Annotated in this window: 44 protein-coding genes, 1 pseudogene and 1 riboswitch; of the genes and pseudogenes, 26 read left to right on the forward strand and 19 right to left on the reverse strand. The window is 74.7% G+C overall.

The annotated features are described in order from the left end of the window. Together MCM47_RS20855 and MCM47_RS20860 are read left to right on the forward strand one after the other, a co-directional pair. Positions 1–150: pseudogene (locus tag MCM47_RS20855) on the forward strand (TolB-like translocation protein); the annotation flags it as partial. Positions 151–310: 160 nt separating this feature from the next. Then, on the forward strand, positions 311–1,273 hold the full coding sequence (locus tag MCM47_RS20860; protein ID WP_238863173.1) for a hypothetical protein: 963 nt from the start codon (positions 311–313) through the stop codon (positions 1,271–1,273). 129 nt (positions 1,274–1,402) lie between these two features. Here the strand turns inward: MCM47_RS20860 and MCM47_RS20865 are convergent, their stop codons facing one another. The 7 genes from MCM47_RS20865 to MCM47_RS20895 form a co-directional block, all read right to left on the reverse strand. Continuing rightward, positions 1,403–3,004, reverse strand: coding sequence for a D-alanyl-D-alanine carboxypeptidase/D-alanyl-D-alanine-endopeptidase (locus MCM47_RS20865; RefSeq protein WP_238863174.1), 1,602 nt, complete (start codon positions 3,002–3,004; stop codon positions 1,403–1,405). Between the two features lie 205 nt (positions 3,005–3,209). Further along, complete coding sequence (locus MCM47_RS20870) at positions 3,210–4,661, reverse strand: M6 family metalloprotease domain-containing protein (RefSeq protein WP_238863175.1); 1,452 nt, start codon at positions 4,659–4,661, stop codon at positions 3,210–3,212. 202 nt (positions 4,662–4,863) lie between these two features. Next, the gene (locus MCM47_RS20875) at positions 4,864–6,288 is read right to left on the reverse strand and encodes a cobyrinate a,c-diamide synthase (protein WP_374209179.1); all 1,425 of its coding nucleotides are present in this window, start codon (positions 6,286–6,288) and stop codon (positions 4,864–4,866) included. A 19-nt stretch (positions 6,289–6,307) separates the two neighbouring features. Beyond that, positions 6,308–6,913 carry a cob(I)yrinic acid a,c-diamide adenosyltransferase gene (gene cobO, locus MCM47_RS20880; RefSeq protein ID WP_238863176.1) on the reverse strand — a complete coding sequence of 202 codons (606 nt, stop codon included), beginning with the start codon at positions 6,911–6,913 and terminating at the stop codon, positions 6,308–6,310. A gap of 5 nt (positions 6,914–6,918) precedes the next feature. After that, positions 6,919–9,018, reverse strand: coding sequence for a putative cobaltochelatase (locus MCM47_RS20885; RefSeq protein WP_238863177.1), 2,100 nt, complete (start codon positions 9,016–9,018; stop codon positions 6,919–6,921). Next, complete coding sequence (locus MCM47_RS20890; protein WP_238863178.1) at positions 9,011–10,528, reverse strand: cobyric acid synthase; 1,518 nt, start codon at positions 10,526–10,528, stop codon at positions 9,011–9,013. The genes MCM47_RS20885 and MCM47_RS20890 overlap by 8 nt, the downstream gene beginning before the upstream one ends. Continuing rightward, positions 10,525–11,490, reverse strand: a complete 966-nt coding sequence (locus MCM47_RS20895; RefSeq protein WP_238863179.1) for a cobalamin biosynthesis protein — start codon at positions 11,488–11,490, stop codon at positions 10,525–10,527. The genes MCM47_RS20890 and MCM47_RS20895 overlap by 4 nt, the downstream gene beginning before the upstream one ends. A 72-nt stretch (positions 11,491–11,562) precedes the next feature. Next, a riboswitch (cobalamin riboswitch) is annotated at positions 11,563–11,742 on the reverse strand. Positions 11,743–11,977: 235 nt separating this feature from the next. Here MCM47_RS20895 and MCM47_RS20900 point away from each other — a divergent pair. The 3 genes from MCM47_RS20900 (at position 11,978) to MCM47_RS20910 (ending at position 15,663) form a co-directional block, all read left to right on the forward strand. Continuing rightward, a complete protein-coding gene (locus MCM47_RS20900; protein WP_238863180.1) occupies positions 11,978–12,688 on the forward strand; it encodes a helix-turn-helix transcriptional regulator in 711 nt (236 codons plus the stop codon). A 157-nt stretch (positions 12,689–12,845) separates the two neighbouring features. Then, on the forward strand, positions 12,846–13,961 hold the full coding sequence (locus tag MCM47_RS20905) for a S9 family peptidase (RefSeq protein WP_238863181.1): 1,116 nt from the start codon (positions 12,846–12,848) through the stop codon (positions 13,959–13,961). A gap of 376 nt (positions 13,962–14,337) precedes the next feature. Further along, positions 14,338–15,663 (forward strand): hypothetical protein, encoded by a 1,326-nt coding sequence (locus tag MCM47_RS20910; RefSeq protein WP_238863182.1) that lies wholly within the window; start codon positions 14,338–14,340, stop codon positions 15,661–15,663. Positions 15,664–15,792: 129 nt separating this feature from the next. Here MCM47_RS20910 and MCM47_RS20915 read toward each other — a convergent pair whose 3' ends face one another. The 9 genes from MCM47_RS20915 to MCM47_RS20955 form a co-directional block, all read right to left on the reverse strand. Continuing rightward, positions 15,793–16,671 carry a phosphatidylcholine/phosphatidylserine synthase gene (locus MCM47_RS20915; RefSeq protein ID WP_374209180.1) on the reverse strand — a complete coding sequence of 293 codons (879 nt, stop codon included), beginning with the start codon at positions 16,669–16,671 and terminating at the stop codon, positions 15,793–15,795. Continuing rightward, positions 16,658–17,350: a phosphatidylserine decarboxylase gene (locus tag MCM47_RS20920; RefSeq protein ID WP_049655656.1), complete on the reverse strand. Its 693-nt coding sequence runs from the start codon at positions 17,348–17,350 to the stop codon at positions 16,658–16,660. The genes MCM47_RS20915 and MCM47_RS20920 overlap by 14 nt, the downstream gene beginning before the upstream one ends. Positions 17,351–17,852: 502 nt before the next feature. Then, positions 17,853–19,055 carry an acyl-CoA dehydrogenase family protein gene (locus MCM47_RS20925; protein ID WP_238863183.1) on the reverse strand — a complete coding sequence of 401 codons (1,203 nt, stop codon included), beginning with the start codon at positions 19,053–19,055 and terminating at the stop codon, positions 17,853–17,855. A 161-nt stretch (positions 19,056–19,216) separates the two neighbouring features. Beyond that, complete coding sequence (locus tag MCM47_RS20930; RefSeq protein ID WP_238863184.1) at positions 19,217–19,720, reverse strand: MaoC family dehydratase; 504 nt, start codon at positions 19,718–19,720, stop codon at positions 19,217–19,219. Between the two features lie 179 nt (positions 19,721–19,899). Next, entirely contained in the window at positions 19,900–20,862 is a 963-nt protein-coding gene (locus MCM47_RS20935; RefSeq protein WP_238863185.1) for a CoA ester lyase, read from the reverse strand. Positions 20,863–20,887: 25 nt separating this feature from the next. Further along, positions 20,888–22,930, reverse strand: a complete 2,043-nt coding sequence (locus MCM47_RS20940; protein ID WP_238863186.1) for a protein meaA — start codon at positions 22,928–22,930, stop codon at positions 20,888–20,890. Further along, a complete protein-coding gene (gene ccrA / locus MCM47_RS20945; protein ID WP_238863187.1) occupies positions 22,930–24,300 on the reverse strand; it encodes a crotonyl-CoA carboxylase/reductase in 1,371 nt (456 codons plus the stop codon). The genes MCM47_RS20940 and ccrA overlap by 1 nt, the downstream gene beginning before the upstream one ends. 359 nt (positions 24,301–24,659) lie before the next feature. Further along, the gene (locus MCM47_RS20950; protein ID WP_238863429.1) at positions 24,660–25,571 is read right to left on the reverse strand and encodes a TetR family transcriptional regulator; all 912 of its coding nucleotides are present in this window, start codon (positions 25,569–25,571) and stop codon (positions 24,660–24,662) included. A gap of 197 nt (positions 25,572–25,768) precedes the next feature. Next, positions 25,769–27,544 (reverse strand): 3-hydroxyacyl-CoA dehydrogenase family protein, encoded by a 1,776-nt coding sequence (locus MCM47_RS20955; protein WP_238863188.1) that lies wholly within the window; start codon positions 27,542–27,544, stop codon positions 25,769–25,771. A 512-nt stretch (positions 27,545–28,056) separates the two neighbouring features. Here MCM47_RS20955 and MCM47_RS20960 point away from each other — a divergent pair. The 5 genes from MCM47_RS20960 (at position 28,057) to MCM47_RS20980 (ending at position 35,738) form a co-directional block, all read left to right on the forward strand. Beyond that, a complete protein-coding gene (locus MCM47_RS20960; protein WP_238863189.1) occupies positions 28,057–30,744 on the forward strand; it encodes an MXAN_6230/SCO0854 family RING domain-containing protein in 2,688 nt (895 codons plus the stop codon). Positions 30,745–30,820: 76 nt separating this feature from the next. Beyond that, positions 30,821–32,299 carry a glutamine synthetase family protein gene (locus MCM47_RS20965; protein ID WP_238863190.1) on the forward strand — a complete coding sequence of 493 codons (1,479 nt, stop codon included), beginning with the start codon at positions 30,821–30,823 and terminating at the stop codon, positions 32,297–32,299. Positions 32,300–32,302: 3 nt separating this feature from the next. Continuing rightward, a complete protein-coding gene (locus MCM47_RS20970; protein WP_308222387.1) occupies positions 32,303–33,421 on the forward strand; it encodes an amidohydrolase family protein in 1,119 nt (372 codons plus the stop codon). 281 nt (positions 33,422–33,702) lie between these two features. Further along, positions 33,703–35,193 (forward strand): S8 family serine peptidase, encoded by a 1,491-nt coding sequence (locus MCM47_RS20975; RefSeq protein WP_238863191.1) that lies wholly within the window; start codon positions 33,703–33,705, stop codon positions 35,191–35,193. A 173-nt stretch (positions 35,194–35,366) separates the two neighbouring features. Then, positions 35,367–35,738: a hypothetical protein gene (locus tag MCM47_RS20980; protein ID WP_238863192.1), complete on the forward strand. Its 372-nt coding sequence runs from the start codon at positions 35,367–35,369 to the stop codon at positions 35,736–35,738. A 104-nt stretch (positions 35,739–35,842) separates the two neighbouring features. On the opposite strand, the gene MCM47_RS20985 is transcribed toward MCM47_RS20980, so the two are convergent. Further along, complete coding sequence (locus MCM47_RS20985) at positions 35,843–36,736, reverse strand: HipA family kinase (protein ID WP_238863193.1); 894 nt, start codon at positions 36,734–36,736, stop codon at positions 35,843–35,845. A 68-nt stretch (positions 36,737–36,804) separates the two neighbouring features. Beyond that, positions 36,805–37,692: a winged helix-turn-helix transcriptional regulator gene (locus MCM47_RS20990; protein ID WP_238863194.1), complete on the reverse strand. Its 888-nt coding sequence runs from the start codon at positions 37,690–37,692 to the stop codon at positions 36,805–36,807. A 111-nt stretch (positions 37,693–37,803) separates the two neighbouring features. Between MCM47_RS20990 and MCM47_RS20995 the strand changes: the two genes are divergently transcribed. The 12 genes from MCM47_RS20995 (at position 37,804) to MCM47_RS21050 (ending at position 51,588) form a co-directional block, all read left to right on the forward strand. After that, a complete protein-coding gene (locus MCM47_RS20995; protein WP_238863195.1) occupies positions 37,804–38,607 on the forward strand; it encodes an ABC transporter permease in 804 nt (267 codons plus the stop codon). Position 38,608: 1 nt separating this feature from the next. After that, the gene (locus MCM47_RS21000; RefSeq protein ID WP_238863196.1) at positions 38,609–39,634 is read left to right on the forward strand and encodes an ABC transporter ATP-binding protein; all 1,026 of its coding nucleotides are present in this window, start codon (positions 38,609–38,611) and stop codon (positions 39,632–39,634) included. Next, entirely contained in the window at positions 39,631–40,614 is a 984-nt protein-coding gene (locus MCM47_RS21005) for an ABC transporter permease (RefSeq protein WP_238863197.1), read from the forward strand. Before MCM47_RS21000 ends, MCM47_RS21005 begins: the two co-directional genes overlap by 4 nt. Positions 40,615–40,710: 96 nt before the next feature. Then, positions 40,711–41,151: an SRPBCC family protein gene (locus MCM47_RS21010; protein ID WP_238863431.1), complete on the forward strand. Its 441-nt coding sequence runs from the start codon at positions 40,711–40,713 to the stop codon at positions 41,149–41,151. 141 nt (positions 41,152–41,292) lie between these two features. Then, a complete protein-coding gene (locus tag MCM47_RS21015; protein WP_238863432.1) occupies positions 41,293–42,447 on the forward strand; it encodes a glycosyltransferase in 1,155 nt (384 codons plus the stop codon). 333 nt (positions 42,448–42,780) lie between these two features. Continuing rightward, a complete protein-coding gene (locus tag MCM47_RS21020; RefSeq protein WP_238863198.1) occupies positions 42,781–44,301 on the forward strand; it encodes a sugar transferase in 1,521 nt (506 codons plus the stop codon). A gap of 6 nt (positions 44,302–44,307) precedes the next feature. Further along, a complete protein-coding gene (locus MCM47_RS43340; RefSeq protein WP_238863199.1) occupies positions 44,308–45,708 on the forward strand; it encodes an O-antigen ligase in 1,401 nt (466 codons plus the stop codon). Beyond that, the gene (locus MCM47_RS21030) at positions 45,705–47,426 is read left to right on the forward strand and encodes a lipid II flippase MurJ (protein ID WP_238863200.1); all 1,722 of its coding nucleotides are present in this window, start codon (positions 45,705–45,707) and stop codon (positions 47,424–47,426) included. Before MCM47_RS43340 ends, MCM47_RS21030 begins: the two co-directional genes overlap by 4 nt. Beyond that, complete coding sequence (locus tag MCM47_RS21035; protein WP_238863201.1) at positions 47,416–48,450, forward strand: polysaccharide deacetylase family protein; 1,035 nt, start codon at positions 47,416–47,418, stop codon at positions 48,448–48,450. The genes MCM47_RS21030 and MCM47_RS21035 overlap by 11 nt, the downstream gene beginning before the upstream one ends. Further along, entirely contained in the window at positions 48,450–49,565 is a 1,116-nt protein-coding gene (locus MCM47_RS21040) for a glycosyltransferase (protein ID WP_238863202.1), read from the forward strand. Before MCM47_RS21035 ends, MCM47_RS21040 begins: the two co-directional genes overlap by 1 nt. Positions 49,566–49,627: 62 nt before the next feature. Beyond that, complete coding sequence (locus MCM47_RS21045) at positions 49,628–50,428, forward strand: Wzz/FepE/Etk N-terminal domain-containing protein (protein ID WP_238863203.1); 801 nt, start codon at positions 49,628–49,630, stop codon at positions 50,426–50,428. After that, positions 50,425–51,588, forward strand: coding sequence for a GNAT family N-acetyltransferase (locus tag MCM47_RS21050; protein WP_238863204.1), 1,164 nt, complete (start codon positions 50,425–50,427; stop codon positions 51,586–51,588). The genes MCM47_RS21045 and MCM47_RS21050 overlap by 4 nt, the downstream gene beginning before the upstream one ends. Positions 51,589–51,609: 21 nt before the next feature. Here MCM47_RS21050 and MCM47_RS21055 read toward each other — a convergent pair whose 3' ends face one another. Further along, positions 51,610–52,875 carry a glycoside hydrolase family 26 protein gene (locus MCM47_RS21055; RefSeq protein WP_238863205.1) on the reverse strand — a complete coding sequence of 422 codons (1,266 nt, stop codon included), beginning with the start codon at positions 52,873–52,875 and terminating at the stop codon, positions 51,610–51,612. Positions 52,876–53,231: 356 nt separating this feature from the next. Here MCM47_RS21055 and MCM47_RS21060 point away from each other — a divergent pair, with 356 nt between their 5' ends. The 4 genes from MCM47_RS21060 (at position 53,232) to MCM47_RS21075 (ending at position 57,616) form a co-directional block, all read left to right on the forward strand. After that, the gene (locus MCM47_RS21060) at positions 53,232–54,164 is read left to right on the forward strand and encodes a hypothetical protein (RefSeq protein WP_238863206.1); all 933 of its coding nucleotides are present in this window, start codon (positions 53,232–53,234) and stop codon (positions 54,162–54,164) included. A 229-nt stretch (positions 54,165–54,393) separates the two neighbouring features. Beyond that, on the forward strand, positions 54,394–55,992 hold the full coding sequence (gene abc-f, locus MCM47_RS21065) for a ribosomal protection-like ABC-F family protein (RefSeq protein WP_238863207.1): 1,599 nt from the start codon (positions 54,394–54,396) through the stop codon (positions 55,990–55,992). Between the two features lie 329 nt (positions 55,993–56,321). Further along, complete coding sequence (locus MCM47_RS21070) at positions 56,322–56,555, forward strand: helix-turn-helix domain-containing protein (protein WP_049658450.1); 234 nt, start codon at positions 56,322–56,324, stop codon at positions 56,553–56,555. Between the two features lie 254 nt (positions 56,556–56,809). Continuing rightward, positions 56,810–57,616, forward strand: a complete 807-nt coding sequence (locus tag MCM47_RS21075) for an enoyl-CoA hydratase/isomerase family protein (protein ID WP_238863208.1) — start codon at positions 56,810–56,812, stop codon at positions 57,614–57,616. Positions 57,617–57,671: the final 55 nt, after the last annotated feature.

Below are 57,671 nucleotides of genomic sequence, written 5' to 3' on the forward strand. Positions count from 1 at the left end.
GACGACCAGGCGGTCTGGTCGAACGGCTCCACCCTGCTGTACGCCCTCCCGGGTGACTTCGGCGCCGACCTGTGGACCGTCCCGGCGGACGGCGGCGGCACGGCCGTACGCCTGCTCGAAGCAGCGGTGGCCCCGGCATATCCGGGCTGATAGGGCCGGTTGGTCCCACTCGGAACTTCGAGCGTAGTGTCCACGTCGACACTACGAGTCGAGCACGACGAGTGGCGGCGGCGCCACGACGCGTCGACGGACCGGGGGAGCAGGAACAGTGACGCAACGAGGGCCCGACGGCGGGCTGTCGCCCGAACGCATGTCCAGCGACTCCTGGCCGGCCCTGCACGGCCGCCCGGTCCTGCGGCGGACGGTCGCCATCGGGCTGGTGCTCTCCGTCGCGGCCCTGGCGGCCCTCGCCGTCCGGGGCGTCAACGCCCTGACGCTGGGGCGCGGCGCGGTCGAGACCGACCGGGACCGCGCCGAGCTGCTGGCCGGCCTCCACCCGTCCCAGCACCCGGGCGCGGGCCGCTACTACGTCCCCGTGGGCGCGGTCTACACCCACCTCGCGGACGGGGCGCCGGTCGCCTACCTGCACTACCGGCTGGCCGGCGGCCAGGACGTCGGCGTCGGCGACTTCCTGCGCACCTACGGCCTCCCGGCCCCCGGGCCGACCACCCCGCTGCCGACCGATCTGACCGCGGCCCTGGGCGGCGACGAGCCGGACACCGCCCAGGAGCTCACCGACGCCGAACCGGCGCAGGCCTCGCCGCCCGCGACGCCGACGGCCTCCGTGGAGGCCTCCACGGCCACCCCGACGCCGACGGCCGCGCCCTCGCCGACCGCGGTCCCCGCCGCCGCGCCCTCGCCGACCGCGGTCCCCGCCGCCGCGCCCTCGCCGACCGCGGTCCCCGCCGCCGCGCCCTCGCCGACCGCGGTCCCCGCCGCCGCGTCCCCGGAGCCGGCGAGCCCGTCGCCCTGCCCCGGCGAGGAGCCGTCCGACGAGACCGCCGCCGAGGACGGCGACGGCGGCGAATCCGTCGGCCCGTCCCCGTCCGCCCTCCGTTCCGCCGACGATCCCGAGCCCCCGCCCCCGTCCCCCACCGCCACGCCGGCCCCGACCGCCACCCCGACCGCCACTCCCGCACCGACCCCGACGCCCGTGCCCGCGCCCGCGCCGACCCCCGTCCACCTGGTGCCCGGCCGCCGCATCTACGTCGCCACCATCCCCAGCGGCCTCCCCGGCGCCGCCGACATCTACGTCCGCGCCATCGGCGGCTGACGAGGCCCCACGCGCCCGCGGCGCCCTGGGCCGCCTGACCACCGCGGGCCGGGCCGCGTGGCCGGGGCGGCGGACGGGTGAGGGCCCCGACCGTCCGACGGTCGGGGCCCTCACCGGGTGCCGGGCGGGTCAGTGGCGGGCCTCGGCCTGCTCCTGGAGGAGGCCGGCGATCCGGTTCAGGTCGTTGACGACGTCGAGGAAGGTGTCGATGTCCTGCGTGGAGGCGCCGTTGACGGCCAGGTAGAAGGTGTGGAGGCGGCCGTGGCCGGCGGCCAGGTAGCCGCCGAGGGTCTCGGCGCCGACGGCGAGCCGCTGGTTGACCGCGTCGAAGCCGACCACCGAACCGGGTTTGGCCCACACCTTGCCCCTGCCGGGGCAGGTCGGGCAGCCCGCGCAGGCGAAGGCCAGCGAGCCGTCCACGCCGAGGATCGGCAGCGCCTCGCGGAACCGGTCGGCCTCCGGCGTCCCCTGCCAGTAGTGCAGGATCTCGTTCTCCACGTCGGGGGTGACCCGGTCCACCGGGTTGCCGCCGCGGCCGTCGAGCAGCTGCACCTTGGTCGGGTCGATGCCGGCCTGACGCAGGAACGCGGTGATGCCGCCGAAGCCGTCCGCGCACTCGTGGCTGCCGGCCGCGACGGCCATCAGGCAGATCCCCAGGTTGGCCCCCAGGTTGTGGCTCACCTTGAGGATCAGCCGGGCGTACTGCTCGTAGACCGGGGAGACGTACGCCGCGACGCGGTCGGTGCCGTCGTAGGAGGGAGGCAGGTCGCCGACCGGGTTGGGCCCGGTCGGCGGGGCGGTGACGGTGACGCCGGCCCGGGCGAGCGCCTCGATCAGTGCGGTGCGGCCGAAGGCGTTCGGGTCCTGGATGTGCGAGACCCGGAGGGTGGGCTGCGCGTCGGCCGCGATGGTGCCGGAGACGGTGATGCGGGTGCCGTCCGGCGAGGCGGTGACGACGAGGTCGGTGGTGCCGCCGGCGGCGACCGTCCGCACGGTCGACTCCACCCGGTACGGCGCGACCTGCGGCCGCCAGCTGAGCTCCGCCGGCTGTCCCGGGGTGGTGGGGGTGGTCAGCAGGTCGATGAGGTTGTCGTTGATGATCAGCGGGGTGGGGCTCGGGTCCAGCTCGGAGAACGAGGTGAAGAGCCGGGGGTCGATCGCGACGTCCCCGCGGACCTCGGTGATGCCGGCGGCCCGCACCTGACCGGCGATCCCGTCCAGCCCGGCGAGCGGGTCCTCGGGCGTCAGCGTCGCCCCGGGGATGTCGTTGGCGTAGGTGTGGTCGATCGGGGTGAAGTCGACGGTCCCGTCCGGCTTGGTGCGGCCGCCCATGGTGAGGTCGCCCTGCGCGACCAGGACCAGTGAACCGTCCAGCACCGGGCCGCTGCGGGTGCCGAGGGCCTGCACGGGCGTGGTGAACCGGTGGTCGCCGCCGAGGGTGTGCCAGGTGCCGGAGACGCTGACCAGCTTGGCCGTCGAACCGGGGATGAAGAACTGGTCCGGGTAGCGGGAGTGGATCACCTCGCCCGTCGTGTCGTCGATCTCCAGCAGGCCCCACTGCGCGTGCTCGTAGGCCGGCTTGTTCATGATCGCCAGGATGTCCGGGCTGAGCCCGGCGTCCTGGACGGGGGCCGCACCCGCCGGCCCGACCGCGCTCATGACGGTGGCCGCCGTCGCGGTCACGACGGCGGCCACGGCACGCAGGCCTCGGGCAATCGCTCTCGATCTCATGAACCCACCTTCCGGGCGGTACCCCGACCGCTCTGACGGTCGGTCGACCCGGCCAGGCATACCGCGCCGCACCCGCCCGCCGAACACCCGCCCACACCGTTCACCCGCATGCCGCCCCGGACGGCGCAGCACGGCTCGGCCCCGGGGCGACGTCCTCCCGGTGAGGCGGCGTCAGGAGGTGGACGGTGTGCGAAGGCGGTCCGCGTCAGGCGATGGTCACGTCCACCTCCATCTGGTCCGCGCCCGGCGAACCGGCGATGTCGAGGGTGACCCCGCTCCAGGTGCCGTCCGGCTCGTTGAGCGCGGGGACGGTGTTCTGGCCGATGCCGGTGTTGCCGAGCGAGGGGTAGAGGTCGGTGTTGTCACCGCGGTTGCCGCTGCCGAAGATCTTCGCCAGATCGCGCCGGCCGTCGGCCTGCAGCAGCTCGATGGCGAGGTGGTGTTCGTCGTTGACGTTGTCGATGGCCTCGTCCACCACGTAGACGGCGATGCCCTGGTCGGGCAGGAAGCGGTCCTGGCCGGACTTCCGGCGGTACTCGACGACGATGTACTGGCTCTCCTTCATCCGTTGCGGGTTGCGGACGAACAGTAGCTCGCCGCCCTCGGCGACCGGCCGCAGCGCGATGCCGCGGGTGGTGCTGACGACCTCCTGCGGCACGGTCCAGCCGTGGAACATCCGGAGCATCCCGTTCGGGAAGACCGGCGTGATCCCCTCGTTGCCCCAGGACCCGGCCGCCATCAGGCAGTAGTTGCCGAGGCCGTTGGAGGTGGTCGCCTCCAGGCGCCCGGTGTCGTAGAAGTCGGCCCAGCGGGCGGCGAGGTGGCCCCATTCGTGGGCGCAGACGCCGACCGCGCAGTCCTCGGGGACGGTCAGGAAGGTCTGCACCCGCAGGTTCTCGCCGACCTCCACGCCGTGCTCGTCCGGCGGGTTCCACTTGAGGCTCCACAGGTCGCCCGGCTGCCCGGTCTGCTCGGCGCCGGAGCCCGCGTGGACGATGAACAGGGCGGTGACGAGGTGCTCGCCGAGCGCGTCGAACCCGCCGAAGTCGACGCCCTCCTGTTTGGCGAGCGCCAGGGCGTCGGCGGCCATGCCCTGGGAGTTCCGCGGCGGGTTGCCCATGCCGGACTGGTCGTCGGCGTAGAAGGAGAGCGGGTGCGGCAGCCGGAACCAGCCGTGCACCTCACCCACGACGTCGATGCCGCCGTTCGCCGGGTGGGTCGGGTCGAAGCCGCTGACCAGACGGTAGAAGTCGCGCATCGAGCCGGTGGCGAAGGTGTCGGTGCTGAACAGCATCTGCTCGAAGTGCCCGACGGTGTGGTCGGTGCCGTGCGGCAGGTCGGGGAAGTCCACCAGCAGCACGAGGGTGCGGACCTCGCCCTTCAAGCGCTTGGCCGGACGGGTGATCAGCTGGGCGCCGGTGCTGGGGCCGGGTCGGACGGCGCCGTCGTCGAGGCCGATGACGTTCTCACCGCGCCGCCGGGAGCGCCAGACGTAGTAGTACTGCTCGAAGGAGATGTCCTGCGGCAGCCGCCGGCTCTCGACGAGGTCCTGGTAGCGGGCGCGGAGTTGGGCGAAGGCCTTGGGTGCCAGCGGCACCGGGCAGGCGTGGTCGCGGTCGGTGGAGTGGTGATGCAGCGGGGTTAAGTCGATACGCATCGTGACGGCTCCTTGAGCCTGTCCACCCCGCGGGGCGGCTTCGGCGACCCCGCCGAGTGGGCGGTCGCCGGCAATCGGTCGGCTCGCCGGAGGCGGTCGGGTCTGGCCGGTACCGGTTGCGATTGGGGCGATATGCGGTTGTCTGTCCCTATTCTGACGCCCGTACGGGGGCGGCACCAGGCCCAGGGGCCGGCGGATCGGCTCAGCCTGCGCAGTGGGCGGCCGCGGCGGCGGCGAACGTGGCGGCGAGCTGCGGTGATCCTGCCCAGTGCAGGTGCAGATACGAAGCGTGAACGTTCGCCCCGCCTGCGCCCGCGCCCGTGTCGCCGTCGCCGGCACCCGCTGCGCCCGTGCTCGCGTCGACCGCGAACCCCTCCGTGCGCGGACCCGTCGGCAGTCGCCAGCCCCACGCGGGCCGCTCGCCGGCCGCCGGCTCGCAGACCGTGCGGTGGAACTCGTGCCCCCGCAGCCGGGTGCCGGCCGGCGCGAGCGGCGAGTCGTGCAGCGCCACGGCCTCCCGGTACCCGAGGGTCAGCCGCTCGGTCATCCGGGCCGAGGTCGCCACCACCCCGCACATCGGCAGCCCGTCCAACTCCCGCCCCAGGTAGAGCAGTCCGGCGCACTCCGCGGCGATCGGCCCGCCCGCCGCGGCGAACTCGCCGATCGCCCCCCGCAGTCGGGCGTTCGCGCTGAGTTCCCGGACGTACAGCTCGGGGAAGCCCCCGCCGATCACCAGGCCGGCCGTGCCCTCGGGCAGCGCGTCGGCGTGCAGCGGGTCGAACGGGACGACCTCGGCGCCGGCGGCGGAGAGCAGCTCGGCGTTCTCCGCGTACGAGAAGGAGAACGCGGCGCCGCCGGCCACCGCGATCCGGGGCGCGCCGGCCACCGGGGCCACCTCGCGCGCCGGGTCCCACGGCTCGGCGTCCAGCGGGGGAGCGGTCCGGGCCAGCGCCAGCACCGCGTCGAGGTCCACCGAGGCGGCCACCAGCTCGCCCATGTCGGCGACCGCGCGCAACGCCCCCGCCGAGCGCTCCACGGCCGGGATCAGGCCGAGGTGGCGCGACGGCGTGGCGACGGCGGCCGAGCGCCGCACGGCGCCCAGCACCGGCACGCCGGAGCCCTCCTCCAGGGCCTCGCGCAGCAGCAGCTCGTGCCGGTCGGAGGCGACCCGGTTGAGGATCACGCCGGCGAGCCGGACCTCCGGGTCCCAGGAGGCGAAGCCGTGCACCAGCGCGGCCACCGAGCGGGACTGCGAGGAGGCGTCCACCACCAGCACCACGGGCGCCCGCAGCAGCTTCGCGACGTGCGCGGTGGAGGCCAGCTCGCCCTTGCCGGACGCACCGTCGAACAGTCCCATCACGCCTTCGACCACCGCCACGTCCGCCCCGGCCGCGCCGTGCAGGAAGAGCGGCGCGATCCGCTCCGGCCCGCACATGAACGCGTCCAGGTTGCGGCCCGGCCGGCCGGCGGCCAGGGCGTGGTAGCCCGGGTCGATGTAGTCCGGGCCGACCTTGTGCGGGGAGACCGCCAGCCCGCGCGCGGCGAGCGCGGCGATCAGGCCGGTGGCGACGGTGGTCTTGCCGGAGCCGGAGGCCGGCGCGGCGACGACGAGGCGGGGGATGTTCACGTGCAGGGGTCTCCCGTGGCTACCACTCGATGCCGCGCTGGCCCTTGCGGCCGGCGTCCATCGGGTGCTTGACCTTGGTCATCTCGGTGACGAGGTCGGCGAAGGCGGTCAGCGGCTCGGGCGCGTACCGGCCGGTGATGACGACGTGCTGGCTGCCGGGGCGGTCCCGCAGCACGGCGACCACCTCCTCCGGGTCGACCCAGCCCCAGTGCATCGGGTAGGTGAACTCGTCCAGCACGTAGAAGCGGTAGGTCTCGGCCGCGAGGTCGCGCTTGACCTGCTCCCAGCCCTCCTTGGCCGCCGCCTCGCTGTCCATCTCCATCTCGGAGGAGCGCTGGATCCAGGACCAGCCGGAGCCCATCTTGTGCCAGTCGACGGTGCCGCCCTCGCCGGAGGCGCCGAGCACGCGCAGCGCGTTCTCCTCGCCGACCTTCCACTTGGCGGACTTCACGAACTGGAACACCCCGACCGGCCAGCCCTGGTTCCAGGCCCGCAGCGCCATGCCGAACGCGGCCGTGGACTTGCCCTTGCCGGGGCCGGTGTGCACGGCGGTGATCGGCAGGGTGCGGCGCTGGCGGGTGGTCAGGCCGTCGTCGGGAACGCTCTCGGGAACGCCCTTGGGCATGGGGATCAGGCCGCCTTTCGCAGGGGAGTGGCACGGTTCTCGCGGACGAGCGAGGCGACGCCCTCGGCGCGCAGCTCGTCCAGGGTCACGGCGGAGGCGCCGAGCCGCGCCGCCAGGGTTCGGGCCAGGCCGAGCCGGACGGGACCGGCCTCGCAGTCCAGCACCACGCCGGTCACGCCCTGGGCGGCCAGCAGCCCGGCCGCCCGGTGCGACTGGGCCACCGCGTCCCGGGCACCGGTGGCCCGGCCGTCGGTCACCACGACGAGCAGCGGCCGGCGGTGCGGGTCGCGCATCCGCTCGACCCGCAGCACCTCGTGCGCCCGCAGCAGCCCGGCGGCCAGCGGGGTCCGGCCGCCGGTGGGCAGCGACTCCAGCCGAGCCGCGCCGACCTCGACGGAGGAGGTGGGCGGCAGGGCCAGCTCGGCGCCCGCGCCCCGGAAGGTGATCATGCCGATCTTGTCGCGGCGCTGGTAGGCGTCCATCAACAGCGAGAGCACCGCGCCCTTGACGGCGGTCATCCGCTGCCGGGCCGCCATCGAGCCCGAGGCGTCCACCACGAACAGCACCAGGTTGGACTCGCGGCCCTGGCGGACCTGCTCGCGGAAGTCGTCCTTGGCCAGCAGCAGCGCGCGCGAGGTCCGCCCGCGCGCCACCTGGTGCGGGGCGGCGGCCTGCAGGGTGGCGCTCAGGTGCAGCCGGGCCAGCCGCCCCTGCGGACGCCGGGCGCGGATGGTGTGGCCGCCGTCGGTCTCGGCGGGGGGGCGGCGGCCCTGGGCGCCCCGCCCGGTGCCGTCCACCTTGAACAGCCTGGTCCGGTACGGCTCGCCGGCCGCCACCGGGGCGGTCTCCCGCCCGGGCGCGGGCGGCTGGACCGGCACCGGCTGCTGCGGAGCCTCTTCGGGTCCGGGCGCGGGTGCGCCGGTGCCCGCCGGGGCGGGCGGACCGGCCGGTTCGGGCGCGCCGCCCCCGCCGCCGTCCGGACCGCCGTCCGGGCCGTCGCCGTCCGGCTCGGGGCCGTCGTCCCCGGGCCCGTCGTCAGCGGGGCCCTCCGGCCGTGGGTCCTCCGCCGCCGGCTCCTCGGGCTCCTCCGGTCCGGCGTGCTCCGCGAGCGTCCGGTCCAGCTGATCCTCGTCCAGGCCGGGCGCGTCGAAGGGGTTGCGCCGGCGCCGGTGCGGCAGCGCCAGCTGCGCGGCCTTGCGGACGTCCTCCTCCAGCACCTCGGTGCGCCCCGCCCAGGCGGCCAGGGCGACGGCGGTGCGCGCCATGACGATGTCCGCCCGCAGGCCGTCGACCTCGAACGCGGCGCAGACCGCGGTGATCTGGCGCAGCGCCCGGTCGGTCAGCTCGACCTCGGGCAGCAGCTTCCGGGCCGCGGTGATCCGCTCGGCGAGCTCCCGCTCGTCCGCGGCGAACCGCGCGGCGAAGCCGGCCGGGTCGGCGTCGTAGCCGAGCCGGCGGCGGACCACCTCGGCCCGCTCCGCCGGATCCCGGGTGGCCGCGATCTCCACGGTCAGGCCGAACCGGTCGAGCAGCTGCGGCCGCAGCTCGCCCTCCTCCGGGTTCATCGTGCCGACCAGCAGGAACCGTGCGGCGTGCCGCACCGAGACGCCCTCGCGCTCGACGTAGGAGCGGCCCATCGCGGCGGCGTCCAGCAGCAGGTCCACCACGTGGTCCTGGAGCAGGTTGACCTCGTCGATGTAGAGCACGCCGCGGTGTGCCTGGGCGAGCAGCCCCGGCTCGTACGCCTTGACGCCCTCGGCCAGCGCCCGCTCCAGGTCCAGCGAGCCGACGATCCGGTCCTCGGAGACACCGACCGGCAGTTCGACCAGCCGGGCCGCGCGCGACGACGCGGGCGCGCCGTCGTGCGCGCCGTCCGGGCACTGCGGGTCCGGCGCGGCCGGGTCGCAGGCGAAGCGGCAGCCCTCGACGGTGTCGATGGAGGGCAGCAGGCCGGCCAGCGCGCGCACCATGGTCGACTTGGCGGTGCCCTTCTCGCCGCGCACCAGCACCCCGCCGACGGCCGGGGAGACGGCGTTGAGCAGCAGCCCGAGCCGCAGGTCGGCCATGCCGACGATCGCGGTGAACGGGTAGCGGACGTCACTCATGATTCTCCAAGGGGGCCCCGGGCGGCAGGAACGGCAGCGTGCCCGCGGCCGGCACCCCGCCCTCGATCAGCTTCCACAGCGCGTCGGTGTCCGCGTGCTCCTCGATCAGGTCGCCCAGCCGGTCGAGCCGGGCCTCGCGCGCGGCGGCGAAGGAGGTGTCCGGGGCGGGGACGAAGTCCCGGCCGGCGGCGGCGGCCACCTCGCCCAGCAGGGCGCGCCGGAAGCCGTCGTTCTCCAGCGCGCCGTGCCAGGTGGTGCCCCAGACCGAGCCCACCCGGCAGCCGTCCAGGAAGGGCGTGCCCCCTTCGACGGTCACCACGCCGTGGTGGATCTCGTACCCCTCCACCCGCTGCCCGTAGGCCTCGCCGACCGGCCGGCCGAGCACCTTCTCGGCGCCGAACCGGACGTGCGTCGGCAGCAGGCCGAGCCCGTCCACCGCGCCGGCCCGGGACTCGACCTCGTCGACGATCCCGCGCGCGAGCATCTGGTAGCCGCCGCAGACGCCGAGCACCGGCAGCCCGGCCGCGGCCCGCGCCCGGAGGGCCGGCTCCAGCCCGCGCTCGCGCAGCCAGGCCAGGTCGGCGACGGTGGCCCGGGTGCCCGGCAGCACCACCAGGTCGGCGTCGGCCAGCTCCTCCGGCCGGGTGGCCCAGCGGACCAGCACGCCCGGTTCCTGGGCCAGCGCGTCCACGTCGGTGAAGTTGGAGAGCCGGGGGAAGCGCACCACGGCCACCCGCAGCACGTCCCGGCCCACCGGCCCGCGGCCCTCGGTGCGGTCCACCACGGTGGTGAGGTCGAGCGAGTCCTCGGCGTCCAGCCAGAGCCCCGACAGCATCGGCAGGGTGCCGAGCACCGGACGGCCGGTCAGCTCGCGCAGCATCTCCAGCCCGGGGGCGAGCAGTCGTGCGTCGCCGCGGAACTTGTTGACGAACCAGCCGGCCACGTGGCGCTGGTCCTGCGCGGAGAGCAGTGCCAGCGTCCCGTACATGGCCGCGAACACACCGCCGCGGTCGATGTCCCCGACCACGACGACCGGCAGCCCGGCGGCGGTGGCCAGGCCCATGTTGGCGATGTCCCGGTCCCGCAGGTTGATCTCGGCCGGCGAGCCGGCGCCCTCGCAGACCACCACGTCGTAGCGGCGGCGCAGGTCGGCCAGGCACTCCAGGGCCCGCTCCAGCAGGACCGGCTTGCGCTCGCGGTAGTCCAGCGCGCCGACCTCGGCCACCGGGCGGCCCAGCAGCACCACCTGGCTGCGGCCGTCCGCGCCGGGCTTGAGCAGCACCGGGTTCATCGCCGCCTCGGGCTCCACCCGGGCCGCCTGCGCCTGCATCGCCTGGGCCCGGCCGATCTCGGCACCGTCGGCGGTGACGAACGAGTTCAGCGACATGTTCTGCGCCTTGAACGGCGCGACACCGACGCCCTGCCGGGCCAGCCAGCGGCAGATGCCCGCGGTGACCACGCTCTTGCCCGCGTCCGAGGTCGTCCCGGCGACCAGCAGCGCGTTGCTCATGCCCTTCCCCTCCTGCCCAGGACCGCCCGGAGCAGCAGGTGCCCCGCGACCGTCGTACCCAGGGCCAGCGCGCCCACCCGCCGGGAGAGCAGACAGGCCCGTTCGATGTCGTCCACCCCGACCGGCCGCAGCTCCGCACCCAGCACCGGCCGGTGCTCGACCCGGTCGCCGTAGTTGAGCGTCCCGCCGAGGCGGACGCCGAGGGCGCCGGCGAAGGCCGCCTCGGCCTGGCCGGCGTTGGGGCTGGGGTGCGCGGAGCCGTCCCGGCGCCAGACCCGCCAGGCGGTCCCGGGCTCGGGCGCGGCGGCCACCGCGAGGAGCGCGGTCAGCCGGGCGCCCGGCCAGCCCGCCACGTCGTCCAGCCGGGCCGAGGCCCAGCCGAACCGGGTGTGCCGCGGCGAGCGGTGGCCGACCATCGCGTCCAGGGTGTTGACGGCGCGGAAGGCCAGCAGCCCGGGTGTGCCCGCGACGGCGCCCCAGACCAGGGCGTTCACCACCGCGTCGGCGGTGTTCTCGGCGACCGACTCGACCACCGCGCGGGCCACCTGCTGCTCGTCCAGCGCGCTCGGGTCGCGCCCGCACAGGTGCGGCAGCCTGGCCCGGGCCGCCGTCAGGTCGCCCGCGGCGAGCGAGCGGCCGACGGTCCGGGCCTCCCGGGTGAGGGAGGTGCCGCCGAGCACCGTCCAGGTCGCGGCGGCGGCCAGCGCGGCCCGCCCGGCCGGGCGCCGGCCCAGCAGGCGGTCTGCGGCCACCGCGGCGGCCGTGACGGTGCCCACGCAGAGTGCGGTGTAGGCGGCGCCCACCGCGCGGTGGTCGCGCCAGATCCGGTGTTCCAGCCGGCCGGCCGCGCTGCCGAAGAGCGCCACCGGGTGCCCTCGGCGCGGGTCGGCGAACCGGGCGTCGGCGAGGCTGCCGACGGCGGCGCCCAGGGCGAAGGCGGCGGCGCGGGTCAGCGGGCGCACGGCGGGCAGCGGAGGTCTCGGTGGGGCTGGGCAGCCTGCATCGCGTGCGTGTCCTCACTCAGGGTCCGCGCCCTGGATCGACGTACCGGAGGCGAGAGTCTCCTGGCTTCCGGGTCGAACGCACCCCCGCGCCTTCCAGCGGCTTCTGACGGCCCGCCGTGGCAAGTGTCGGACGTGCTCCCCGGTGACAGTGGCGGGACCGCGCCGGACTCGCACCGGCTTCCTCTGCATGCCTCCGTATTGGCTGAAGGATCCCATCACGCGGCCGAACCGCGAGTCAACCAAGGTCGCGGAGGGGTTGGTCACACGGCCCCGCGCCGCCGCGCCCCCGTCTTCACCGTTCCCGACCACGTCGCTATCTCCGATCATCACTGCCGCAGGGGCATGACAGGCTGTGGGATCGTCCACCCGCCTGGAGGTGCCTCCAGGCCCGCTTCGTGCGTTCGGCGGCTGGGGCGCCGACGGACCGGACCCCTACGGTCGGCGCATGCGACGCAGAGAGCCACCCGCCCTGCCGCCGGTGCCCTTCTCCCCGGCGGCCGCCCGCGCGCACCGCGCCGGCCTCGGCCTGACCCCCGAACAGGTCGCCGCGGGAACGGCCGCGCACGGGGTCCGGCTGCTGCCCGCCCACGTGCTCGGCTGGGAGAGCGGCGAGCTGCGTCCGACCGAGGAGGAGTTCATCGCCCTGGCCCGGGCGCTCTGGTGCCCGCCCGCCCAGCTGATGGGAGCCCACCCGGCGAGGCTGCGGGACTTCCGGGTGGCCCGGGAGCTCGACCAGGAGGCCGTGGCCCGCCGGATCGGCGTCCCGCTGCGCCGGTACCAGCAGGCCGAGGCGGCCGACCGCTGGGACGGCGACGAGGCGCAGACCCGCGCGCTCGCCCGGGTGCTCGGACTGCGGCTGCGCGAGCTGGTCGCGGTGACGGGCCGTCGGGAGGAGCTGGACCGGCGGCTGAAGCAGTGCGTGGACGGCCGCTGGCAGGCGCACGTCCGTGCGATCGGCCGGATCGTGCCGGTGCCCGAGGAGGACCTCGCCGCCGTGCTGACGGTGCTGCAGAGCGAGTACCAGGTCTCCTCGCACTGGGGCGCCGGCAGCTGGGGCTCGCCGGCCCCGGCGGCCGCGGCCGGCGGCACCCGGGACCAGCCGGTCGGCGAGCGGTTCTGGGAGCTGCTCGGGCGGCGGACCGGCATCCCGGTCTGACCGCCGGGCTCCGACCGGTCGGCCGCCCCCGGGCGCCGGGCCCGACCGCCGCGCCGGCGTGACCCGGACGGCCGCGTCCGGTGGCCGGCCGCCGCCCCCGCGAGTGGACTGGTGCGCACAGAGTGCCCAGTCCGCGACCGACAGAGCGGGGAGCGATATGCGTTGGGGAACCGCGGCCGTCGTGGCGGCCGCCGTCGTCGGAACCGGGGTCGCCGTGCTCGTGATCGGCCGCCGGGCGTCGGAGCGGATGGTCCGTCCGACCGCCGCCCGCGAGGTGCCCGCCGGTCCCGTCCTGGTGCAGGCCCTCGGGGCCGGCCGGATCACCTTCACCCCGGGCCCCGAGAGCGCCCGGCCCGGCCGCTGGGGCGTCGAGTGGGCCGGGGGCGGGCACGCGGTCGTCGACGAGATCCTGCACCGGGACGACCGGGGCGTCACCCGCCGCCTGGTCCGTGCCGACCGGGGCACGTTGACCGCCGGCACCGAGGTCCGCTTCACCCCCCGCGTCCACCTGGGTGATCCGGTCGGGGCGCTCGGCCTGGCCTACGGCGAGACCGCCGCCGAGGGCGAGCTGGGCTCCCTCCCGGCCTGGTACCTGGACGGCAAGCGCGGCACCTGGGTCATCCTGGTGCACAGCCCGGAGGCGGACCGGCAGCAAGTCCTCCCGGTGCTGCCGGTCCTCGACCGGCTCGCCGTGCCGGCCCTCGTCGTGACCTACCGCGGCGACGAGGGCGCGCCCGCCTCCCCGGACGGCCTCGGCCACTTCGGCGAGACCGAGTGGCGGGACGTCGAGGCGGCCGTCCGGCTCGCGCTGGACAACGGCGCCGCCCGGATCGTCCTCTACGGCTGGTCGGTCGGGGCCACCATCGCCCTGCAGGTGGCCGCCCGGTCCGCCTGGGCCTCCTCGATCGCCGGCCTGGTGCTGGACTCGCCGGTGCTCGACCTGCCCGCCTCCGCCCGCCGGGGCGCCGCCCGGGCCGGCTTCCGCGGCGCCGCCGCCGACCTCGGCGCGCTGGCCGCCGAGGGCCGCACCGGCGTGGACCTGGCCGGCTTCGCCCGGATCGCGGACGGCACCGACCTGCGGGCGCCGACCCTCGTCCTGCAGAGCCCGGACGACCGGATCGCCCCCTGGAAGGCCGCGGCCCGCCTGGCGGCCCTGCGCCCCGACGTGGTCAGCCTCCAGGCGGTCCCGGACGGCGAGCACGCCGCACTCTGGAACGCCGACCCGGACGCCTACGAGGAGCTGCTGCGCCGCTGGCTCACGCCGCTGCTCTGACGCCGCGGGAGGGCCGTCCGCCCCCTTCCACCTCCCCGGTCACACCCGGGAGGCCGGGCTGGCGTGGCCACGTCACACACTTTCGGCCAGGCGGTTTGGGGCCTGTTGCCCGATCTTGTGGACCCGCTGCCGCCGCCCGCCGGTACCCGAGGCCAACCGGATGTGACAGATGGCCGGTACAAGGGGAAGACTGCTCGACGTGACGTCTCGGAACCCGCGCGACCGTGATGCCCCGCTCCCGCCGACGATCGGTTCCGGTGCGACGGTGACCCGTCTGCCCGGCACGGCCCACCGCCCCGCCGGCGCCAGGCCGGGCGGCCCCGGCGTACCCCGCAGGCGAGGGCCCGCACCCGCACCGGGCCGAGGCCGCCTCCCCGTGCCCGAAGGCTTCCCCGCCCCCGCCGAGCTCGCCCCGCTGGCCCGCCGGATGCTGGTCGACGCCGTCCGCATCGCCCGCTGGGCGGGCGAGCTCTCCGAGGTCGACAAGCGCGGCGAGCTGCTCCCGGACGACGCCCGCGCCGCCGGCCGCGCCCTGGCCATGACGGTCGGCGCCGCCGCCAAGGCCTGGGGCCAGGCGCTCCTGGTCGGTCTGGTGGAGGCCCGGGACGGCGGCGCCGCTCCCGGCTGGCGCCTGCACGCCTGGGAGCACGACGACGAGGCCGTGGTCCGCGGCTGGTCGGCGCTGTTCGACGCCTGGACGCTGCTCGCCCCGGTGCCGCCGGCCGCCCTGCGCGGGGTCTTCGCGGTGCTCGCCGGGCAGGCCGTCGACCAGGCGCCGCAGCTGCTCTCCTTCCTGCACCTGGTGGCCGGTCCGGTGGCCGACAGCGAGCTGCTGGAGCTGTTGCGCCGCGGCCTGGACGAGCGCCGGGTGGCCGGCGGCACCGCCGCGCTGTCGCTGTCGCCCGTCCCGCACGCCGCCTCCGCGGTCTCGGCGGTCCGCGGCACGTGCCGCGAGCCGCAGATCGACACCCCGGCCGCGCCCGGCGACGTCGCCGCCGTCCTGGACTGGATGCTGGACGGCCTGGCCGCCGTCGGCGCAGTGGTCCGCAAGGACGACGCCGCCGAGCTCTCCCCGCTCGGGCACTGGGCGGTGCGGGCCAAGCTGGAGGAGATCTGCACGGTCGCCCAGACCGCCGCCGGGCACATCGAGCAGAGCGCCCTCGAACTCCTGCACGCCTGCGCCGACTACTCGCCCGGCCCGGCCCGCGCCGAGTTCCGCGCCTGGGTCGCCGCCCGCCCGGCCGACCGGGCGGTGGCCGAGCTGCTGGACGCCGCGCAGGGCGACGACGCGCTCGTCCGCGGCCTCGCCTTCGAGGCGCTGCGGGTGGCCGGTCCGACCGCCGAGCAGGCCGTCCGGGCCGCCGTGGACGAGCCGGTGCTGCGCCCGTACGCGCTGCTCTGGCTGGCCGAGCAGTCGGACGAGGGCGTCTCCCCGGCCGACGTGCTGGGCGCGGAGGACGCCGCCTGGCTCTGGGTGGACACCGCCGCGGCCGTGCTGGACCACGGCGAGACCGAACTGCTGGTGGGCCACGTCGAGGGCGCCTCGGCCGGCGACCCGGTGCGGCTCTTCGCCCGGGCCCGGCAGTCCGGGCACCCCCGGGCCGCCTCGGTGCTGACCGCCGTCTCCGGCGTCCACCCCGACCCGGGCGTGGCGCGCGCGGCCCGCCGCTCGGCGTTCAGCGTCCACCGCGGCGGCGCCTGAGCCACCCGGAGGCGCCGGACCGCTCCCCGCGGCACGGCGGGGGCCGCGGGGGGGCCACGGGCCGCCCCAGGGCATGCGAGAGGGCCCGGATCCGTCGGATCCGGGCCCTCTCGTCGTACCGTGGCCGGCTCAGCCGATCCGGGACTCCGCGCGGCGTGCCCGCACGTCCCCGACCTTCTGGCCCACCTTGCGCCGGATGACCAGCAGCGGGGCCATCGCGGCCAGCGTGATCTGCGCGTAGGCGCCGATGTGCAGCAGGTTGTCACCGCCGGGAGCGCCGGTCGCCCAGGCCGCCAGGCAGCCGATGGAGAGCACGATCCAGCAGAGCGTCGCGGTGGCCAGCAGCCCCTGCGGCTTCGGGTACTCGATCCGGCTCACCATCAGGTACGCGGCGCCGAAGATGGCGAGCAGACCGGGCAGGAACGGCGGATCGAGCAGCACGATGGCGATCACCGTCATCGCGCCCATCGGGCAGGGCATGCCCTGGAACACCCCGGGCCGCATCTTCACGGCGGAGAAGCGGGCGAGCCGCAGGACCACCGCGAGCAGCACCGTCAGCGCGATCAGCGCCGAGAGCCGACTGTTGGATCCCGGCGAGACCATGCCCCAGACCGCGACGAAGTAGGCCGGCGCGATGCCGAAGCTGATCAGGTCGGCGAGGTTGTCGAGCTCGGCCCCGAGGGCGGAGGAGCGCAGCTTGCGCGCCACCAGCCCGTCGAAGAGGTCGCACATCGAGCCGATCAGCAGCAGCGTCACCGCGGTGGCGGCGCTGTGCTTGTCCGGAGCGGCGTCCGGGTTGGTGATGTGCGGGACCAGGACCCCGGTGGTGATCGAGTAGATCGCCAGGAAGCCGCAGACGGCGTTCCCCAGGGTCAGGAAGTCGGCGGTGGACAGGTGCTGCGGCGAGCGCGGCGCGCGCAGCTCGCGGTCGCGGGCCCAGCGGCGGCGGCGCAGGGCCGTCTCCTCGTCGTCCAGGCCGACGATCGTCTCAGGATCAGTCACGGTCAAGGCGTGTCACCCCGGCTGTGGTCTTCTGGCCGACCTCGACGCCGACCTCGACGCCGGCCGGCAGGTAGGTGTCGACCCGGGAGCCGAACCGGATCAGGCCGATCCGGTCGCCCTGCTCGACCTTGGTTCCGGCGTCCACGTACGGCACGATCCGGCGGGCCACGGCCCCCGCGATCTGGACCATCTCGATGTCGCCGAGCTCGGTGTCGAAGTGCCAGACGACCCGCTCGTTCTGGTCGCTGTCCTTGTTGAACGCGGGCACGAAGCCGCCCGCGACGTGCTCGACGGACGTCACGGTGCCGGGCAGCGGCGCGCGGTTGACGTGCACGTTGAGCGGGCTCATGAAGATCGCCACCCGGGTGCGGCCGTCCGGCCAGGCGTCGATGCTCTGCACCACGCCGTCGGCGGGGGAGATCACCCGGCCCGTGCCGATCTCACGCTCGGGGTCGCGGAAGAACCACAGCATGCCCGCGCCGAGGGCGCAGGCCGGAACCGCCGCCAGGGCCCACTTGCCGCTGCGCCGGGTGAGGGCGGTGGTCACGGCGGCCGTGGCGAGGGTGGGGACGAACCAGGGGGTGGCTCCGCGCGCGATGGTCACGCGGGGTCGCCGACCGGCCGTCGGGGCGGCGAGGGCATCGCGGTCCGTGACGGAGGTGTGAGGGGACGGGCTGATGGGCATCGAAGACCTTAGTCGCGGGGGATCATGGCCGCTGGACGGGGGCCACCGCGGGGATCGGGTACGAGAGGGACGGCTGCTGTCCCGGTGGATGCTATCGGGAGCACACGGTGGGTGGGCAACCCGCCTGCTCGTTCATGTGTCCTGCGCGAGGCACCGTTGCGCCTCCTTGGTATACGACCGTAGCTCGCCCCGGTCCGGTTCCCAAGGCTCCGGACACGGCTGGTGACACTTGTCTCAACGGGCGCGCCGATCGGACCCGTCGGCGCGCCGCCGGCGGGTCGGATCCGGCCCGTGGGTGCGCCGAAGCGGCCGCAAGGCGTGTGACAGCAGCTGTACGCCCTGCGGCCGCTTCGGGAGCCGTGCCGGACCCCAGGCGGACCAGGCCGGGGCCCAGGTGGCACGGCCGGGTGCCGGGACGGGCCCGCACGCCCGTCGACCGGCCGTCACGGGCCGTCGGTCCGCCGGTGCCGCGCGTCGCCGCGCAGCCGGCGGACCCCCTGGATCACTCCGCGATGCGGTACTCCTCCAGCAGCCGGCGTCCGACGATCATCTTCTGGATCTCCGCAGTACCTTCACCGATCAGCAGCATCGGGGCCTCGCGGTAGAGGCGCTCGATCTCGTACTCCTTGGAGAAGCCGTAGCCGCCGTGGATGCGGAAGGCGTCCTCGACGACCTCCTTGCAGTACTCGGAGGCGAGGTACTTCGCCATGCCGGCCTCGAGGTCGTTGCGCTCGCCGCTGTCCTTCTTGCGGGCGGCCATCACCATCATCTGGTGGGCGGCCTCGACCTTGGTGGCCATCTCGGCGAGCTTGAACTGGATCGCCTGGTGCTCGGCGATCTTCTTGCCGAAGGTGGAGCGCTGCTGGGCGTAGGAGATGCCCAGCTCGAAGGCGCGGCGGGCGACGCCGCAGCCGCGGGCGGCGACGTTGACGCGGCCGACCTCGACGCCGTCCATCATCTGGTAGAAGCCCTTGCCCGGGACGCCGCCGAGGATGCGGTCGGCCGGGATGCGGACGTCCTGCAGCACCAGCTCGGTGGTGTCGACGCCCTTGTAGCCCATCTTCTCGATCTTGCCGGGGACGGTCAGGCCGGGAACCTTCGGGTTCGGGCCGAAACCGGCCTCCTTCTCGATCAGGAAGGTGGTCATGTTCCTGTACGGGGTGTTGCCGCCCTCGTCGGTCTTGCAGAGCACCGCGACCAGCGTCGAGGTGCCGCCGTTGGTGAGCCACATCTTCTGGCCGTTGAGGACGTAGAAGTCGCCGTCCTTGACGCCCTTGGTGCTGATCGCCGCGACGTCGGAGCCGAGGCCGGGCTCGGACATCGAGAAGGCGCCGCGGATCTCGCCGGCGGCCATCCTCGGCAGGAAGTACTCCTTCTGCTCCTGGGTGCCGTGGGCGTTGATCATGTGCGCCACGATGAAGTGCGTGTTGACGATGCCGGAGACCGACATCCAGCCGCGGGCGATCTCCTCCACCACCAGGGCGTAGGTGAGCAGCGACTCGCCCAGGCCGCCGTACTCCTCGGGGATGGTCAGGCCGAACAGGCCGAGCTGCTTCATCCCCTCGACGATGGCGGTCGGGTACTCGTCCTTGTGCTCCAGCTCGGTCGCGACCGGGATGATCTCCTTGTCGACGAAATCCCGCACGGTGGCGAGGATGTCCCGCTGGATCTCGGTGAGGCCGTCGGTCTGTGCGAGGCGTCCCATCGTGCGGCTCCTGTGGCGAAGGGGAATGAGGGTGGGGGAGGAGAGGAGAGCGGGGGGGGGGAATGCCGGGGGCCCTGCCGGCGTGGCTGCGGCAGCAGGGCCCCCGTACCGGGTGGGGGATCGGCCGATGACGGCGGCCTACCCCTCCGGGGTCGGTGGGGTCAGGACAGCGGGGTCGGGCGGCCCGGCTGCTCGCCGCCGCGCGCCTTGATGTAGGTCTCGGTCGGCACCATCACCTTGCGGCGGAAGATGCAGACGACCGTGCCGTCCTGCTTGTACCCCTTGGTCTCGACGTGGACGATGCCGCGGTCGTCCTTGGACTTGGACGGCCACTTGTCGAGCACGGTGGTCTCGCCGTAGATGGTGTCGCCGTGGAAGGTCGGCGCGACGTGCCGCAGCGACTCGATCTCCAGGTTGGCGATCGCCTTGCCCGAGACGTCCGGGACGGACATGCCGAGCAGCAGCGAGTAGACGTAGTTGCCGACGACGACGTTCTTGCCGAAGTCCGTCGTCGTCTCCGCATAGTTGGTGTCCATGTGGAGCGGGTGGTGGTTCATGGTGAGCAGGCAGAAGAGGTGGTCGTCGTACTCGGTGACCGTCTTGCCGGGCCAGTGCTTGTAGACCGCGCCGACCTCGAACTCTTCGTAGGTGCGTCCGAACTGCATGATCTTCCTTAGATGTGATGCGAGCGAGCCGAAGGGCGCGCCGGTGCCGAAAGCGACGAGCGACAAGCGAGCGGTGGGCCCCTCCTGCCCGTAGGCGGGCGAGGAGGGAGAGTGCCGGAGCGAGGAACGTCGGCACCGGGTCAGGAGCGCCCGGAGGCGAGCCGAGCCCGGAGAGCAGCTCAGGCCTGCGGGGGCTCGAACTTGGAGGTGCGCTCCATGCCGGCGGCGCGGCCCTTGCCGGCGATGACCAGGGCCATCTTGCGGCTGGCCTCGTCGATCATCTCGTCGCCGAGCATCGCCGAGCCCTTGAAGCCGCCGGCCTCGGAGGTGCACCAGTCGTAGGCGTCGAGGATCAGCTCGGCGTGGTCGTAGTCCTCCTGCGCGGGCGAGAAGAGCTCGTTCGCGGCGGCGACCTGGTCCGGGTGGAGCACCCACTTGCCGTCGAAGCCGAGGGCGGCGGAGCGGCCGGCCACCTCGCGGTAGCCCTCCTGGTTGCGGATCTGCAGGTAGGGGCCGTCGATCGCCTGCAGGTCGTTGGCGCGGGCGGCCATCAGGATGCGCATCAGGATGTAGTGGTAGGCGTCGGCCGGGTAACCAGGCGGCTGCTCGCCGACCACCAGCGACTTCATGTTGATCGAGGCCATGAAGTCGGCCGGGCCGAAGATGATGGTCTCCAGCCGGGGCGAGGCCGTCGCGATGGCGTCGACGTTGATCAGGCCCTTGGCGTTCTCGATCTGCGCCTCGATGCCGATCCGGCCGACCTCGAAGCCCATGGTCTTCTCGATCTGGGTGAGCAGCAGGTCCAGCGCCTTCACCTGCTCGGCGTCCTGGACCTTCGGCAGCATGATGCAGTCGAGGTTCGGGCCGGCGCCCTCGACGACGGTGATCACGTCGCGGTAGGTCCAGTGGGTGGTCCAGTCGTTGACCCGGACGACCTTGGTCTTCTTGCCCCAGTCGCCGTTGTTCAGGGCGTCGACGATGTGGTGCCGGGCGCTCTCCTTGACCAGCGGGGCGCAGGCGTCCTCCAGGTCGAGGAAGACCTGGTCGGCCGGGAGGCCCTGGGCCTTCTCCAGGAAGCGCGGGTTGGAGCCCGGTACGGCGAGGCAGGAGCGGCGGGGCCGCAGGCGGTTGACGGAGGTCATGAGGGTGGTTCGGTCCTTCCAGTGGTCAGCTGGTGGTCGCGGGTGCGGGCGACCAGGGCTGGAGCTTGTTGGCGAGCCGGATCTCGTCCACGATCCGGCCGATGATGGTCGTGATGCCGAAGTCCTTCGGGGTGAACACGGCGGCGACGCCGGCGGCCCTGAGGGCCTCGCCGTCCGCTGCCGGGATGATGCCACCCACGATCACCGGGACATCCTCCACCCCGGCCCGCCGCAGCCGCTGCAGAACGTCGGGAACGAGTTCGCAGTGGGCTCCGGAGAGGATCGACAGACCCACGCAGTGCACGTCCTCCGCGACGGCGGCGGAGACGATCTGCTCGGGGGTGAGCCGGATGCCCTGGTAGACCACCTCGAACCCGGCGTCACGGGCCCGGACCGCGATCTGCTCGGCGCCGTTGGAGTGCCCGTCCAGGCCGGGCTTGCCGACCAGCAGGCGCAGCTTGCCGGTGCCCAGCTCCTCGGCGGTGGCCGCGACCGCGGCGCGGACCGCGGCCAGTTCGCCGCCCGGCTCGGCCGCGACCGCGACCGGGGCGCCGCCGACGCCGGTGGGCGCGCGGTACTCGCCGAAGACCTCGCGCAGGGCGAAGGCCCACTCGCCGGTGGTGACCCCGGCACGGGCGCAGGCGAGCGTCGCGGCCATCAGGTTGGCGTCCGTGGCGGCGACCTCCTTGAGCTCGGCCAGCGCCCGCTGTGCGGCTGCCTCGTCGCGCTGCTCGCGCCAGGCCTCCAGCGCCCTCAGCACGGACTGCTCGGAGGCCGGGTCGACCACCATGATCGCGGTGTCGAGGTCGGCCGTGAGCGGGCTCTCCTCGGTGGTGTCGAAGCAGTTGACGCCGACGATCTTGTCCTCGCCGGACTCGATCCGGGCCCGGCGGGCGGCGTGCGAGGCGACCAGGTTGGCCTTGAGGTAGCCGGACTCGACGGCCGGGATGATGCCCCGGTTGCCCGCCTTGGCGCCCATCTCCAGCACCTTGGCGATCTCGGCCTCGGCGCCGGCCAGCAGCTCGGCGGTCTTGGCCTCGATCACCTCGGAGCCGTTGAAGATGTCGCCGTACTCCAGCAGGTCCGACTCGTAGGCGAGCACCTGCTGGATCCGCAGCGACCACTGCTGGTCCCACGGGCGGGGCAGGCCGAGCGCCTCGTTCCAGGCCGGCAGCTGGACGGCCCGGGCGCGGGCGTCCTTGGAGAGGGTGACGGCGAGCATCTCCAGCACGATCCGCTGGACGTTGTTCTCCGGCTGCGCCTCGGTCAGGCCCAGCGAGTTGACCTGGACGCCGTAGCGGAACCGGCGCTGCTTCGGGTCCTCGATGCCGTACCGCTCCAGCGTGACCTTCTCCCAGAGCCGGGCGAAGGCGCGCATCTTGCACATCTCCTCGACGAACCGCACGCCGGCGTTGACGAAGAAGGAGATGCGGGCGACCACCTCGCCCATCCGCTCGGCCGGCACCTGGCCGGAGTCGCGCACCGCGTCGAGCACCGAGATCGCGGTGCACATCGCGTAGGCGATCTCCTGGACCGGGGTGGCCCCGGCCTCCTGGAGGTGGTAGCTGCAGATGTTGATCGGGTTCCACTTGGGGATGTTGCCGACCGTGTAGGCGATCATGTCGGTGATCAGGCGCACCGACGGCCCGGGCGGGAAGACGTGCGTCCCGCGCGAGAGGTACTCCTTGACGATGTCGTTCTGGGTGGTGCCGGTGAGCTTGGCGATGTCGGCGCCCTGCTCCTCGGCCACCACCTGGTAGAGCGCCAGCAGCCACATGGCGGTGGCGTTGATCGTCATCGAGGTGTTGGTCTGTTCGAGCGGGATGCCGTCGAACAGCGCGCGCATGTCGCCGACGTGACCCACCGGCACGCCGACCCGGCCGACCTCGCCGCGGGCGAGGATGTGGTCGGAGTCGTAGCCGGTCTGGGTCGGCAAGTCGAAGGCGACGGAGAGACCGGTCTGGCCCTTGGCGAGGTTCCGCCGGTAGAGGGCGTTGGAGTCCTTCGCCGTGGAGTGCCCGGCGTAGGTGCGCATCAGCCAGGGGCGGTCACGCTTCTGCTCGCCCATCACACGTTCCGGCCGGGCTCGGCGTTGCGCTCGTCGAGCGCGCGGAAGAGGTTGATGCCGTCGATGTGCTTGGCGCGGAGCTCCTCGTCGCGCACGCCCAGGCCCTCCTGCGGCGCCAGGCAGAGCACGCCGACCTTGCCCTGGTGCTTGTTGTGGTGCACGTCGAGGGCGGCCTGGCCGGTCTCCTCCAGGGAGTAGACCTTCGACAGGGTCGGGTGGATCTTGCCCTTGGCGACCAGGCGGTTGGCCTCGAACGCCTCGCGGTAGTTGGCGAAGTGCGAGCCGACGATGCGCTTGAGCGACATCCACAGGTAGCGGTTGTCGTACTGGTGCATGTAGCCGGAGGTGGAGGCGCAGGTGACGATCGTGCCGCCCTTGCGGGTGACGTACACGGAGGCGCCGAAGGTCTCGCGGCCCGGGTGCTCGAAGACGATGTCGACGTCCTCGCCACCGGTGAACTCGCGGATCTTCGAGCCCAGGCGCTTCCACTCGCGCGGGTCCTGGGTGTGCTCGTCCTTCCAGAACCTGTAGCCCTCGGCGGAGCGGTCGATGATCGCCTCGGCGCCCATGGCCCGGCAGATCTCGGCCTTGGCCTCGTTGGAGACCACGCAGATCGGGGTGGCGCCGCCGGCCAGCGCGTACTGGGTGGCGTACGAGCCGAGGCCGCCGCTGGCGCCCCAGATCAGCACGTTGTCGCCCTGCTTCATGCCCGCGCCGTTCTGCGAGACCAGCTGGCGGTAGGCGGTGGAGTTGACCAGACCGGGGGAGGCGGCCTCCTCCCAGGTGAGGTGCTTCGGCTTGGGCAGCAGCTGGTTGGTCTTCACCAGCGCGAGCTGGGCCAGGCCGCCGAAGTTGGTCTCGAAGCCCCAGATGCGCTGCTCCGGGTCCATCATCGTGTCGTTGTGGCCGTCCGGGGACTCCAGCTCGACGGAGAGGCAGTGCGCGACGACCTCGTCACCCGGCTTCCAGGCGTTGACGCCGGCGCCGGTGCGCAGCACGACGCCCGCGAGGTCCGAACCGAGGATGTGGTACGGCAGGTCGTGGCGCTTGGTCAGCGGGGACAGCCGGCCGTAGCGCTCCAGGAAGCCGAAGGTGGAGACCGGCTCGAAGATCGAGCTCCACACCGTGTTGTAGTTGACGGAGCTCGCCATGACGGCGACCAGGGCCTCGCCGGGCCCCAGCTCGGGCAGGGGCACCTCGTCGAGGTGAAGGGACTTGCGCGGGTCCTTGTCGCGGCTGGCGAGGCCGGCGAACATCTGCTCCTCGTCCTTGTGGAGCGTGACCGCCCGGTAGGACTCGGGGAGCTTGACGGCTGCGTAGTCCTCCGACGTGGCGTCGTTGCTGAGGATCGCGTCGAGGATTTCCTGCATGGCTGCCTCCGAAGGCGTACCTGTGTGAGGGGCACAGGGCGTCTGGGGGAGCCGGGAGCGGACACCGGCTTCGCTGAGATGGGTGGTGGACGGGTGGCTGGTGGGCCAGGTGTGACGAGCACGGCTCCCGGGGTGTGGGAGCGCCGGACGGCGGCGCGCCGAGGTGGGGAGCCGCGGCGCCGCTGACTGGTGGGTAACAACGTAGTGGCACCCTGTGCCACTCGTAAAGACACCGGGTGTCATCAATTCCGGGGAAGGGGGGCCCGCTCGCCAGGGCCGTCGCCGGGCGCGCGAAGGGCCCGTGCCGGTACTCCGACACGGGCCCTCGAAACTGCTCCGACCTGCGAAAACGCCGGCGGTCAGGCCTGCTTGGCGCCGCTCAGGGCGGCCCTGATGCTCTCCACTACGACGTCCAGTGGAGCATCGGTGCGGGCCACTGTGATGAGGACCTCACCTCCGGGGCTGGCACTCAGTGCGCTGGCAGCGCCTTCCTCCCACCCCGTCACACTGGCACCGGGTGCCACCAGGGACCCGCGCCGGCGGGCACCCGGCTCGGCGGAGGCCCAGAAGGTCCGCCGGATCACCTCGAAGGAGTGGTCCAGCTGCGCCTCCACGTCGCCCCGGCCGCCGGCCCGCAGCCAGCGCCGCAGCACGTGGTTGTGGGCCGCGACGACCGCCGCCGCCGACACCTCGGCCAGCATCGAGTCGTCCTCGCCGCCGCGCTGCCAGCCCGGCGGGATCTCCTCGGCGGTGTCGAACCGCCCCAGCAGGTACCGGGTGAACAGCCGTTCGTACCGGGCGACCACGGCGATCTCCCGCTCGCGCAGCGCCGGCACCTGGCGGATCAGCTGGTACCGGGCGACCGAGACGGCAGGGGTGGAGGCGTACATCCGCAGCACCTCCTTGATGCCGCGGCAGACCACGTCGAGCGGGTGCTCCTCGGGCTCGGCGCTGGCCAGCAGGTCGGCCACCCGGACCAGGGTGTCGTCGTGGTCCGGGAAGATCGCCTCCTCCTTCGACCGGAAGTACCGGAAGAAGGTCCGCCGGGCCACCCCGGCGGCCGCGGCGATCTGGTCGACCGTGGTCTCCTCGTAGCCCTGCGAGGCGAACAGCTCCATCGCGGCGGTGGCCAGGTCCTGGCGCATCTGCTGGCGCTGCGCGGCCGCCCGGCGGCTGCCCGGGCCCCCGTCCGCGGGGCCGGGCCCGGCCGACCGGTCGGCGCCGCGCGGTGCGGCGGAGTGCTGCGGGGTGGCTGACTGAACCCGATCCATGCCCGGAACGCTACACGTCCCCGGCGCCGGAGCCGCGGGCCTTCCCCGGCGCACCGGGGCGACCGGGCCGGTCACGGCCGGTCTCGGCCACCTGGAGGCCGCCGCCCCCGGGCCCCAGGCGGGCCGCGGCGGCCCGTACGGCACCGCGCCCGGGGCGGACCGGCCGCCCGGGGCGGGCGAGCCCGGCGAGGGCGCGGTCACCGGCGCGCGTGGTCGCGGAAGCCGCGGCCGGTCTTCCGGCCGAGGCAGCCGGCCGCCACCAGGTGCTCGAGCAGCGGTGCGGCCGCCAGGCCCGGCTCGCGGAACTCCTGGTGCAGGACCTGCTCGATGGTCAGCGAGACGTCCAGGCCGACCACGTCCAGCAGTTCGAACGGGCCCATCGGGTAGCCGCAGCCGAGCTTCATGGCGGTGTCGATGTCGTCCACCGTCGCGTAGTGCTCCTGCAGCATCCGCACCGCGTCGTTCAGGTAGGGGAACAGCAGCGCGTTGACGATGAACCCGGCCCGGTCGCCGCACTCCACCGGGTGCTTGCGCACCTTCGCGGTCAGCTCCAGCACGGTCGCGGTGACGTCCGGCGCGGTCAGCACGGTGGAGACCACCTCGACCAGCTTCATCGCCGGCGCCGGGTTGAAGAAGTGCATGCCGATCACGTCCTGCGGCCGCGAGGTCGCGGTGGCGCAGCTGATCACCGGCAGCGAGGAGGTGGTGGTGGCGAGCACCGCGCCCGGCTTGACGATCTTGTCCAGGGCGGCGAACAGCTCGCGCTTGACCGTCAGGTCCTCGGCGACCGCCTCGACCACCAGGTCGACGTCGGCCAGGTCGGCGTACTGCCCGGCCGGGGTGACCAGGGCCAGCGCCGCGTCCCGCTGCTCCTCGGTCAGCCGGCCCCGGCTCACCGAGCGGTCCAGCGACTTCGCCAGCTGGGCCTTGGCCTTCTCCGCCTTCTCCTGGCTGCGGGCGGCCAGCACCACCGGGTAGCCGGCCTTGGCGAACACCTCGACGATGCCGGTGGCCATGGTGCCCGAGCCGCAGACGCCGATCCGGTCCACCTGGCGGCCCGGCCCCTTCGGCCGGGCCGGCCCGCTGGCGGCGTCGACCATCCGGGACGAGCCGGGCGCCTCGTAGGTGTAGAAGCCGCGGCCGGTCTTGCGGCCGAGCAGGCCGGCGGCGACCAGCTGGCCGAGGATCGGCGCGGGAGCGTGCAGCCGGTCCTTGGACTGCTCGTACATCGCCTCCAGGACGGTCCGGGCGGTGTCGACGCCGATCAGGTCGAGCAGTGCGAGCGGGCCCATCGGCAGGCCGCAGCCCAGCCGCATCGCCGCGTCGATGTCCTCCCGGGTGGCGTAGCGCGACTCGTACATCGCGGCGGCCTGGTTCAGGTACGCGAAGAGCAGGCCGTTCACCACGAAACCGGCCCGGTCGCCGGCGGCCACCGGTTCCTTGCCGAGGTCCCGGGCGAACGCCGCGGCTTCCTCGGCCACCTGGGGGCCGGTCAGCACGGTGCGGACCACCTCGACCAGCTTCATGGTGTGCACCGGGTTGAAGAAGTGCAGGCCGAGCACCCGCTCCGGGCGGGCGGTGGCGGCGGCGATCCGGGTCACCGACAGCGCGGTGGTGCCGGTGGCCAGCACCGTCCCGGGCGGGCAGATCCGGTCGAGCTCGGCGAAGAGCTCGCGCTTCAGCTCCAGCTGCTCGGGGACCTCCTCGATCACCAGGTCCGCGTCGGCGGCGGCCTCCAGCGCGTGGCCGACCGAGATCCTGGCGAGCAGCTCGCCGCGCTCCTCGGCGGTGAGGCGCTCGCGGGCCACCGCGTGCGCGGTCGCCTCCTCGATCCGGGCCAGCGCCCGGGCGGCGGAGTCCTCGCCGGCCTCGATGCCGATCACCCGGCGGCCGCTCTTCGCGACCGCCACCGCGACACCGGCACCCATCGTGCCGAGGCCGACCACGGCGACCGTGGGGAAGGGACGCTCCATGTCCTGACTCCTTGTCAAAGGTGCCCGCGCGCGCCGTGGCGGACGCGCCGCCGCAGGAGGGTCCGCGCGCGGGGCTGGGGAGATGACGGGTGCGGCCACCGGCGCAGCCGCCGGTCCGCTCCGGCGTGCTGCGGGTGTGCCGTGGTACTCAGGCGCTCGAGGTGAAGGAAGCGGCTCTGATACGAGGAGAGAAGCCGGCCCGCCGCGATCCGCGGCACCGGCCGGTGGAAGACGCACGCCCGGCCCCGCGCGCTGCGCGCGGACCGGCGACCCCGCCGGTGCGGCTCCCGAAGCCCGGCGGTGTGCGTGCCGACACTGTAGCGAAGCTACTGGCCGGTAGGAAGAGGGCGGGCGCCGCCCCGCGGAAATTCGTTCGGTGCCGCCGGGCGGGCTCGCTAGGGTGGACGGCGCGGGGGCGGCTCCGCGGCGTGCTTCCTTCTCCTCATCCTTTGAAATGAACCGAGTGCGCCCACTCTCCGCCCCCGCTTTGTCGTATCCAGGGGGAGCAGGAAGTGAAGAAGCAGAAGACCACCGTGCCCGACGACGCCCTCGACGTGCTGCTGCTGCGGCGGCACGGCGCCGTGGTGGTCCGGGGCGGGGCCGCCCCGGGCGAACCCGAGCCCTGGAGCGCCCAGGGGCTGGTCGTGCTGGAGGCGGACCTCGCACAGCGCGGGCACGTGCTGACCCGGCCGCTGCGCGCCGCGCTCGCCCGGCTGCGGCCGACCGAACTGGCCGAGACCGGCACCGCCCTGCTGCGCCGGATCGACGGCGCGCTCGGCGCCGACCGCCGGCACCGGCCGCTGTTCCGCGGCTTCCCCGACGGCGTGCCGCGGCATGCGCACAGCCTCTACTCGGCGCACATCCGCGCCTTCCTGCTCAACCGGCCGGCCCAGCCGTGCTGCTGTTGCGACCGCCCCGGGGGCGAGGCGGGCATCGGCGCCCTGGCGCCCTGCGCCCACCTGGTATGCGGCGACTGCCACGACGAGCTGGCCGGCGACGGGCACTGCCCGCTCTGCGACGCCCCGCTGGAGGAGCCGCGCCACCTCCCGCTCGACGCCAAGGCCGTCCGCAACGCGGCCCGCGAACACGGCGCGGACGCCGTGCTGCGCCCGCTGCGGCTGGCCGGGGGCGCCGACGCGCCCGCCGTCGCCGCGGCCGAGGCCGCCGCGCTGCTCGCGCGCCGCACCCCGCTGAACCCGCAGGACCGGGCGGACCTCGCCGTCCTGCTGGAGCACGCCCCCGCCGACCCGGCCGCCTGGCTGCCCGCCGAGATCCCGGTCCGGGAGAGCCGCGCCACGGTGCTCGCCGCCCTGCTGCGCCGCGACCCGGAGAGCGCCCGCCCGCTGCTGGCCGCCCACCTCACCACCGCCACCGACGTACTGCGGCTGCTCTGGGCCTGGTCCGGCGCCGAGCCCGACCTGCTGCCCGCCACCGGCAGGGGCCTGCGTCTGCGCAACCTGCCCCGCCCGCTCCGCCGCGAGCTGCTGGCGGTCCTCGACGCGCTCCCGGTCGGCACCCTCGCGGAGGACCTCGGCCGGCACCGCCAGGCCTGGCTGCGCGCCGGCGAGCTGCTGCACCCCTACGAGCACCGGCACCGCTTCCCGTACGCGGCAGCCGCCTTCGCCGTGCTCCGCCACACCGACCTCGACCTGCACGGTCTCGGCCCCGAACTGCGCGCGGCCCCCGCTCCGCTGACGGTCGGCACGACGCCGGGCGGCCACACCCGGCTGGTCGCCGTCACCTTCGCCGCCGGGGTCGAGCGGGCCCTGGCGGCCGGGGACGTGCCGGCCGCCGTCCGGCTGCTCGCCCGCCGCCCCGGCGAGCTGGTCCGCCGGCTGCACCACCTGCTCCGGGTGCACGAGACGTGGAGCCCGGGCGCGCCGCTGCCCGCCGGCCTCGCCGAGGCGCTGCCGTCCGCGCTGCGCAAGGTCGCGCCCGGCCCGCTGCTCGGCGCGTACGGGCGGATGCGCGCCCGGCGCGAGATCGGCGAGCGCCGGCTGTACTTCCCGCGCGGGCGGGTCGCGCTGGCGCACGCCCGCGACGACTGGGGCACCGAGGTGCCGGCGGCGCTCAGCGCACCCGTCTGCACGCTGATCGAGGCCGAGCTGCTGCGCCGCGCGGCCCGGCACGAGCGGTTCGACCTCGCCGTCCTGGACGACGGCCTGGCCGACCTGGTGGTGCCGTTCGCCGAGCGGGCGAGCGCCCGGACGCTGGTCGCCGTGCCGCGCGGCAGCGTCCAGCGGCTGCCCGACGGTCACACCGTCCGGCTCTTCCTGCACTGGATGCAGCGCCCGACCCAGCGCGTCGACCTCGACCTCTCGGTCGCGCTCTACGACGACGCGTGGCGCTTCGTGGGCCTGTGCGACTACACCCGCCTGGTGCACGGCCCGCGTGCCGCCGTGCACTCCGGCGACTTCACCTCGGCCCCGCCGCCGCACGGCGCCACCGAGTTCGTCGACCTGGACCTGCCCGCGCTGGCCGCGGGCGGCGCGCGCTACGCCGTGGCCGTCGTCTTCAGCTACAACGACGTCCCGTTCGACGACCTCGCCGACGCCTTCGCCGGCTTCCTGGAGCTGGACGAGGCGACGGCCCGGCAACGGCGCGGGAGCTTCGTCCCGAAGGCGGTCCGCCAGCGGCTCGACCTGGCCGGCGACGCCAAGGTCTGCGTGCCGATGATCGTCGACCTGGCGGGGCGCACGTACACCTGGACCGACCTCAACACCGGCGCGTCCGGCGGCTTCCACAACGTCTGGCGGTACCGGGACCGGATCGGCACGCTCGCCGCCGACGTGCTGGCGCACTTCGCCGAGGGCTCCCGTGCCACGCTCTGGGACCTCGCCTGCGCCACCGCGGCCGCCCGGACCGACGAGGTGCTGGTCCGCACCCGGGGCGGGGGCACGCTCGACACCTACCGCCGGGCCGCGGACGAACCGGCGGAGGCCTTCGCCGCCCGGTTGCGCGCCCGCCACCACCCCGACCGGCGCCGGGACGCCCCGGCCGACGACACCGGCCGAGCCCTGGCCGGGCGACTCGCCGGTGCCCGGGCGTTCACCGCCCTGGTGCACGCCGACGTGCCCGCCCCGGAGGGCCTGTCCGGCGCCGGTTACCGCCTCTACCCCGGCCGGCTGGACGAGGCACCGGACGCCGTGGCCCGGCTCACCGCGGGTGACCTGGTCGCCCTGTTCCAGCCGGACGAGTGAACCGGAGGACACACGTCCGCCCGGACCACCCGATAGGGGAGTTCCGCGGGCCCAACCGCCGGGGCAGCATGGAGGCATGAGCACCGGAACCGTCGTGTCCGCCGGCCTCGCCGACCCCTCCGAGCCCGCGGCCGGCGCCGCCGCGCAGTCCGCGGGCGAGCGGGCCGCCGCCGGCTCGCTCGCCGCCGTCGCCCTGCCGCCGCGCGCCGACCGGGCGGAGCGGGCCCAGGCGGCCGTGGAGCGGCTGCGCCCCGCCGGGGTCGAGGCGGTGGCCGTCACCTGGGTGGACAACGCCGGCATCACCCGGGTCAAGGCCGTCCCGCTCGCCGCCCTGGTGCACGCCGCCGAGTGGGGCGTGGGCGCCGCGCCCTGCTTCGACGTCTTCCTCGCCGACGACACCATCACCACCAGCCGGCTGATCGGCGGCCCCACCGGGGACCTGCGCCTCTACCCGGACGTCGACCGGCTGGTCCCGCTGGCCGCCCAGCCCGGCTGGGCCTGGGCCCCGGGGGAGCGCCACACCCAGGACGGTGCCCCGTACCCGGGCTGCCAGCGGCTGTTCGCCCGCCGGACGACGGCCGCGGCCGCCGCGCGGGGGATCACCCTGCAGGCCGGCATCGAGGTCGAGTGGGTGGTCGCGCTCGCCGGGGCGCCGCAGGAGGAGCCGCAGTACCCGACGCACGGGCCGGCGTACGGCATGCACCGGCTGACCGACCTCTCCGACTACCTGCGGGACGTGCTCCGCGCCCTCGGCGAGCAGGGCCTGACGGTGCTGCAGATCCACCCCGAGTACGCGCCGGGCCAGTTCGAGGTCTCGGTCGCCCCCGAGGGGCCGGTCGAGGCCGCCGACACCACCGTCCTGGTCCGCCACACGGTCCGCGCGGTCTCCGCCCGGCACGGCCTGCGCGCGTCCTTCGCCCCGGTGGTCGAGGCCGGCTCGGTCGGCAACGGCGGCCACCTCCACCTCAGCCTCTGGCGCGACGGCCGGAACCTCGCCCGCGGCGGCTCCGGCCCGCACGGGCTCACCGCCGAGGCCGAGGGCTTCCTGGCCGGGGTGCTCGGCGCCCTGCCGGAGCTGCTGGTGCTCGGCTCCTCCAGCCCGGCCGGGTACCTGCGCCTGGTGCCCTCGCACTGGGCCGGCGCCTACCAGTGCTGGGGCCTGGAGAACCGGGAGGCCGCGCTGCGGCTGGTCACCGGCTCCACCGGCGAGCGGACCACCGCGGCCAACGCCGAGATCAAGTGCTTCGACGCCACGGCCAACCCGTACCTGATGGTCGGTGCGGTGCTCGCCGCCGGCCTCGCCGGGCTGGACCAGCGGCTCGCCCTGCCGCCGGAGTTCACCGGGGACCCGGCCGAGGCCGCCCCCGGCACGGTGCCCAGGCTGCCGGCCGGGCCGGCCGAGGCGATCGCGGCCTACCAGAAGTCCTCGGTGCTGCGCGAGGCGCTCGGCGAGCCGTTGTACGAGGCGGTGCTGGCGGTGCGCCGCGCGGAGAGCGAGCAGTACGCCGCGGCCACCCCGGAGCAACTGGTCGCGGCCACCCGCTGGAGGTACTGAGCGGTGCCGTCGCTGGACGTCCCGGCCCTGGTCGACCACCACTGCCACAGCGTGGTGGCGGCCGATCTGGCCGACGACGTCCTCGCCGGGCTGCTCACCGAGTCCGACCGGCCGCCCGCACCCGGCACCTCGCCGTTCGACAGCGCGCTCGGCCTGGCCGTCCGCCGCTGGTGCCCGCCCGCGCTCGGGTTGCCCGTGCACGCCCCAGCCGCCGACTACCTGGCCCGCCGGCGCGAGCTCGGGGCCGCCGAGGCCACCCGCCGGCTGCTCGCGGCGGCGGCGCTGGACACCTGCCTGCTGGACACCGGGCTGACCGCGGCGGCCGGCCGCCCGCTGCTGCCGCTCGGCGAGTTCGCCGAGGCGTCCGGCGCCCGGGTGCGCGAGGTGGTCCGGCTGGAGTCGGTCGCCGAGGCCGTGCCGGCGGACGCCGGGGCCTGGCCGGCCGCCGTCCGCGAGGCGCTGGCGGCCGCCGCCACCGGCGCGGTGGCGGTCAAGTCGGTGCTGGCCTACCGGCACGGTCTGGCGGTGCCCGCGCAGCGCCCGGGCCGGCCCGAGGTGGTCGCTGCCGCGGGGCGGCGGCTGCGGGACGGGCTCGGCCGGCTGACCGACCCGGTGCTGCTGCACCACCTGCTCTGGACCGCCCTGGACGTCTGCGCCGAGCTCGGCCTGCCGCTCCAACTGCACACCGGCTTCGGCGATCCCGACCTCACCCTGCACCGGGCCGATCCGTCGCTGCTCGCCGACTTCGTCCGGGCGGCCGAGCCGACCGGGGTGCCGCTGGTGCTGCTGCACGGCTACCCGTACCACCGGCAGGCGGCCTGGCTGGCCCAGGCCTTCCCGCAGGTCCACACCGACCTCGGGCTGACGGCCTCGTACGTCGGGCCGCGGGTGGCGTCGGTGCTCGGCGAGATGCTGGAGCTGGCGCCGTTCGGCAAGGTGCTCTTCTCCACCGACGCCTACGGCCTTCCCGAGCTGTACCTGGTCGGCGCGGCCCAGTTCCGGCACGGTCTGGGCACGCTGCTGGACCGCTGGCGGGCCGACGGCGCCTGCGCGGCGCCGGACGCGCAGCGCCTCGCCCGGCAGGTGGCCGCCGAGAACGCCCGCCGGCTGTACCGCCTCTGAGCCGCGGTATCCCGGCGGAATCTGTCATGGACACTCCGTCGACACCCCTTCAGGATGGATCGTCTGCGCCCTGTCGGTAGGAAATTCCGCGTCAACCGGATATTCACCGTATGGATTGACGAGGGGTCTGCCACCCAGACGGCGCAACCTTCGCAGGTGATCGAACGGTGTCGATTAGATGACTACCTCTTGCGGATTACTACGCATGTTCACTAGCGTCCCGATCATTCCACTGCACCTGCCATCTGCAGCTGCACGACGACTCGGGAGGGCCAACCCCTATGAGTGTTCCTCGGATCAGCCGGACCCGGTTCGCCGCGGTGGGCGTCGTGCTCGCCACGGCCGGCGCCCTGGCTCTGCCCGCCGGCACCGCCGTCGCGGCCACCGGGGCCGAGCCGACGACCGGGCCGCTGCTGAGCTACGTCGTCAACACCCAGGCCAACCACGGTCAGGTGCAGAAGGTCGAGAAGGCCATCACGACCCTCGGCGGCACCGTCGTGTACTCGTACGAGCAGATCGGCGTCGTGATCGCCCGCTCGACCGACACCCAGTTCGCCGCGAAGCTGCGCAAGGCCAAGGGCGTCCAGTCGGTCGGCGCCAGCCGCACCAAGGGCATCACCGCCGCCGAGAGCCGCAAGGCCGAGGTCGCCGCCGAGCCGGCCGCCGCGCCCACCGCCGGCGAGGAGCCCTACTGGGCCAACCAGTGGGACATGCGCCAGATCGGTGTCGACAAGGCCCACAAGCTGTCCCTCGGCAGCAACAAGGTCACCGTCGGCGTCCTGGACTCCGGCATCGACGCCAACCACGAGGACCTCAAGGCCAACGTGGACGCCTCGCAGTCGGTCTCCTGCATCGACGGCGGCAAGCCGAACACCGCATTCGAGGCCTGGCAGCCGGGCGTCGACGGCGACCACGGCACCCACGTGGCCGGCACCATCGCCGCCGCCAAGAACGGCAAGGGCATCGAGGGCATCGCCCCCGACGTCAAGCTGGCCGCGGTCAAGGTCGTCGACGACGCCGGGTTCATCTACCCGGAGTACGCCGTCTGCGGCTTCGTCTGGGCCGGCGAGCACAAGTTCAAGATCACAAACAACAGCTACTTCGTCGACCCCTGGATGTTCAACTGCCAGAACGACGCGGACCAGGCGGCGATCACCACCGCCGTCCGTCGCGCCGTCGAGTTCTCGCAGCGCAAGGGCGTCCTCAACGTGGCCGCGGCGGGCAACGAGAACATCGACCTCGCCCACAAGACCAAGGACGTCGCCAGCCCGGACGACACCACGCCCGGCGAGCGTCCGATCACCCAGGACTGCCTGAACCTGCCGACCGAGCTCGACGGCGTCATCTCCGTCTCCTCGGTGGGTGTCAACGGCGACAAGTCCTACTACTCCAGCTACGGCAAGGGCAAGGTCACCGTGGCCGCCCCCGGTGGCGACCGCCGCTACCAGATCCCGGACACCCCGGACAAGAACGGCCGCACCCTGTCCACCATCCCGGGTGGCAAGTACGGCTACATGCAGGGCACCTCGATGGCGTCCCCGCACGCCGCCGGTGTGCTCGCCCTGCTCGCCAGCACCCACCCGTGGGCCAACGCGGAGGAGCTGACCGAGCTGCTGACCAGCCAGGCCGAGTCGCACGCCTGCCCGTCGGGCCCGTACAACCCGGGCGGCGGCGGCGAGTGGGCCGCCACCTGCGAGGGCGGCGCGGACGACAACGGCTTCTACGGCGCCGGCATCATCAACGCCGAGAAGGCGGTCCAGTGGTGGCGCTGACGCGCTGACCGGTTGACCGGCTGACGCGACGACGCGCGGTGGGGAGCGGGACCCGACGGGTCCCGCTCCCCACCGGCATTTTGAGTACCGGTACTCAGGCGAAGGCCCGGGGCCGATCCGCACAATGGGTACGCACGACCGAGTGGAACCCCCCGTACGAGGAGCATCACGCCATGGCACAGAGCCACCCCGGCCGACCCTGGCCGACCGACCGCCCGGGCGGCGCGCGGAACTGGCCGTGGGTGCTGCTGGCCGTCGTCCAACTGCTCGTCGCCGTGCCGATGCTGACGCTGATGGCCTTCGCGGGCCTGGCGATCGGCCTCGGCGGCCTCGCCACCGAGGCGACCACGACGGGGGCCGTGCTGCTCCGCCTGCTCCTGCTGGCGACCGGCCCGGCGGTCGGCCTGCTGCTCCCCGCCCTGGCGCTGTCGTCGCCGGCCGTGCGCCGGGTGAACGCCGCCGCGCTCTTCGCGCTGTTCTCCTCCGGCCTGCTGGTCGGGACGCTGGTCGAGTACTTCGTCTGGGTCCGCCCCGCCGGGGGCTGACACCGGATCGGCACGGGGCGCCCGGTCGGCAAGGGGCGCCCGGTCGGTAGGGGGCGCCCGGTCGGCACGGGTCCGGATCGTCAGGCAGCCGGGCGGCGGGCCCGTCACTCGAAGTGGTGGTCCCAGACCGTCTCCACCGACGGCTTTCCGTGCAGGTCCGGCACCTCCTGGAGCCAGGCGGGCCGGCCCGCCCTGGTCCGGGCGGCCCGCCGGACCTCGGCCGCGCGCAGCTGCTCGGCCGTGGGGAACCCGTCCGGCAGCCACTCGGCGGAGAGCTCCGCGCGGGCGGCCAGGTGGTGCACGTAGGCGCGGCGCAGCGCGTCCACCGAGTCGAAGCCGGGCTCGTCGGCCAGCCACGCGTCCGGGACGAGCGCCACCACCTCCTCCAGCAGTCCGGCGGTGACCAGCGGTCCGAGCTCCCGGTCGGCCAGCGGGACGTCCGGCCGGTAGCCGCCGAGGGCGTGGGCGCTGAGGTCGTACCTGCGGCCGACGGAGGCCGCGGCGCCGGACCAGCGGTGGTGGAAGACCAGCGCGGCGCCGTTGTCGATGAGCCAGAGCTTCCCGTGCCAGACCATCAGGTTGGGGTTGTGCACGGTGCGGTCGACGTTGCCGGTGAGCGCGTCCAGCCAGACGATCCGGCCGGCCGCGACCGGGTCGACGTCGATCATGCCGGGCTTGAAGTCCCGGGCACCGGGCAGCAGGTCCATTCCCAGGTTGAGGCCGGCGCTGGCCCGGAGGATGTCCTGGATCTCGGTGTCGGGTTCGTGTTCGGCCACCGCGGGGTCGAAGTCGACGAGCCGCAGTTCGGGCACCGGCAGGCCGAGCCGCCGGGCGAGTTCGCCGACGATCACCTCGGCCACCAGCGCCTTGCGGCCCTGGGCGGCGCCGGTGAACTTGACCACGTAGGTCCCCAGGTCGTCGGTCTCCACCACGCCGGGGACGGAGCCGCCGGCCCGCAGCGGGTCGACGTAGCGCAGAGCTGTCACCTGATCGAGCACACCGGCCACCCTAACGCGCCCACCCGCCCTCCAGGCGAACGGTTTCCGGCCGGAGTGCGGCCCGGGCGCTACGCCTCCTCCGCCGCCACCGCGCGGGCGTCGGCGAGCGCCTGCCGGACGGCGCCCGGGATGTCGGTGACCGGGAAGGCCACCCGGCGCACGGTCCGCCGGCGGTCCAGCACCAGGACGGCCCGCTTCAGCCGCAGGCCCTGGCCGACGTGGAAGGTCGGCAGTCGCAGCGCGGCCGCCAGCCGGACGTCCAGGTCGGACAGCAGCGGGAACGGGATCTCCTCGGCCTCGGCGAACTCCCTTTGTTCGTCAGGGCGTTGGGTGGAGATCCCGCGCAGGGCCAGGCCGGCCGCGCGGAACTCCGGATACGCCTCGCGGAAGAGCCGGTTCTCCAGCGTGCAGCCGACCGCGCCCGGGATGTCCCCCCAGCCGGCCGGCAGCGGTGCGGGCCGCCCGGTGGCCGGGTAGCAGAACAGCACCGTGGCGCCGGCCGCCGGGTCGACCGGGTCCAGCTCGCCGCCGGTGTGCGCGGGCAGGGTGAGCGCCGGCAGCCGGGTCCCGGGCAGCGCGGCCATCCGGGCGGCCTCGGCGCTGTCGGGGGCGGCGGAGCCGGAGAGCGCGCCGTCGCCGAGCAGCCAGCGGTCGGCCCAGTCCTGCATCGCCACCAGCACCGGCAGCAGCGCCCGCCCGGAGTCGGTGAGCCGGTACTCGTAGCGGACCGGGCCGCTCTGGTACGGCACCCGCTCCAGGACGCCGGCCGCGGTCAGGTGCCCGAGCCGTTCGGTGAGCACCTTGCGCGAGATCGACAGCTCCTGCTGGAGCTCGTCGAACCGCAGCCGGCCGCGCGCCGTCTCGCGGACGATCAGGATGCTCCACCAGTCGCCGATCACGGCCGCGGACTGGGCGATCGCGCAGCTCGCATCCCGCTCGGGCACGTCTCTGAGCACCCGTTGCTCCTCTCACGTTCCGGACGGTCCATCCTTGCACCCCCTTGCGGGTTCCGAAAGGGAACTTGTAAGTTTCAGATGGGAACTCAAGCGCAACGAGAGGGGGAGCAGATGCCCGTCGCCTGGGCGACGCTGCGCCGCACCTGGACGATGACCAGCCGGGCCTACCCGTGGTCCTACGCGATCGGCTGCCTGCTGATCGGCGTCCTCACCATCGGCCTGTCCTACCTGGGCCTGCACGCCATCGGTGGCGGCACGGTCGCCGACGACTTCACGGCCCGCACGGGCGGCGCCGACTACCTCGGCTACATCGCGATCGGCGCGGGCGGCTACATGTTCACCGTCCGGATGCTGCTCTGGAGCAGCAAGGCGCTGATCACCGAGCAGCGCCAGGGCACGCTCGGGGCGCTGCTGATCGCGCCGGCCGGCCGGCTGCCGTACCTGCTCGGCTTCACCGGCTTCGCCCTGCTGAACACCGCCGTCGAGGTCGGCCTGCTCGGCGGGTTCGCCGCGCTGCTCGGCGTCACGCTGCCCGCCTGGCACCCGCTGGCCGCCCTGGCCGGGTTGCTGGCGCTGACCGCCGCGGTCTTCGCGACCGCGGTCGTGCTCGGCGCGCTGATGATCGTCGCCGGCGAGGCGCACATCTCGCAGAACACCGTCTTCCTCGCCGTCTCGTTGCTCTGCGGCATCACCTTCCCGAACAGCTACCTGCCCGCACCGGCCCAGTGGCTGGCCGAGCTGCTGCCCGTCACCTCGGCGATGGACGTGCTGCGCGACGCCCTCGGCCAGGGCCGGCCGCTCGGCGAGCTCGCCCCGCGCCTGGTCACCTGCCTGGCCCTCAGCCTCGGCCACCTGCTGCTCGGTCTGCGGCTGCTGCCCGCCGCCGAGCGCCGCGCCGTCGAACGGAGTTTCTGACGTGATCCGCACCCGCGCCCTGCGCAAGACCTTCCGCACCCGGGAGAAGGGCCTGTTCGGCCCCCGCGCCGTGAAGACCGCCGTCGACGGCCTCGACCTGGAGATCCCGCCCGGCCGGGTCACCGGCCTGCTCGGCCTGAACGGCGCCGGCAAGACCTCCACCATCAAGATCCTCGCCACACTGCTCCGCCCCACCTCGGGCACCGTCACCCTGGACGGCCTCGACGTGGTCGAGCACGCCCGCGAGGCCCGGCGCCGGATCAACCTGATCGCCGGCGGCGAGCGGATGGTCTACGGCAAGCTCACCGGCGCCGAGAACCTCCGCTACTTCGGACACCTCTACGACGTCCCCAACCCGGTGCTGCGCACCCGGGTCGGCGAGCTGCTCGAGCTGGTCGGGCTCACCGACGCCGCAGACACCCCGGTCGAGCGGTACTCGCGCGGCATGACCCAGCGGCTCTCGATCGCCCGCGGCCTGATCAACGACCCGGCGTACCTGCTGCTGGACGAGCCCACCCTCGGCCTGGACGCGCCGATCGCCCGCGACCTGCGGCGGGTGGTCGCCGCCCTGGCCGCCGAGGGCCGCGGGGTGCTGCTCACCTCGCACTACCTGGCCGAGGTGGAGGAGCTCTGCGAGCACGTGTACGTGATCTCCGGGGGGCGCCACCTCGCCGCCGGCAGCCCGGACGCGCTGAAGACGGCGACCGGGAGCCACCGCAGCGTGCGGGTCACCGTCACCAACCCCTCGCCGGAGCTGGAGGAGGCCGTGGCGCGGTTCGCGCACGGGCTGGGCGTCCGCGCCGAGCTGACCGCCACCGGGGAGGGCGCGCTGGTGGTCGGCGTCCGCCACCCGCAGGACGTGGCCGGTCCGCTGGCCGGGGCGATCGTCGCCGCCGGCGGCGCGATCGGCGGCCTGGAGGTCACCGGGGCCAGCCTGGAGGACGCGATCCTGGCGCTCACCGGGGACCGGGCGGCGCACCCCTCCGCCGCCGCGACCGCCGCCGCCCGGGCGGAGGCCGCCGCATGACCGCCCGCACCGCGGACCTCCCGTCCTTCGAGGTGCTGCTGCCGGCCGCCGACCGGGGCGTCCGCGCCCCGCACCCCGTCGGCCGCACCCTCCCGCCGCCGCGCCCGGTCGGCGGCACCCGCCGCCCCCGGCCCGCACCGCGGGGCCGGCGCCGCACCCTGCGGCACGCCGGCAAGGTGTTCGCCGCCGAGGCGCTGAAGCAGCACCGCACGCTCTTCGGCCAGCCGCTGGTGGTGGCCTCGATGCTGGTCTGGCCGCTGCTCCAACTGGCCGCCACCTACTACACCCTGCACCCGGTCGCGGCCGGTTCGGGGGGCGCCGCCCGCTGGCCGCTCGCCGCGGACCCGGCCCGGCTGCTGGGCTTCCTCGCCACCGGCGCGCTGGCCTGGGCGTTCTTCTTCTCCCTGGTGCAGTCCGCGTGGAACTTCGCGTTCGAGCGCACCACCGGCACCCTGGAGCTGCTCTTCCTCTCGCCCGCCGACCGGCTCGTCCTGATGCTGGCCAACGGCGCCGGCGCCCTGCTGCAGAACGCCTGGCTGCTGACCTGCTTCCTGGGCGCCGCCGCGTTCGGCTTCGGTGCCCTGGACGTGGCCGGCCCGTGGATGTACCCGGTGGTGCTGCTGGCCCTGCTGCTGCCCGCGGTGGCCTGGGGCGCCCTGCTCAACAGCCTGATGGTGTTCTCCCGGGACTCCACCTTCGTCTACACGGTGCTGGACGACCCGATGTGGTTCGTCGCCGGGGTGCGGCTGCCCGCCTTCGCCCTGCCCGGCGTACTGCGCCTGCTCGGCGCCGCGCTCCCGCTGACCGGCAGCCTGGCCGTGGTGCGCGGCGCCCTGCTGGAGGGCCGGGGCCTGGGCGAGCTGGCGCCCCGGCTCGCCTGGCTGGCCGCGCTCTGCGTGCTGCTGCTGGCCGGCGCGGTGCTCGCCCTGCGGCTCGGCGAGGCCCGGGCGCAGCGCACCGGCGGGCTGCGGCTGGCGTGAGCCCGGGGCGGCGCACGGCCCCTGAGCTGTCCCGGGCCGTCCGCTGTGGTTGGCTTGCCGGTGGAACCGGAAACCACGGACGAGGAGAGCAAGGTCATGGGACAGGTGCTGGCCACCACCGAGCGGGTCTACGACGCCGCCCCCGAGCGGGTGTACGAGGCGCTGGCCGACTACCAGGTGACCCGCCCCAAGCTGCTGCCCGCGCAGTACAGCGAGTACGAGGTCCGGGCCGGGGGCAACGGCGCGGGCACCCAGGTGCACTGGAAGCTGCAGGCCACCGAGAAGCGGGTCCGCGACTGCCTGTTCACCGTCTCGGCGCCCAAGCCGGACCAGCTGGTCGAGAAGGACGCCAACTCCAGCATGGTCATCACCTGGACGGTCGCCGCGGCCGGCGAGGGCCGGTCGAAGGTGACCGTCTCGGCCACCTGGCAGGGCGCCGGCGGTATCGGCGGCTTCTTCGAGCGGACCTTCGCCCCGAAGGGCCTGAACCGGATCCACGACCAGGTGCTGGCCAACCTGGCCGACGAGGTCCGCTGACCCCGCCGCCCCGACCGGACGGGAATTCGAGCGGCCCGTCCACCCGTGCGAGCGGCAAGCCGTACGGGTGGACGGCCGCCACCTGCGGGTGACGGCGGACCCCGGGCGCGGCGGCGCCACCCTAGGCTCGCCGCCGTGCATATGACGATCCTTCACATTTCCCAGCCCGTCGACGGCGGGGTCGCCCGCGTGGTGGTCGACCTGGTCCGCGGCCAGCGCGAGGCCGGCCACCGGGTGCTGGTCGCCTGCCCGCGCGGCGGCCGGCTGGCCGGGGAGGCCGCCGCGGTCGGCGCCCTGGTCCAGGACTGGCCGGCGCGCCGCTCGCCCGGCCCGGCCACCGCCCCCGAGGCCTGGCGGCTGCGCCGGATCGTCCGCGCCGCGGCGCCCGACATGGTCCACCTGCACAGCGCCAAGGCCGGGCTGGCCGGCCGGCTGGCCATCCGCGGCGCAGTGCCGACGGTCTTCCAGCCGCACGCCTGGTCGTTCGCCGCGGTGGACGGCCCGCTGGCCGCGGCCACCCTGCGCTGGGAGCGGCTGGCGACCCGCTGGGCCCACCGGCTGCTCTGCGTGAGCGTCCAGGAGCGGGCCGACGGGGTCGCGGCCGGTCTGCACGCCGACTGGGCGGTGGTGCCCAACGGCGTCGACGTCCGGCACTACGCGCCCGCCGAGCGCCGGGCCGCCCGGATCGCGCTCGGCCTGGACCTGGACGCGCCACTGGCCGTCTGCGTGGGCCGGCTCTGCCGCCAGAAGGGCCAGGACGTCCTGCTCGCCGCCTGGCCCGAGGTGCTGCGCCGGGTGCCGCAGGCCCGGCTGGCGCTGGTCGGCGGCGGACCGGACGCGGCCCGGTTGGCCGCCGCCGTGCGCGAGTCGGCCAAGCCCTCCCGGGTCCGTCTGGTCGGGGACGTGCCGGATCCGCGGCCGTGGCTGTCGGCGGCGGACCTGGTGGTGCTGCCCTCGCGCTGGGAGGGGATGGCGCTGGCTCCGCTGGAGGCGATGGCGGCCGCCCGGCCGGTGCTGCTGACCGACGTGCCCGGGGCCCGCGAGTGCCTGCCGCCGGCCGAGCGCGAACGCGCCGTGGTCCCGCCCGAGGACGCCGCCGCGCTCGCCACCCGAATGGCCGAAGCGCTGTCCGATCCGATCGAGTGCGAGCGACGCGGTTCGCGGCTGCGCGAGCACGCGGTGGCCCGCCATGACGTGCGGTCGGTGGTCGAACAGGTGGACGCGCTCTACCGGGACCTGCTGGGTGCCGGTCCGGCGGCCGGACGCCGCCGTGCCCGTGTCCCGCAGCGGATCTGATCGTTTCACATGCCGTGAATGCCCGCCGTTCCGGCGCTGTCGTATTCGCACCCTCAGCCGGATGTCGGCGAGGGGTGAAATCGGAATTACCTATTAATGGGCGGCTGGAATGAAATGGCAAGTCACCTTCCGGCGCCTTGGCCCCCTTTCGGTAATGTCTGATTTTGCCTGCTTCGTTTCGATTTCATGCCGGGAATTCGCGAGAAACTCGAAAGCCGCCAGCGGTAGCAGGTGCTGTCAGGACCGAGCCCGCCGGGCCGCGGCGGCCGCTCCGGGCCATCCGGTGCCGGAGCGACGTCACCCCGGGCACACAGCAGGGGAGTTCGTGCGCTGATGACCATTGACCACGACAGCGTCCCGAGGCCTGGGCGGCCCCTGTCCGGACAGCGCCGACCGGCCACCGGTCTGCTGGACCGCCCGGCCCGGTCCGCCCCCCGCAGCGCCCCGCCGGCCCGGCGCCACCGCAGGCCGGTCCGTTCCCGGCTCGCGCTTCCCGCCGCGCTCGCCGCGGTCGACGCCGTCGCCCTCTGCACCGCCACCGGCACCGCCAACCGCGTGCTCGACCCCGCCGTCCGGGTCGAGCCGCTGCTCGGGGTGGCCGCCCTGTTGCCGCTGCTCCTCCTGCTCAACCTGGCCGGCGGCCTCTACCGCACCAGGCTGACCCTCTCCGTCCTCGACGAGCTGCCCGCGCTGGCCGCCCGCGCCGTCGTCGCCGCCGCCTTCGCCGTCACCCTGGCCGGCTGCCTCGACGGCCGCTGGCCCGACAGCGGGCCGGCCACCCCGGGGCGGCTGACCGTCCTGCTCGGCACCCAACTGCTGCTCGCGGTCTGCGGCCGCGCCATGCTCTACCACCTCGTCAGGCGGATCCGCCGCAGCCGTCCCAGCCCCGTCCTGGTGCTCGGCGCCGGCCGGCTCGGCCGCCGGGTCGCCGCCGCGCTCACCGCCCGCGGCGAGTACGGCATGCGCCCGATCGGCTTCGTCGACCCCGACCCGCCGCTGCTCTCCGGCGACACCGACCTCCCGGTGCTCGGCGGCCGCGAGGTGCTGGAGCGCGAGGTCCGCCGGCACCGGGTCCACCACGTGGTGGCCACCGCCGGCGCCGCCGACGAGGCCGAGACCGCCGCCGCCCTGCGCGACGCCGCCCGGCTCGGCTGCCAGGTCTGGCTGGTGCCCGCGCTGCGCGAGTACGGCTCGCTGGCCACCGGACGGATCCCGGGCGGCGACCAGCTCTGGGGATACCCCTGCCTGCGCGTCGGCCGGCCGGCGATGGGCCGCCCCGGCTGGGCCGCCAAGCGCGCGCTCGACGTCGCCGCCGCCGGAGTCGGCCTGATCGCCCTCGCCCCCGTGCTCGCCCTCTGCGCCCTCGCCGTCCGCTTCGACACCGGCCCCGGCGTACTCTTCCGCCAGCAGCGCACCGGGCTCGACGGCCGGGTCTTCACCGTCCTCAAGTTCCGCACCCTGCGGCCCAGCAACGAGCACGAGTCGGCCACCCGCTGGAACATCGCCCAGGACCACCGGATGGGCACGGTCGGCAAGCTGATGCGCCGCAGCTCCCTGGACGAGCTGCCCCAGCTGTGGAACGTCCTGCGCGGCGACATGAGCCTGGTCGGCCCGCGGCCCGAACGCCCGTACTTCGTCATGCGGTTCAGCCAGGCCTACCCCGAGTACGCCGACCGCCACCGCGTCCCGGTCGGCCTCACCGGCCTCGCCCAGGTCAACGGCCTGCGCGGGGACACCTCGATCGAGGACCGGGCCCGCTTCGACAACCGCTACATCGAGAGCTGGAGCCTCTGGCAGGACGTCAAGATCCTGTGCCGGACCGCGGCGCTGATGCTCCACCCGGACGGGAGCTGAACCGGCGTGGCCCTCCCCCTCACCGCCGCCCCCGACCCGGCCCGGGTGTTACGCCGGGCCGCCAACGCCCTGGTGGACCGCCCCAGTCTGCTCGCCGCGGCCACCGTCCTGCTGGTCTGCGTCCCCACCGGCGAGAAGGACGTCGCCGCCGCCGTCCACGTCACCGCCGCCGACCTGGCCTCGCTCGCCCTGGTCGCCCTCACCGCGGTGCACCTCCTGCGCGGTCGCACCCCCGCGATCGGCCGGACCGCGGCCCTCCAGTTCGGCGCCGTCGTGGTCGCCGCCGCCGTCGCCACCATCGGTTCGATCGACCCGGCGACCAGCCTCACCGGCTTCGTCCGGCTCACCCAGGTCTTCGTCCTGGTACCCGCCGCCGTCCTCTGCTCGCTGCGCGACCGCACCGACCAGCGCCTGGTGCTCGGCTCCTTCGTCGTTGCCGCGCTGGTCGAGGGCGCGGTCGGCGCCCAGCAGTACCTCACCCGGACCGGTGCCTCCTACGCCGGGCAGCCGATCCGGGCCGTCGGCACCTTCGGCGCGCTCGACGTCATGGCGATGTCCACCGTGGTCGCCTACGGCCTGCTGGCGGCACTGGCCCTCGCCCTCGGCGAGCGGGGGCCCGGCGGGAACGCCGGGCTGCGCCGGGCGATGTACGCGGCCGCCGCCTTCCTGGCCCTCCCGCTCGCCGTCTCCTTCAGCCGCGGCAGCTGGATCGCCACCGGCGCCGCCGCCGCCGTCCTGCTGCTGCGCGCCGACGCCCGGCTCGCCGTCCGCAGCGCCGTCCTGGCGCTGGCCGCGACGGTCGTCCTGGTCGGTGGCCTCGGCCTCGGGGCCTCCGGCGTCACCGCGCGCCTCAGCTCCATCGGCTCCGTCTCCGCCGCCCCCGACCAGTCCGTCTCCGACCGCTACGACCTCTGGGCCACCGCCGGGCGGATCTGGCAGGACCACCCGGTGGCCGGAGCCGGGCCCAAGGCCTTCCAGCAGCTGCGCGACAGCCACGCCCCGCTGCGGCTCTCCTCCGGCAGCGACGCCGCCGACGCCACCATCGGCTTCCGGCGCGAGCCCCTGCTCTCCCCGCACAACATGTACTTCCTGGTCCTCAGCGAGCAGGGCCTGATCGGCATCACCGCGTACGGGGTGCTCTTCCTCGGCCTGCTGCTGCGCTGTCTGCGGCGCGCCAGCGGCACCGGCCTGGCCGCGCTCGCCCTGCTGGTCTGGGTGCTGGTCGACTTCCTCTACGCGGACATCGGCGGCACCACCACCGTGCTGACCTCCGTCGTCCTCGGCCTCGCCGCCCGCACCGCTCACGGCCGGCGCGCCGGGGGCCGGCCCGAGGGCTCCGAGGTCGAGCGGGCGGGCGTCCGCCCCGAGGTCGAGCGGGCGCACACCGGCAGCGGAGTCGGGCGATGACCACCGAACCGCCGGCCGCGCTCACCCCCGCCTTCCCCGCCCCGCGCAGCGCGCCGCCCGCCGCCGGGACCCCGGCCGTGGGCGACCCCCGGCACGGCTTCGTCGCCAAGGCCTTCGGCGTCACCGCCGTGCTCACCGCCGCCGGATCCGTCCTCGGCATGCTCCGCGACCTGCTGCTCGCCACCTTCTTCGGCGCCAACCAGGGCACCGACGCCTTCCTGGTCGCCTGGACCGTCCCGGAGACGGCGGCGCCCCTGCTGATCGAGGACTGCATGGCGTTCCTGATGGTCCCGGCCTTCAGCCTCGCCCTGGTCCTGCGCGAGGAGCGCCCCGACGGCCCCGACCCGGTGCGGCAGCTGGCGCGGGCGACGCTCCCCGGCCTGTTGCTGGTGCTCTGCCTGCTCACCCTCGGTGTCGTCCTCGGGGCCCGTCAGCTCGTCGGCCTGCTCGCCCCCGGGCTGGCCGACCCGGAGCTCGCCGTCACCTGCACCCGGATCACCGCGTGCACCATCCTGCCGTTCGGCCTCGCCGGGTACCTGGGCTCGGCCCTGCGCGCGCACCACAGCTTCACCGCGCCGGCCGGCATCTACGTCGCGTACAACCTCACCATCCTGGCCGCGCTGCTCACCGGCCACGACCTGCTCGGGGTGGAGTCGGCCGCGATCGGGGTGGCCGCGGGGAGCCTGTTGATGGCCGCCGTGGTGGCCGTGCCGATCGGACGCCGGCTGCGCCAGGGCCGGCGCGGACCGGCCCGGTCCCCGCTCGCCGACCAGGGGCTGGTGCTGATCCCGCTGGCCGTACTCCCGGCGGTCGCCTTCACCCTGACCCGGCAGGCGCAGGTCTTCGTCGAGCGGTACCTCGGGTCCGCACTGCCCCCGGGCAGCATCTCGCACCTCAACTACGCCGCGAAGATCTCCCAACTGGCCATGACCGTGGCCATCCTGCTGGTCACCGTGACCTTCCCGCTGGTCGCCCGCGCGCTCGCGGCCGGGGACCTGGACGCCGCCCGCGACCGGGTGGAGAAGGACCTCGGCCAGGGCGCCGCGCTCGTCCTGATCGGCACCGCCTTCCTGATGGCCTGTGCCCCGTCGGTGGTCGCCCTGCTCTTCCAGCGCGGTGCCTTCGGCCCCCGGGACGCCGCCGCCACCGCCGCCGTCATCCGGGTCTACAGCTTCGGCCTGCCCGCCCAGGCGCTGATCGGCGTGATGATCCGCCCCTACTTCTCGCTCCGTCCGGTGGTCCGCCGGGCCGGCGACCCGTGCGACGGCGGCGGCCGCCGGCTGCTCGACTGGTACCCGGCCGCCGCCATGGTGCTCGGCCTCGTCGTCACCGCCGCCGTCGGCCTGGCCGCCACCGACCGCTTCGGCGCGCTCGGCCTGGCCGCCGGGAACGCGGCCGGCATCACCACCACGGCCGTGCTGCTGCTGCGCGGGCTGGTCCTGCGGGGGATCGAGCTGCGGCTGCGGCTCGTTCTCGCCGGCCACGCCCGGCTGCTGGGCGCGGCCGCCGGAGCGGCCGGCCTCGGCACTCTCGCGGCCGGGCTCGTCACCGACCCCCTGCTCTCGACCCTGCTCGGGGGCCTCACCGTGGCGCTGGCCTTCGCCTCCCTCGGCACCGTCCTCGGTGCCCGTGAGGTGCGCGGACCGGTCCTCGCCGCCGTCCGGGCCCTGAGCCCGCCAGCCGTTGCCGATGAAGGGAAGCTTCCCCATGGACGTTGAACGGGGATCGGTCCGTTCGGCCCTGTCGGGCGTGCTCCGCACCGCCGTGCCCCGCACGGTCGGCGCGCTCGCCGACGCCCCGCGTACGGGGGCCCGCCGGGCCCAGGCACAGCTTCCCGGAAGCCGCCGGCCGGCCCACGAGGCGATCGTCCCGGAGACCTCCTCGCCGTGGATCCTGATGTACCACTCGGTGGCGGTCGAGAAGGAGGACCCGTACCGACTGACCGTCAGCCCCGAGCGGTTCGCCGAGCAGATCGCCTGGCTGCACCGGCGCGGCCGGCGCGGGGTCTCGGTCCGCGAGCTGATGCGGGCCCGGGCCGCCGGGCGGGCCGACGACCTGGTCGGCCTCACGTTCGACGACGGCTACGCGGACTTCGCCCGCCACGCCGTACCGATTCTGCAGGCGTACGGCTTCACCGCCACCGCCTACGTGGTCGCCGACCTGCTCGGCCGGGCCAACGACTGGGACGAGAAGGGCCCGCGCAAGAAGCTGCTCACCGTCCAGGAGGTCACCGAACTGGCCGCCGCCGGCTGGGAGATCGGCTCGCACGGCCTCGGCCACCAGTCGCTGCCGGGGCTGTCCGCCGAGGCCCTCGCCGTCCAGACCCGGGAGAGCCGCCGGGCCCTGGAGGAGGTCGTCGGCGGCCCGGTCACCGGCTTCTGCTACCCGTACGGCGCGGTCGACCTGCCGGCCACCCTGGCCGTCCGCGACGCCGGCTACGACTACGCCTGCGCCATCGCGCACTCCCCGCTCACCGGCCGGTACGCGCTGCCGCGCTGCTACGTCGGCGACCGTGACGGTGCCTGGCGGCTGCGCGCCAAGCGCGGCCGGCACCACCTGCGCGACACCGTGACCGAACTGCGCCGCAGCCGCCTCGCGGACCGCCTCGAACGCGGGGCCCGGCTCGACCGCGGGGCCCGGCTCGACCCGGCGGCCCGTCCCGAGCGCCCGGAACGCCCCGGGGGCGAGCGCGCCGGCAGCGGCGACGCGGGCACCGCCAAGGGCAGTGGCGGGCGTGCCTGATGAGAGTGCTGCACATCGTCACCGGGCTCGCCTCCGGCGGTGCCGAGCGGCAGCTCCAGCTGCTGCTGCGGCACCTGCCCGCCCATCAGCACTGCGAGGTGGCCGCGCTGACCAACCCCGGCGCGGTGGCCACCGCGCTGCGCGCCGAGGGCGTCACCGTCCACCACCTGGCGATGCGAGGCAACCGGGACCTCGGGGCGCTGCCCCGGCTGGTCCGGCTGATCCGCGCCGGCCGCTACGACCTGGTGCACACCCACCTCTACCGGGCCCAGCTGTACGGACGGACGGCCGCCCGGCTCGCCGGGGTCCGCACCGTGATCTCCACCGAGCACTCGCTGCACGCCGGGGTGATCGAGGGCCGCCCCGTCACCCGCGGGGTCAAGGGCCTCTACCTCGCGGCCGAGCGGCTGGGCACCACCACCGTCGCGGTCTCCCGGCAGGTCGCCCAGACCCTGCACGCCTGGGGCGTCCCGCCGGCCCGGATCGAGCTGATCCCCAACGGAATCGACGCCGCCCGCTACCACCGCCCGGACGCCGCCCGGGCCGCCGACCGGGCCCGGCTGCGGGCCGAGCTCGGCCTCCGCCCGGACAACTGGGTGATCGGCGGGGTCGGCCGGCTGGTCCCCGGCAAGCGCTTCCACGTCCTGGTGGAGGCGCTGGCGCAGCTGGACGCCGCCGCCCGGCTGGTGCTGGTCGGCGACGGCCCCGAGCGGGCCGCCCTGGAGCGGCGGGCCGGCGAACTCGGCGTCCGGGAGCGCCTGCTGTTCACCGGCGAGCGCGACGACGTCCCCGAACTCCTCGCCGTGCTCGACGTGCTGGCCGCCCCCTCGACCGAGGAGACCTTCGGCCTCGGCGTGCTGGAGGGCCTGGCGGCCGGCCTCCCCGTCCGCCACAGCGCCTGTCCGGCGCTGGACGAACTGCCGCCCACCGCCGCCCCGCAGGCCCGCCGGATCCCCTCCGACGCCGCCGCCTACGCCGCGGCGCTGCGCGACCTGCGCCACCTCAACGACCACAGCACCGACCCGCTGCCCCGGCCGCCGGCCGTCGGCCACTACGACATCGTCCGGGTGGCCGCCGCCCTCGGCGCCCTCTACGACCGCCTGGCCGCCGCTTGAGCCGCCGGCGTCCGAACCGCCGGCCCGCCTCCCGGGCCGCCTGACAACTTACGGAGCACCCCATGTCCGAACCGCGCCGAAGCGCCCGCAGCCTGGCCCGCCGGTGGTGGCCGGTCGCCCTCGCGGTGCCGCTCGGCGCCGCCGCCGGCGCCGGGTACGCCGCGGTGGCCCAGCCCTCGTACGCCGCCAACTCCTACGTGATCGTGGTGCCGCAGAACCCCGGGGAGAGCGCGACCGCGGTCAACTTCGCCCAGGCGTACGGCCGGCTGGCCGGGCAGCCGCAGGTGCTCGCGGCCGCCGCCGCGGACACCGGCCGCACCCGCAGCGAGCTGGAGGCGCTGGTGCACGGCACCACCTCGCCGGACGCGCCGATGATCGAGATCACCGGGACCGGCGCCGGCCCGCGCGAGGCGGTCGAGGCGGCCGATGCGGTGGCGAGCTCGCTGGTCTCCTTCGCCAACGCCAGCAGCAAGGAGACCGGGGTACGGCTGGTCCCGCTGGCTCCCGCCGCCGAGCCGGACCGGCCGACCACCCCGTCGGCTCAGCTGGACGTCGCGGTGGGCGGTGCGGCGGGCCTGCTGATCGGCGCACTGGCGATGATGACCCGCCGCCGGGGCGGCGGCGGGTCGGAGCCGGCGGCCACCGCGGCCGAGCCGGTGGCCGCCGTACCGGCGCCGGCCGCCCCCGGCCCGCGGACCGCGGTGGCGCCGGCCACCCCGGAGCGGGCCGCCCCGGAGCGGGGTGCCGAGCGCAGCGCCCCGGAGCGGGCCGCCGAGCGCAGCGCCCCGGACCGGGCCCCGGAGGAGACCGCCCCGGCGAAGGCCCCCGCTCCGCAGAAGTCCGCCGCCGGGGGCGGGCGATGAGCACCGAGGCCCGGCTCACTCCGGGCCTGCCCGGTCAGGCCGGCCCGCCGCACTGGACGACCGAGCTGCACCGGGAGGACGACGCCCTCGACGCTCTCGCCGAGGAGTGGGACGACCTGGCCGCTCGCTGCCGGACCGCCACCTTCTTCCAGGCCGCAGCATGGCAGCGCTCCTGGTGGCGCCAGTACGGCAGTCCGGGTGCCCTGCTGGTGGTGCTGGTCCGCCGGGACGGCCGGCTGGTCGGTGCCGGCGCGTTCCGGCGCCGCGGCGGTCCGCTCGGCGGCCTGACCGGGCTCGGCGGCGGTCTGGCCGACTTCACCGACGTCCTGCTGGACGACGACTGCGCCGACCGGGCCGCGGCCGAGTTCGCCGCCGCCCTCCCGCTCACCCGCCCCTGGCACACCCTGGAACTGCGCGAGGTGCACCCGCAGGCCGCCGTGCAGCGGGTGTACGCGCACTGGTCCGGCCGCCGCCGGCGGTTCGACGACTCGGTCTGCCAGTACCTGCCGGGCGTGCCGATGGACGAGCTGCTGAAGCGGCTGAAGGGCAAGACCGCGCAGCGCAACCGGGTCAAGCAGCGCAGGATCGCCGAGGCCGGTGTCGAGGTCCGCACCACGCCGCCGGAGGAGGTGCCGGAGGCGATCGCCGAGTTGCTGCGGCTGCACTTCCTGCAGTGGCGGGAGCGCGGCGTCACCCCGGAGCACCGCACCGAGCGGTTCGCCCGTCACCTGGCCGACTCCACCACGGGCCTGGTCGCCGGGGGCCTGGCGGTCGTGCACCGGTTCCGGCTCGACGGTGAGCTGGTCGCGGTCAACGTGCTGCTGCTCTGCCCGTCCTTCAGCGGTCTCTACCTGTACGGCGCGCACCCGAAGCTGCGCGAGCGGCTCGACATCGCCGGGCTGCTGTTCGGCGCGGCGCTGGACGAGACGGTGGCGGCCGGTGTCCCGGTGATAGGCCTGCTGCGCGGCCAGGAGCCGTACAAGCAGCGCTGGCGCCCGGACCGGCTGCCGAACCAGCGGCTGCTGTTCGGCCCGCGGGGCCCGGCCCCGGCGCTCGCCGCCCGGGCGGGCGCGGTGCGGGCCCGCCGGGCCGCGGTCCACGTGCTGGACGACCGGATGCCCGGACTCAAGCAGGTGCTGCTGGCCCGTCGCCGGAGCTGACCGGCCGCCGCGCCGCCCGCCTCAGCGCCGGGCCGGCCGTCCGCTCGGGGCCGGTTCGGCGGAGAGGGCGGCCGCGGACGGCGTGGGCGAGGCGGTGGCTGTGGGGGAGGCCGGGGCCGCCGGCGTCGCCGTGCCGGGAGGCGGCGCGGTCGGGGTGGCCGGCGCGGTCGGGGTGGCCGGCGCGGCCGGGGACGGGGCCGGGGTGATCTTCGGGCTGGGCGCGGGGGGCGTCGGCTGCGAGCCGGCCGGCGCGCCCTTCGAACCGGTCATCAGCTGCTTGAACAGGGCGCTGGAGCGCGGGTTCTGCCCGCACTGCCAGAAGCCGTGCGGGCAGTAGTCGGTGACGGTCTGGTAGCTGGTGTCGTGGGTGCGGATCCACTCGACCATCCGCTGGACGAACTGCGGGTTGTCGCCGTTGCGGAACAGTCCCCACTCCGGGTAGGAGACCGGCTTGCCCCGCTTGGCGGCGAACTCCACCTGGTCCTGCAGTCCGTACGGCTCGCGCACGTAGTCGTCGAAGCTGGCACCGGCGGGCTGGTCGTAGCTGTCCATCCCGATGATGTCGACCACGTCGTCACCGGGGTAGCACCTGGTCCACGGGATCGCGTCCAGGCCCCGGTTCGGGGCGAAGTCGAAGCGGAACCGCTGCCCGGGCACCGAGCGCATCACCGAGACGATCCGCCGCCAGTAGGCCTTCCACGCCGTGGGGTCGGGCTTGCAGCGGTGGGTGTAGGTGACGCCGTTCATCTCCCAGCCGAGCGTGAGCACGGTGTCCGCCCCGCCGAGTGCGACCAGCCGCCGGGCGAGTCTGAGGAAGTGCTGGTCGAAGTCGCCCCGCGCCCCCTGGCCGAGCAGCCGGGCCACCTCACCGTCCGGCACGGCGGCCTCGTTGGGCACCAGCATCGGCACGCCGAGCACGAGCATCCGGGACGGGTCGGCCAGCCGCCACTGCGACCAGAGGCCGAGCACCACGGGCTCGCCCTCGATGTCCGCCCAGCCGTTGCCGGCCAGGTAGGTGTGGCCGACCTGCAAGTTGGCGTCGCCGAGCCACTGCGCGTACCGGCCGATCTGCGGGATGTACGTGTCCCACGAGCCGACGAAGGCGCCGAACGGCGGCTCGTGGCTCGGCCGCTGGACGACCGGCCGGGGGGCGGCGCCGCGCGGCTGGAAGGCGTCGGAGGAGAGGCTGTGCCGTTCCGTCTGGCTGAGCGGGGTCCCGGCGGGGACGCTGGCCGTGGTCAGCAGCAGCAGGGCGGCGGCGGCCAGCGCCAGGCGGCCGATTCGCATGGTCTCTCCTCCGGGCTCCACGGGGTGCGGGGCCGGGTGGACGCACCGGGGCCCCGTGCGCCGACAGTAGGCCCGGCCGGGGAGGATTAAGCAGAATGTCACCCTAAAGTGGGCGATATTCGAACGCCGTCCGCCGCAACCGCGTCGTGTATCACCTCTGTAACAGTCCGCCCGGCCGTGGGAGCGCTACCCGGCCCGCCCGTCGGAAGGCCGGTCGGCGCGGTGGCGGCCCCGACGGCGCAGGTCGGCGGCCGGGTCGGGACGAAGGTGGCGAATCGGCTGCGCACGGTCCCGCGGTCCGGACGGACGGCCGAGTCCGGCTGACTCGCGCGGGTGGTGAAAGGTACGCTCCGCCCGTGTCCTGGAAGCCGCTGCGTGTACTCACCCCCCGATCGGTCCTCCCTGCCCTGGCGGTACTGCTGGTCCTTGTGGCGGGCGCGGCCGCGCACGCCAACAAGCCGGTTCCGTTCGGCGACAGGGTCGCCGGGCCGGGCGGCGCGGAGGCGGGCCCGGTCAACGCGCAGTCGGTGAGCGCGGCCGATCTGGAGCTGAAGGTCGGCCCTGGTCTGGAGGCGTACGACCGCGCCACCGGTGAGCACACCTGGTCCTACCGCCGTGAGGGGGCCACCGCGCTGTACCTGTCGATGGCGGGCGAGAGCGCCGTGGTCGTCTGGGACGACGGCCTGGTGACCTCGGCCCGGCCGGGCGACCACGAGGTCCGCTGGCACCGCGCGGTGCCCGGCCTGGCGGACTGGCTGCGCGGCGAGGGCGAGCCGGGGGCCGACAAGCGCACCGAGGAACAGCGCCGGCAGCTGGCCACCGACCGCGCCGCCGCGGCCCTGCACACCGTCCAGCAGTCCTCGCCCTGGGTCGCCGTGGTGACGCCGAACCTGACCATGGGCTTCCGCGACGCCGACGGCGACCTGCGCTACAACTCCAAGCCGGCCGGCAACTGCCTCTACGACCCGACCCGCACGGTGGGCACCGACTACGCCGTGCTGGTCCCGCGCAGCTGCACCAACAGCAGCGGCCAACCGGTCTCCGGCGGCATCTCCGGCTACCGCCTGGACAGCACGGGCTGGCAGCTCAACGCCGGTCCGGCGGTGGCGCTGAAGCCGCTGGACGGCCGCCGGGTGCTGATCTCGGACGGCCCGATCGTCGGCCCCAAGGTGTTCGACACCAAGGCCGCCGCTCCGGAGTCGGCCTGCGGCAGCGCGGCCGAGCCGTTCGCGGCCGTCCGCCCGCAGGGCTCCTGCGCGGTGCAGGAGGCCGCCGGCGCCCAGCAGTAGCCGGTGCCGGACCCGGTGGCCCCGGGCCCGGCGTCCCCCCGGACGGCGGTTCTCCGGGCCCTTCCGCGGGCCCGGTAGACTTGCCGCCATGGCTGTTCTCTCCGGGCACTAGCGAGCGAGCGCCGCCGCCTCGTGCGGTGAGCCGACCGCCGCGACGACGCCCCCATCCGCTGCCCCGGCCCTGTGACCCGTCCAGGGCCCGCCCACGTCCCAGGAGAAGTACCCAGCCATGATTTCCGCGAACGCCCTAGAGCTGCGCGCCGGTGCCCGGATCCTGATCGAGTCCGCGAGCTTCAAGGTCGCCCCCGGCGACCGGATCGGCCTGGTCGGGCGCAACGGTGCCGGCAAGACCACGCTCACCAAGGTGCTGGCCGGCGAGGGCCTGCCGGCGGCCGGGACGGTGACCCGCTCGGGCGAGGTCGGCTACCTCCCGCAGGACCCGCGCACCGGCGACCTGGACGTCCTCGCCAAGGACCGCATCCTCTCCGCGCGCGGCCTCGACACCGTGCTGAAGAAGATGCGCGAGAACGAGGACCGGATGGCCAACGGCAAGGGCGCCACCCGGGACACCGCGATGAAGAAGTATGCGCGGCTGGAGACCGAGTTCCTCACCAAGGGCGGGTACGCCGCGGAGGCGGAGGCCGCCACCATCGCCGCCGCGCTGGGCCTGCCGGACCGCATCCTGGGCCAGCAGCTGCACACCCTCTCCGGCGGTCAGCGCCGCCGCGTCGAGCTGGCCCGGATCCTCTTCTCCGACTCCGACGTGCTGCTGCTCGACGAGCCCACCAACCACCTCGACGCCGACTCGATCGCCTGGCTGCGGGACTTCCTGAAGACCTACAAGGGCGGCTTCATCGTCATCTCGCACGACGTCGACCTGGTCGAGACGGTCGTCAACAAGGTCTTCTACCTGGACGCCAACCGGTCCGCCATCGACGTCTACAACATGGGCTGGAAGCAGTACCAGCAGCAGCGCGAGGACGACGAGAAGCGCCGCAAGCGCGAGCGGGCCAACGCGGAGAAGAAGGCCGCGACCCTGAACGCTCAGGCGGACAAGATGCGCGCCAAGGCGACCAAGACGGTGGCCGCGCAGAACATGGCCCGCCGGGCCGAGAAGCTGCTCTCCGGCCTGGAGCAGGTCCGGCAGAGCGACAAGGTCGCCAAGCTGCGCTTCCCGGACCCGGCCCCCTGCGGCAAGACCCCGCTGACCGCCAGCGACCTCTCCAAGTCCTACGGTTCGCTGGAGATCTTCGCCGGCGTGGACCTGGCCATCGACCGCGGCTCGCGGGTCGTCGTGCTGGGCCTCAACGGCGCCGGCAAGACCACCCTGCTGCGGATGCTGGCCGGCGTGGAGCAGCCGGACACCGGTGAGGTGATCCCCGGCCACGGCCTGAAGATCGGCTACTACGCCCAGGAGCACGAGACCCTGGACCCGGACCGCACGGTGCTGGAGAACATGCGCTCCTCGGCGCCCGACACCGACCTGGTGCAGATCCGGAAGATCCTCGGCTCCTTCCTGTTCTCCGGCGACGACGTCGACAAGCCGGCCGGGGTGCTCTCCGGTGGTGAGAAGACCCGGCTCGCGCTGGCCTCGCTGGTGGTCTCCAGCGCCAACGTGCTGCTGCTCGACGAGCCCACCAACAACCTCGACCCGGCCAGCCGCGAGGAGATCCTCGGCGCGCTGCGCGAGTTCAGCGGAGCCGTCGTGCTGGTCACCCACGACGAGGGGGCGGTCGACGCGCTCCAGCCGGAGCGGATCATCCTGCTGCCGGACGGCGTGGAGGACCTCTGGAGCCCGGCGTACGCCGACCTGGTCTCGCTCGCCTGAGCTGACAGGCAGACGCGCGGTCCCCTCTTTGGACCAGAAAATCTAGTCCTTACGGCGTGTCCGGGAATGAAGAGGTCCTGGGTTCCGTTTAAGGAGCTTCCGTCGGCCCGCCACTCGATCGTGGTCGGGCCGACGCTGCTGATCAGCTCTTTCGCGTCGAACGGCGGAAGCCGCCCGGGGGCGTGCACTCTGCGTGAGCGCCCTTGTGCGCTCGGATCACCACCGAATGACCACGCATTCCCGACATCGACCTTGCCGAATGGGTGGCCAGGACGCGGTGGATGGGTGATCATGGGAATCTGACCGAGCAACGCTACGAGGAGGCACGGGTGGCCGAGACTCTGAAAAAGGGCAGCCGGGTGACCGGTGCCGCGCGTGAGAAGCTCGCGGCCGATCTCAAGAAGAAGTACGACTCCGGGGCGAGCATTCGCGCTCTCGCGGAGGAGACCGGTCGCTCGTACGGCTTCGTGCACCGGATGCTGAGCGAGTCCGGAGTGATCCTCCGGGGCCGCGGTGGTGCCACGCGGGGCAAGAACAAAGCTACTGCTGGAGCCAGCTCCTGACGGTCCGTCAGTCCATCGACGGATGACTCGGCGGCAGGGCGCCGACCGGGGATGCGGCGGATGGTCGTCCGTCCTCGGCCCGTGCGAACCGGCCGCCGATCGTCATGCCCGCCGACGCCCCGGGCGAACGCCCGCCGACGCCTCGCGCGAACGCCCTCCCTCCTCCTCCATGCGTGCGCGCCACCACCCTGCCGCCGCGCGGGCGGTTTTGTTACTCTCCGGTAGCCAAGTCCCTCGCCACCGGAGGTCCCCGCATGACCGCCCCCGCCACCGACCCGCAAACCTCCCCCTGGGAGCAGGACGGCGTCCGCCTGGAGATCGACGGCGAGCTCGCCGTCGTCACCCTCTGTCAGCCCAAGCGGCGCAACGCCCAGTCGCCTGCGATGTGGCGCGCCCTGAGCGCCGTCGGCCGCGAACTGCCCGGCAGCGTGCGGGTGGTGCTGCTGCGCGGTGAGGGCGTCTCCTTCTCGGCCGGCCTGGACCGGGCGATGTTCACCGCCGAGGGCATTCCCGGCGAGCGGAACTTCCTCCAGCTGGCCGCCGCCGAGGACAAGGACCTCGACGAGACCATCGCCTCCTACCAGGAGGCCTTCACCTGGTGGCGCCGCCCCGACCTGGTCTCGATCGCGGCCGTCCAGGGCCACGCCGTGGGCGCGGGCTTCCAGCTCGCCCTCGGCTGCGACCTGCGAGTGGTCGCCGACGACGTCCAGTTCTCCATGAAGGAGACCTCGCTCGGCCTCGTCCCGGACCTGGCCGGCACCAAGCCGCTCACCGAACTCGTCGGCTACGCGCGGGCGCTGGAGATCTGCGCCACCGGCCGCTGGGTCGGTGCCGAGGAGGCCGCCGCCATCGGCCTGGCCAACCTGGCCGTCCCCGCCGCGGAGCTGGACGCCGCCGCCCGCGACCTCGCCGCCGCGCTGCTGGCCGCCCCGCGCAGCGCCGTGATCGAGACCAAGGCGCTGCTCCAGGGCGCCGGCGGCCGCTCCTACGACGAGCAGCGCTCCGCCGAACGGACCGCGCAGGCCCGCCGGCTGCGCGACCTGGCCGGCATCGGCGACTGACCGCCACCGTCCGCCGAAGGCCCGGCTCCGGGGAACCGCCCCCCGGAGCCGGGCC

The organism is Kitasatospora sp. A2-31, from assembly GCF_022288725.1.
Taxonomy (GTDB): Bacteria; Actinomycetota; Actinomycetes; order Streptomycetales; family Streptomycetaceae; genus Kitasatospora.

Bases quoted from the DNA above. Each gene is read 5' to 3' on its own strand.
- MCM47_RS21075 (WP_238863208.1), top strand. From the start codon at position 56,810: ATGACCGCCCCCGCCACCGACCCGCAAACCTCCCCCTGGGAGCAGGAC.
- MCM47_RS21055 (WP_238863205.1), bottom strand. From the start codon at position 52,875: ATGCGAATCGGCCGCCTGGCGCTGGCCGCCGCCGCCCTGCTGCTGCTG.
- MCM47_RS20965 (WP_238863190.1), top strand. From the start codon at position 30,821: ATGAGCACCGGAACCGTCGTGTCCGCCGGCCTCGCCGACCCCTCCGAG.
- MCM47_RS20890 (WP_238863178.1), bottom strand. From the start codon at position 10,528: ATGAGCAACGCGCTGCTGGTCGCCGGGACGACCTCGGACGCGGGCAAG.
- MCM47_RS20920 (WP_049655656.1), bottom strand. From the start codon at position 17,350: ATGCCCATCAGCCCGTCCCCTCACACCTCCGTCACGGACCGCGATGCC.
- MCM47_RS20865 (WP_238863174.1), bottom strand. From the start codon at position 3,004: ATGAGATCGAGAGCGATTGCCCGAGGCCTGCGTGCCGTGGCCGCCGTC.
- MCM47_RS21005 (WP_238863197.1), top strand. From the start codon at position 39,631: ATGACCGCCCGCACCGCGGACCTCCCGTCCTTCGAGGTGCTGCTGCCG.
- MCM47_RS20860 (WP_238863173.1), top strand. From the start codon at position 311: ATGTCCAGCGACTCCTGGCCGGCCCTGCACGGCCGCCCGGTCCTGCGG.
- MCM47_RS21040 (WP_238863202.1), top strand. From the start codon at position 48,450: ATGAGAGTGCTGCACATCGTCACCGGGCTCGCCTCCGGCGGTGCCGAG.
- MCM47_RS20870 (WP_238863175.1), bottom strand. From the start codon at position 4,661: ATGCGTATCGACTTAACCCCGCTGCATCACCACTCCACCGACCGCGAC.
- MCM47_RS20905 (WP_238863181.1), top strand. From the start codon at position 12,846: ATGCGTTGGGGAACCGCGGCCGTCGTGGCGGCCGCCGTCGTCGGAACC.
- MCM47_RS20885 (WP_238863177.1), bottom strand. From the start codon at position 9,018: ATGAGTGACGTCCGCTACCCGTTCACCGCGATCGTCGGCATGGCCGAC.
- MCM47_RS21030 (WP_238863200.1), top strand. From the start codon at position 45,705: ATGACCACCGAACCGCCGGCCGCGCTCACCCCCGCCTTCCCCGCCCCG.
- MCM47_RS21050 (WP_238863204.1), top strand. From the start codon at position 50,425: ATGAGCACCGAGGCCCGGCTCACTCCGGGCCTGCCCGGTCAGGCCGGC.
- abc-f (WP_238863207.1), top strand. From the start codon at position 54,394: ATGATTTCCGCGAACGCCCTAGAGCTGCGCGCCGGTGCCCGGATCCTG.
- MCM47_RS20925 (WP_238863183.1), bottom strand. From the start codon at position 19,055: ATGGGACGCCTCGCACAGACCGACGGCCTCACCGAGATCCAGCGGGAC.
- MCM47_RS20975 (WP_238863191.1), top strand. From the start codon at position 33,703: ATGAGTGTTCCTCGGATCAGCCGGACCCGGTTCGCCGCGGTGGGCGTC.
- MCM47_RS20930 (WP_238863184.1), bottom strand. From the start codon at position 19,720: ATGCAGTTCGGACGCACCTACGAAGAGTTCGAGGTCGGCGCGGTCTAC.
- cobO (WP_238863176.1), bottom strand. From the start codon at position 6,913: ATGCCCAAGGGCGTTCCCGAGAGCGTTCCCGACGACGGCCTGACCACC.
- MCM47_RS20955 (WP_238863188.1), bottom strand. From the start codon at position 27,544: ATGGAGCGTCCCTTCCCCACGGTCGCCGTGGTCGGCCTCGGCACGATG.
- MCM47_RS20980 (WP_238863192.1), top strand. From the start codon at position 35,367: ATGGCACAGAGCCACCCCGGCCGACCCTGGCCGACCGACCGCCCGGGC.
- MCM47_RS21020 (WP_238863198.1), top strand. From the start codon at position 42,781: ATGACCATTGACCACGACAGCGTCCCGAGGCCTGGGCGGCCCCTGTCC.
- MCM47_RS20935 (WP_238863185.1), bottom strand. From the start codon at position 20,862: ATGACCTCCGTCAACCGCCTGCGGCCCCGCCGCTCCTGCCTCGCCGTA.
- MCM47_RS20995 (WP_238863195.1), top strand. From the start codon at position 37,804: ATGCCCGTCGCCTGGGCGACGCTGCGCCGCACCTGGACGATGACCAGC.
- MCM47_RS20950 (WP_238863429.1), bottom strand. From the start codon at position 25,571: ATGGATCGGGTTCAGTCAGCCACCCCGCAGCACTCCGCCGCACCGCGC.
- ccrA (WP_238863187.1), bottom strand. From the start codon at position 24,300: ATGCAGGAAATCCTCGACGCGATCCTCAGCAACGACGCCACGTCGGAG.
- MCM47_RS20900 (WP_238863180.1), top strand. From the start codon at position 11,978: ATGCGACGCAGAGAGCCACCCGCCCTGCCGCCGGTGCCCTTCTCCCCG.
- MCM47_RS21010 (WP_238863431.1), top strand. From the start codon at position 40,711: ATGGGACAGGTGCTGGCCACCACCGAGCGGGTCTACGACGCCGCCCCC.
- MCM47_RS20940 (WP_238863186.1), bottom strand. From the start codon at position 22,930: ATGGGCGAGCAGAAGCGTGACCGCCCCTGGCTGATGCGCACCTACGCC.
- MCM47_RS21015 (WP_238863432.1), top strand. From the start codon at position 41,293: ATGACGATCCTTCACATTTCCCAGCCCGTCGACGGCGGGGTCGCCCGC.
- MCM47_RS21035 (WP_238863201.1), top strand. From the start codon at position 47,416: ATGGACGTTGAACGGGGATCGGTCCGTTCGGCCCTGTCGGGCGTGCTC.
- MCM47_RS21045 (WP_238863203.1), top strand. From the start codon at position 49,628: ATGTCCGAACCGCGCCGAAGCGCCCGCAGCCTGGCCCGCCGGTGGTGG.